Raw genomic sequence first — 57,168 nt, forward strand, 5'->3', positions numbered from 1 at the left:
TTATAAACAGGCTTCTGAAAAACAAAGCTGTTTGCTACCTTCACAATTCTTCCGTTATATAAGTCGCCATCTACCCACTGGCCCGTTTCCATGATGGTCGTTCTTAAGATACCAAGATCAATGACATCTCCTGTAACTCCGCCAAGTTCGACACGGTCGCCGCTTTTAAACATTCCCCCTGCTAAGATAGTAAGCCATCCTGCGATACTGATAATTACTTCTCTCAGGGAAAAAGCAATTCCTGCGCTCGCCATCCCGAGAACAACAGTAATGCCTCCAATCATATCACTGTAAAGGACAGCTAAAAAAATCACCGCTGTAATGTATCCTAATATATTAACTGCCTTTCTTGCTCTGTACCAGTTTTCCTGTTCTTTTATGTAACGATGGATACTCTTTCTTATAAGCCGGATGGCAATCGTAATGATTATTAAGCCTGCCAGCGCCACAAGGAAATTAGCCAGAGTTGTGTTAGTTATAAGAGTATCAAGTGATTCATCCATAAAAATCATCCTTTTAGAACATTTGATTGTCTCTAACCTTTACCCTTGCTGTAAACTGCATAATCAGAGGGAAAGTTATTTTCCGTTCGGGATTACCGAAAATACAATGGCTAAAATATGGAATTTTCTATTTAACTATAATGTTTAAAAAACAGATAATTTTCTGTTAAATACTTTACATCCTGTGAAATTTATAGTAGGTTTGTATGTAATGTCTGTGGTACTTGTCCGTTTTTATGAAATCGTTATAGGTACACAGTATTCCAGTTCTCCTGCTTCAAGGTTAGTTGTTTTCTTACATACTAAAGAATAATTTACAAGGAAAGTATTTTAAGAGAGTAAATTAATGGAAACTAAATTTTCAGAAAAAACTGTACTTTGTGGGCGGGGGCAAAATAATCTTTAGTCAGAGGAGGATTCTATGTTTAAAAGTAAGACATTAAAAGCAGGTATTTTTTCGGCAGCATTAACAGTTGTTCTTGCCGGATGTGCCCAGGAACCGGATGAAGGGGCAGTGGGTAACGCAAATAACGACGGTGGAACCAATGATAACGCCGCTAACGGGGAAGATGCAAATAATGATGGTGATGAGGCAGCAGGTGGAGGCGAAGGCGGAGACCTTGTTATTGCCACACTTTCTGACGCTAATATGCTCGACCCTCATTCAGCAAGTGATATTCCTTCAGGACAGGCAAACTCTAATATTTTCGAAACGTTAACGAAATACGATACGGATATGGAGCTTGAACCTCTCCTTGCGGAAGAATGGGAAGCCGTTGAAGAAGATGTATGGGAATTCAAATTAGTCGAGGGAGTTACTTTCCATGACGGCTCAGAATTTAACGCGGATGTAGTTAAAATGAATATTGAGCGAATTTTAGACCCGGAGCTTGCATCTCCAAGGGCTATTCTTGTTGATATCATCGATGAAGTTATTGTAGTGGATGATCATACTGTTCAATTCAGAACGGAAGATCCTTTCGCTCCATTGCCGGCGCACCTGGCTCACTATTCTATTAGTATGATCAGCCCGGAAGTAATTGAGGAAGATTATGCAAGAGTGGAAGACGGAGATCAGTACGGCCAGTATGTTAACGAAAACCCAATCGGAACAGGAGCTTTCAAATTTGAGAGCTGGGATACAGGCGATCAGCTTGTAATGTTAAAAAATGAAGACTACTGGGGAGAGCCAGCTCACCTTGATAGTGTAACTTTAAAAGTTGTTCCTGAGGATTTAACTCGTGTAGGTGAACTGGAAACAGGAGCAGCTCATGTAATCGATCCACTAACACCGAGCGATATGTCCCAGGTGGAAAACAGTGAAGGCATCGAAGTATACCAGCGAAGTGCCGCAAGTATTACTTACATGGGCTTTAACATGGAGAAAGAACCGTTTGATGATGAAAGGGTAAGAAGAGCAGTAGCTCTTGCTCTCGACAGGGAGTCCATGGTAGAGGGTATTCTAGAAGGTACTGGTGTAAGAGCAGTAGGGCCGATTAATGATACTCAGTTTGGGTTTAGTGAAAATGTAGATGCTGTTGAGCAGGACTATGATGAAGCAAGAGAGCTGCTTGCTGAAGCTGGTTACGAAGACGGCTTCGACACTGTCATCTGGACTAATGACAGCAGAGAACGACAGGATATTGCCGAGCTGGCGCAGGCTGACTTAGCGCAAATTGGAATTAACGCAGAAATAAATGTAGTAGAGTGGGGAGCATATCTTGATGCAACCGGTGCAGGGGACCATGATATCTTTATTCTTGGTTTATCCCTTGGTACAGGAGATGCTGACTATCCGCTCCACATGCTCTTCCATTCTGAGAACGCCGGCCCTCAGGGTAACCGTTCGTTCATGCAAGATGAGGAGTTTGACCAAATGCTTCATGAAGCAAGAATTGAGCAGGATGAAGATACTCGTTTAGCACTTTATGAAGATATCGTAAACTATCTGAACGAGCAGTCCCCAATGGCCTTCCTTTATCACCCGGATCATATCATGGGTGTTGCTGATAATGTAGAAGGCTTCTGGGCAGACCCATCCGGCCTGTACCAGTTGAAAGACATTCAGCTGAATAACTAATTAAGCGTGGAACGCCGGGAAGGAGGATTATCCTTCCCGGTGTTTTTTATGTTTAGCAGATAGGGTATGAATATCATATTCAGTTAGTGATAAGGGAAAGTAAATGTATAAACTATGCATAAAAACGTAGGGATATAATAATTTCAATTTATAAAAATAAAGTATTTAGTATAAAAATTAATAAAAACCCTTTACATAAGTTTATTAATATAGTAATTTATAAGTGTGTTACTAATATTAATTCATATATTTGAATAATGTTAGCGTGATATAAATAATAAAGTTTAGTATTTTTCACTCGTTATTGCATTTTTTATACATAAATTATGCAGTCTGAATCTATAAGTAAACTTAATTAAAGAATAAAAATAGAAATATCATTAGTGAGGAGCAAATTGACAATGGTTAAAAGTAAATTATTAGAAGCAGGATTATTTTCAGCAGCAGTAACTATAGGGCTGGCAGGATGTGCAAGCGAACCAGAAGAAGGAGCAACAGCAGAGGGGAACCTTAACACAGGTACAGACAATAATGTTAACCAGGACGATGCAGAAGGAGATAACTTAATTATTGGAGTGCAGTCGGACATAAGTCTTATCGACCCTCACTCTGCAAGTGATATTCCTTCCGGTCAGGTTAACTCGAGTATTTATGAAACTCTTGTAAAATACGATACAAACATGGAACTCGAGCCCCTGCTTGCAGAAGAGTGGGAAGCAGTGGAAGATAATGTATGGGAGTTAAAGCTCAGAGAAGATGTTAACTTCCACGACGGAAGCGAGTTTACAGCTGACGTGGTAAAAATGAATATTGAACGTATTTTGGATGAGGATGTCGCATCTCCAAGGGCGATTCTAGTTAATGTGATTGAAGAAGTTAATGTCGTAGATGACCATACAGTACAGTTTGTTACCGAGGTGCCTTTTGCGCCGCTTCCAGCCCATCTGGCTCATTATTCAATCGGAATGATCAGTCCGGAAGCTATTAAGGCAGACTATGAAGTAATGGAAGACGGAGAGCGCCCAGGCTCTTACATCAGCGAACACCCGTCTGGAACAGGGGCCTTCACTTTTGTCAGCTGGGACAGCGGCGACAAAATAGTACTCCAGAAAAATGAAGACTACTGGGGTGAAAATGCAAAGGTAGATACGGTTACACTGAAAGTAGTTCCGGAAGACCTGACGCGTATTGGTGAATTGGAAACCGGGGCTGTGCATATAGTTGATCCGGTCAGCCCAAGCGACATGTCCCATCTTGAAAATACGGAAGGCATTGGCGTGTATGAGAGAAACGCTGCAAGCATGTCATATTTAGGCTTTAATATGGAAAAAGAACCATTCGATGACCCGAAAGTCAGGAGAGCTGTCTCTATGGCTCTTAACAGAGAGGCAATGGTCGACGGTATTTTAGAAGGCTCCGGTGAAACAGCTGCAGGACCTGTGAATAATACAAACTTTGGATATAGTGAAAATATCGAGCCGGTTCAGCAGGATTTTGAAGCGGCGAAACAGCTTCTTGCAGAAGCAGGTTACGAAGATGGTTTTGAAACAGAAATCTGGACGAATGACAGCCGGGAGCGCCAGGATATCGCTGAGCTTGCCCAGGCTGACTTAGCGCAAATTGGTATTGAGGCAAGTATACAAGTAGTGGAGTGGGGTACTTACCTCGATGCTGTTGACAGTGGAGAACCGCCAATGCATATCCTTGGTTTATCACTTGGAACTGGTGATGCAGACTACCCAATGCATATGCTCTTCCATTCGGAAAACGTAGGTTTAGGAAACGCCTCCTTCATGAAAGATGAGGAGTTTGACGAAATGCTTTACGAAGCAAGGGTTGAACAGGACGAAGATACAAGGTTAGCAATGTATGAAGAGATTACAGAATACTTGCTTGAGACAGCTCCGGCAGCATTCCTTTACCACCCGCAGCATATAATGGGTGTCAGCGACAGTGTGGGAGGGTTCTGGGCGGATCCGTCAGGTTTGTATCAGCTTAAAGAAATTTCCCTGAACAACTAAAATAGTTTAAATAAGTTATATGCCAGGTATGGATTAATAAATCCATGCCTGGCTATTTTTTATGGCTGAAGTCATAAGTAAAGGGGAGGATAATTTGGCGAGATGGGTAGCTTTTCTTGCTGGCGCTTTATATATAGACTTTCTATTCCACAGCGGGTACGCCCACGGTTTTGGATTCGAGGCAACGACCATGGCAGGGAGGCTGGGAGCGCTCTTTTTTGTTCTGATTGTAACACTGCTTGTTTATTATATCTCTTATAAATTCTTCCCTCCTTCATTTTTTCATGGTGTTATCTTTGCTTCCGGTTTTTTCGCGAGCTTCGATATTATAGTCATTCACTGGGTATTTCAGCTCCACCGCCTCACATACGGGCCAGAAGTCGTTGTACTGGAACCTCTTCTCGTAATAGCTGGTATAGCTATGATCATTTTTTCTGTGAAACGGGAGAAGAATTTGCAGGAAAGTGCACAATGATAGAAACGGTTGAATAGTCAGGGGTAATTTTGAACATTTCATTTAAAGTGTACATGGGGCTGGTTTACAGAGAAGTAAAACAGTGTAAACCTTACGTAAAGCAGAAAGGAGCTGTGAAAATGTCCGATAAGCCAACTGACAGGATTGTACCTATGACTTCCGTGGCGAGCGGCGCAGGCCATGCCGTATTGCCGGATGTTTATTTTCTCCCGGTTCAAATAGTGAACATCAGCTTTATTGGTGCAGCAGGCAGTAAGGATTGGATTCTCGTAGATGCAGGAGTACCCAAGTCCGGGAAAAAAATAATAGAAGAAGCAGAGGAGAGGTTTGGAAATGATAATCCTCCGAAGGCAATAATTCTCACCCATGGGCATTTTGATCATGTGGGGGCTATTGATGATCTCCTGGAAAAATGGCAAGTGTCCGTTTACGCTCATAAATATGAATTGCCGTATTTAACAGGAAAGGAAAGTTATCCGGAACCAGACCCTACAGTAGAAGGGGGAGGTGTGGCAAAAATATCAAAGTATTTCCCGAATGAGCCAATCGATATTAGTGGAAGCGTGGAGCCTCTGCCAGAAGATGGTTCCATGCCTTTTCTGCCTGACTGGGAATGGGTGCACACACCAGGACATACGAAAGGGCATATCTCCTTATTCAGGCCATCAGATAAAGTGCTTATCGCAGGGGACGCTTTCGTAAATGTACGGCAGGATTCCATATACAAGGTAATCACCCAGCAAAGGGAGATTAACGGGCCCCCAACCTATTTTACCCCTGACTGGGAGTCAGCCCGGGAATCTGTAAAAATACTGAATGAGCTGAAGCCTGAAGCTGCTATTACTGGTCATGGCTGGCCGTTGGTCGGAGAGGAGCTCACAGGGGGGCTTGAAAAGCTGGCAAATGATTTCGATAAAATAGCGGTGCCCGAAAAAGGTAAATATGTAGATAAAGATAAAAAGAGAGATTAATAATGTGTAATGTTAGAATAGCAGGCCGGCAATATAACGGCCTGCTTATTTATTGCTCCTTAAATTGTCCATCTGTCCACTGCAATACCTGTTAAATACCATTCCCCATCAAGTTTTTCAAAGGCAAGTATAAGAGCCGCCCAATTCAAATCTTCCTCTTCCTCAGAGACATAGTATTCCATAAAGTCAGCATCCGGGTATACCTCTTCCACGTTTACAATAGTGTTCCCCCGGCTTTCCACTTCGTTATAATTTACTTCCTCAGCTGACCGGGAAAAATCCCGAATGTAGATATATTCCTCGTAGTATTCTGCCGGTGTAAGCTCAATAGGGTGGCCGCTGCCGTCCTGGGTTCCCCAAATATATTCTTCCTCATCCTCCATGAGGTTCCGGACTTCTTCCCTGGAAAAGACAAGATGTTCTTCTGTATCAACATGTCCGTAAGGTGAAAAGCGAACTCCCTTTTCCGGGTGGACATGTGTCGCGACAGTGCCGAAGTCTTCATTCTCCAGCCCCGTTACTACAGAATCAGCCTTTTCCTGAATTTGTTCGTAATCCGAATCCCCATTTGCATCATTTCCGCCTTCTTCATTATAAGCATGGTCTTCGCTATTGTCGCCGCTCTCAGAATCCTCCTGCCGTCCCTGGGCTTCTTCGAGCTCCTCTTTCACAGAGGCAAGCTCATTTCTTTTCTGAGAAAGCTCTTCTTCTAATTCATTTAACTCATTTTGCACAGCCTGCAGCTCTTCTTCCGTACTCTCTTTGTCTTCTTCAACAGCGTTCAGCTCCTCTTCCTTCTCGTTGATACGCTGTTCCAGTTCCTGCAGCTCTTCTTCTTTTGCCCTCAGTTCCTCCCGCTTTTCACTCAGTTCTTCTGTTACTTCATCCAGCTCTTCTTCAGCTGCATTTAAATTCTCGCGTGTTTGGTTATTTTCCTGATTCGTATCATTGGTCCCGTCCTCGTCAGCCTGGTTATTACCGGCGGCACATGCGCTTAACAACAGTATGGCTGTTAAACAGATCGCAGCGATCCTGACTGGTTTTTTCATTAGGGCCACGCCCGTTACCTCCTTTAAAAAAATTTACAAATGATTACCCCTCAATTAACGGACTGTTACAACTCCTTTTCCCATATGATATTCTGTAAAACTGGGAATGGATCTTATCATTTATAGGGAATGTGATTATTGCGTATCCTTATTCCGCTATCTAGTTAATTTTCATGTTTTTTGAAGTTTTTAGGATCCTGGTTCCGTTATCGCTTTAGCATACGCTGATATCTAAGGAAAAAACAAACAGACCAAATCCCAGGATTTGGTCCGTTAGTGCTGTTATATATATTTCTGCTGCACGGACAATATTAATCTTTTAAAAGATCCTGTATGACGTGATTCGTCAATGCAGGCACTATCTCTAAAGAGTACTTAAGTTCCATACGCTCATATTGTTTGTGGGCATCCATCCCGTATGGCCCAATATTAATCACCGGGACATTAATGTCCCGGATATCCTGGTAATTCACATAATGTTTCGTTCCCCAGGCAGGGTTATTTGAGGACACAGCAGAAAGCCCTTCTTCGTCATCGCTTAACGCGACGAAGCTCATATCTGAAATATATGGGAAGAAGCTTTTCGTGACAATCTTATGCTCGTATTCAGGCTGCATTGTTTCCACTGCATTTTCAAGTGCTTTAATTAATCTTTCTTCTTTATCATTTTTCCCGGTAACTTCAATTCTCGGCGAGTAGAGGGAAGAATAGAACATTATTATTGCAGGGTCTTTATCAGGCATCCATTTCCACGCTTCTTCGACTACTTTTGCTGCATACATTCTCGTATCAAGCGTTGCATCCAGCATCAGCTGTTCTTTAAATTGTTTCATATGAATGGTGTAACTTTCTCCGTGCTCTTCAGTTAAAAGCTTATCCATCTCTTCATATGTCATGACTCTCGATTTCCATGGCACTTCTGTATACGGCTGCCCGCTTGCTTTACTGAAAGCTTCGTACTTTTCTCTGTAATCCGCCAATGCATTACTGAATGCTGTTTCAGCCTGTTTCCGGAGTTTCTCCAATACTTCCTTTGGCGACCATGAGTGTATGAAAAAATTATAGTAAACGTATGCGGACAGGGCTGTTTGTACTGTATAAGCAGGCTTTAAATCTGTCTGTTTCAGCGAGACAGGCGGGACAGTCGTCTCTCCATATGCTTCATTGCATAGTTCCGGATTGTAGCTGATCTGCTTTGTAAGCTCAGCAGCGATAAAATTAGGGTCAATCCCTTCAAAACACGAACCTACATGAGTTTCCGCACCGGTTATATAAAAAGAAGGTAAGAGTTTACCAACGGTGCCTTTATAAATATAGCGGTTTTCGTCTCCTTCGTATCTCGGGGAGACAAAGTCAGCATTAATGGCCGCAATGTAGTCAAAGCTTTCCTGTTCCTTTAATGATTTAAGTTCCTTCAAAGCGGATAAGATACCGTGGGAGCTGTCTTCCTCGTCACATTCGATGACGACGACAAGGTTACCTTCGAGCTCATCAGGATGCTCTGAATAGTATTTTAATAGATATAAGTGGCTGGCGATCCCGCTTTTCATATCGAGGACGCCTCTGCCGAATAAATATTCCCCTGAATGGAGGTGGTCAGCTGCTTCGGCGGGAAGCTCCTCTTCTTTTAAGGCTTCCATTAATTCATCAGGGTTGCATGCTTTATCCTTTAACTGGTTAAAATCTTCAACACCGACAGTATCCATATGGCCCATTAAAATGATTGCCTTATCACTTTCCTTTTTCGTACCCTTCACATAAGCAATCACATTATATCGTTCCAATTCGTCTGCTATCGTCTGCTGTTTTATAATTTGACCGGGATGTTCCTGAAAATACGGGAACGAAGATATTAACGTATGTACAGCCTGGCTGATTTCCTTTTCTCCATCTGTATTTACTACACTTTCTATATTTACGAGTTGTTTTGTATAAAATAAAACATCGTTACGGCAGTTAAGCATTATATAAATCTCCTTTACCTGGCTAATGTGATAAAACACTATTAATAGGACTATTATATAAGATTTTTTTGGGGATAGTAAGAAGGGAGAGTTAAAAAATGTAACTCTTAAAGTACTTCATAAAAAGAAAACTAGTACTCACTCTTAAAAAGTGAGTACTAGTTATTCAATAGTTATGGTCTTGATATTACATACGTGTATTTTACCCCGTCAATTGTAATAGATTCATTTTTTGAATGCTGATTTTGACTAAGTGAACCAGATACATCGCTTTGATAAAGCTCTTCAGTACCATTATCATATTGAGCAAATAAGTCATAAGTGACATTATAACCTGTTATATTTCCCCTAGGGTTTCTTGTTTCCGTTACTACAAAATTCTTAGCAACAAAACCTGTAAGAGCTGCCACTGCTTCACTTTCTTTAAACTCCTGTTCTACAGAGTCATTACCAACAAAGGAAACATGGCTTTTACCAGCCTGCATAACAACGCTTGCTGTAATTTCATATGTTCCTGGAACTAAGCCTGTGAAAGAAGCTTCAGATACATAAAAGTCTGCCAGCTCTTCAGATCCCTCTTCTAGAGGAAGTGTAACAAGGTTAGTTTCCCCTTCTTCTAATGTACCTTTGTCACTGGAATCTTCTTCAGATCCTAATTCTTTAAAACTCCATTTAACATCATAGCTGGAACCCTTCTTTTTTGTAACAGCTTCCAATTCAACACTCTCACCTTCATAAACTACTTCTACTAGTTCTGTAACTTGAAGACTGACATCAGCTTCTTTCTCTTTTGGTGCTGGACCTTTGGCTAATGCTCCTCCCGCGATTGAGAACAATAATACACCAGTTAATAGCGCTGCCCCTAGTTTTTTCATCTCTCATTTCTCCTCTTAGATAAAAGTATTTTATAAAACCTAAGAGGGCCGGTTACACTAGTGGCTCCGTATTGCCCAAGTGTCCAGATAAAGGCAATACTTCATAGCTTCCCCTTTAACAGAGGGCCGGTTACACTACCAGTTCCATATAACCCAAGTGTCCAGGTAAAGGTTATACTTCATCACTTCCCGTGAAAACGTACAGTTCATCCTGTCCTTCTTGTGGCCACAATTATGTAAGGAGTACTGTATAAATTGTTTATAATTAGGGATAAGAGAAAAAGGTATAAAATTCCTTCGACACTTTAAGACGGCGATTTTATGATTTAGCAGATTTTTGTAAGTGATGAAAACCAGGAAAAAACAGAATTAATTAGTCGAAAAAGATAGCTGGAAATTATTCAATTATATTTAAATTTTATATTGACCATCACGTAACGTGATGCCTTATATTTACATCAGAAGGGAGGCAAACAGGTGAACTATAAAGTAAAAGAAGTTGCCGATCTGGTTGGAATCAGCATCAGAACGCTTCACCATTATGATGAAATCGGACTGCTGTCGCCTGCAAAGATCACCGAAGCAGGCTACAGACTCTATTCGGAGGAAGACCTGGAAATACTGCAGCAGATCTTGTTTTTTAAAGAGCTAGGTTTCTCGTTGAAAAAAATTAAAGAGATTATCAATAGCCCGAATTTCAACAGGGAGGAGGCATTACTGCAGCAAAGGAAGTTTCTTCAGGAGAAACAGCAGAGGCTTGAAAAAATGATTGAGACTCTGGATAAAACGATTAAATATACGAGAGGGGAAATTAATATGTCCGACAGGGAAAAATTTGAAGGCTTTGACTTCAGCAAGAACCCTTACGAACAGGAAGCAAGAGAAAAGTGGGGAGATAAAGCGGTTGACCATGCAAATGAAAAACTGGAAAAGCTTACAGTTGAAGGGAAAAAAGCGCTTGGCAATGAGGCGGACGAAATATACAAAAAACTGGCTGCTTTAAAGGATAAAGTAAGCCCTGCGTCCCCTGAGGCCCAGACAGCCATAAAAGAATGGTTCGATTATCTGAACATTAATTTCGGAAACTATTCCCTGCAAGCATTTAAAGGACTTGGGCAAATGTACGTGGCGGATGAGCGTTTCACGAGGAACATTGACCAGTATGGTGAGGGCCTTGCAGAGTTTATGTGTAAGGCGATGGAGCTTTTTGCAGATAGTAATTCACGCTAATGATTAAACTCCCCATAACAGCGGCAACGGTATGGAGCTGGTGACCTGGTTTTGTCTACATGGAAATGAAACTTTCTTCTCTGTAAACAATCCACTGTCGAAAAAGCTTCACAAAAAATATTAAATTTGAAAAATAAATATTGTATGCTTATAGAGAAAGTAATTTTCACAAAACGGGTAAGGGTTAATATAATCAGAAATATGGGGAGGAAACAACATGTCACAAAATGAGCAATTACCGCCAAAAACGTGTGAAATAGACCGGATGATCACGAAGCCGGAAGATATTCAGAAAGTACTTGCAGGGAAGAAGACGGCGACAAGGCGAAATGGCAGGTATGCAGATCCAGGGGAAATCATGCTGCTTGAGGGAAAGGCTTTTCAGGTAGACCGGGTTTATCAGGAAACTTTAGGAGATCAAACAGATGAAACGGCCAGGCAGGAAGGCTTTGAAAATCTTGATCAATATAAAGAAGCAATTCTGTCTATCCACCCTGGTATGAAGTGGAAACCGGCCATGAAGGTATGGGTTCATGAATTCAACGCTGTAGACTGATTATATAACTTAAAATTTTATAATACCTTCCAGATGGTTTAACTGGAGGGTATTATTTTTGTTTAAGCAGTCTAAAGATAAGACGATGAAAAAATAGTCCCTGGAATTTTCCATATTTTAAGCAAATACTAAGCTTATTACTACTAATCCTTCTCATATAAAGATATAAGATTTAGGTCTTTAGATTTTATTTAATTATTCGAAAGTTGTGAGTTCCTCCTCTTTCCCAAACGGAACACCCACTCTATACTTTAGTTGTCCAAAAAACCTATGGGAGGTTCTGTAATGTTAAAAAGTATCGCTGCAAAAAAGTTTACAGCTCTTTTTCTAATTCTATCTTTAGCTTTAACCCCCGCACTGCCAGGTCCCGGAACGGACAGCGTAAGTGCAAAAGGCCAGGACAACAAGAATGTTACACAGGCAGAATTAATTAAATCTTTAGTTGAAATGCTGGATATGGATTTTGATAGCCCCGCAGACTTGTCAGACTACATACAGGCTGCTCAAAGAGTAAATATACTGGAGGAAGATGAAGCAGGAGATTTTGCTCCAAATGAAAAAATTACACGGGAACAAGCTTATATTTTTCTGATAAGAGCTTTGAACCTTGCGGATAGTTATGACACTTCCGTACTTAGCCAGTTTAATGACCACCGCGCTGTCAGCGACACTGCTGAAGAGTCGCTCGCAGCAGCAGCTGAACTAGGATTTATAGAAGGAAAGGTTATCCGCCCCAATGCCCCGTTAAAACAAAAGGATCTTGAAAATATTATTAACCACTATGAAACTGCGATAGAGAAAATTGCTATTGTGCATACGAATGACCTCCATGGGCGTGTCCTTTATAATGAGGCCGCAGGAGAGATGGGTTTTGCCAAAATAGCGACTATCGCTGAAAATGTGAGAGCAAATTATGAAAATACGCTGGTATTTGATATGGGAGACACCTTCCATGGAACGAACTATGTTAATTTCAATAGAGGAAAGTCAGCTATTGACGCAATGAATGAGATTGGTTACGATGCGATGGTGCCTGGAAACCATGATTTTAACTATGGCCAGGACAGGCTCCTTGAAATAGCTGAAGAAGTAGATTTTCCGATTGTAGCGGCAAATGTGCTGAAAGAAGGCGGAGAATTTTTGCCGCCGTATGAAATTATCGAAAGCGGAAGCAAGCAAATCGCTTTGATTGGCATGGTTGCAACAAACACTCCTGTCAGCACCCATCCTGACGGTGTCAGAGGTTTGTTATTTGAAGATGAAGTGGAGTATACGCAGATGTATGTTGATATGCTGGAAGATGAAGTGGACCACATCATTGTTTTATCTCATTCAGGCTACTATACAGAAGCAAATATAGCGGCTGAAGTGGATGGTGTTGACCTTGTTTTAGGCGGACACAGCCATACGACAATTGAAGTGCCTGAGCTTATTGGTGAGACATATGTCAGCCAGGCATATGAACATGGAAAAGCTGTTGGATTTACGACAATGCTTTTCTATGAAGACGAACTTATTGGGATTAATGGTCATTTAAAGAGAGATCGTGCGGAACTTAGTGAGCATCCTGAAATAGCCGATGTATTGGCTCCTTACAAGCAGGAAGTGGAGGAAGCGCTTCAGCAGGTAATCGGAAGTGTTGATGTTTACCTTGAGGGCGCAAGGGAGAAGGTCCGGGTACAGGAGACCAACTTAGGTAACCTTGTTTCCGATGCCCAGCGTGAGTACCTTGGTACGGAAATTGCGTTTACAAACGGAGGGAATATCCGGGCAAGCATTGAACCAGGTGAAGTAAAGGCGGAAGACATTTATACCGTACTCCCGTTTGAAAATACCCTTGTAAAATTAGAGCTTACAGGCGATCAGATTAAACGGAGCCTGGAGCACAGTGTCAGGTCGTACCCAAGCCAGAACGGGGGATTCCTCCAGGTCTCAGGTATGAGGTTTGCTTTTGACCCGTCTAAACCTGCCGGGGAGCGTGTAACAGAGGTCACGGTGGGCGGCGAACCGCTGGATCTTGACAGGGTGTATACAGTCGCCACAAATGATTTTCTTGCAGCTGGCGGTGATGGTTATACTATGTTCCAGGAAGGAACATTCATAGCTGATACTGGCGAACTGCTGAGTACAGTGATGATGGACTATATTGCTGCAGGTAAACCTATCCCGGAGGCAGATGGAAGGATTACTATCTTAAACCAATAAAATGTTTTGGTCCCGCAAAAACATGCGGGGCCTTTTTTGATTTCTTTTATACTAAAAGCTTCCGGTTACTGTTTGTTTGTATTATGAAAACTCCGGGAAATAGTTTTATATACAAACCAGAAAGAGGTGTAATAGAAATGGCAGACAACAGAAATGAAAATGTACACCGTAAAGAGGAACCTGACAGAACAGGCTCAACCTTTATTAAATATTTCTTTATTGCTGTGATAACGATTGCCATCCTCTGGTTCCTTGCCTCGTATATACTCCCTATGTTTACAGGGGATGGCGGTGGTGGAGATGTGAATAACGGGACTGACAACAATGACAGCAATCTGGAAATAGATATAGACGGTGACCTGAATATGGATGGTAATGAAGGTAATGGGGATGACGGAAATGGATAAGGAAGAATGTGAAATATATAAACAGTAAAAAAAAGCGCCCGGAGAGGGCGCTTTTTTATGCGGATTGCTCTTCTTTTTCAATACGCTTTTCTTCTGATGCGGATACCACTTTTGCTACAGCGGCATCTCCCGTGATGTTAACCGCAGTACGGAGCATATCAAGTATTCTGTCTACACCGAGAACTAATGCGATACCTTCCACAGGAAGCCCCACTGAGGTCAGTACCATAGCAAGCATGATCATGCCCACACCAGGCACTCCGGCAGTACCAATACTTGCTAGAGTTGCTGTCAGAATAATAGTGAGCAAATCTCCAAAAGCTAAGTTTTCAGCATAAACCTGAGCGATGAAAACAGTAGCTACAGCCTGCATTATGGCAGTACCGTCCATATTGATGGTAGCGCCAAGGGGCTGAACGAAACTGCTTACAGGCTTAGAAACATTCAGTCTTTCCTGAGCTGTACGCATAGATACTGGTAATGTAGCACTGCTGCTTGAAGTACTAAAGGCCACTACCATGGCAGGAACGAAATTTCTGAAAAACTCAATTGGATTCATTTTAGCAAAAATACTTACTGCCCCACCATATACAATAATAGCCTGAAGCAGCAGTCCAAGCACAACGGCGAGCATATACATGAGCATTGCCTGCAATGCATCAAGACCAAGCTCTCCAATAGCAGAAGCAATCAATGCAAAGGCACCAAAAGGAGCAATGTACATAACTATCTTTACAAGGTACATAAAAATTTCGTTTCCTTGTTCCACAAGCCTTAATATACCGCTCGTTTTATCCCCGAGCCGCGCCAATGCAAAACCTACGAGAACTGCGAATGCGATAATCTGCAGCATTTCTCCTTCAGCCATGGCAGCTATCGGATTATCCGGAATGATGTTCAGAAGGGTTTCTGTAACAGGAGGTGCTTCTTCTGCTTCGTAATCCGCAGTTTGTGTTTCGAAACCTCCTCCTGCGCCTGGCTGGATCAGAAATGCGAGGGAAAGGCCGATTACGAGTGCGATGGCAGTCGTTACTAAATAAAAGGCAACCGTTTTTCCGCCAATCCGCCCCATTTTTTTAGGATCGCTCACACCAGCTGTACCTACTACAATGGACAGGAACACTAAAGGAACAACCAGCATGGTAATAGCGTTAAGAAATAACGTTCCTACTGGAGTTAAGACGACGGCATCAGCAATCTCAAAAGCTTCCGGCGCAAATAAATTGAATGCAATACCAGTTATTAGACCGAGTATCAGTGCAATAATTATATTTCTAGTTAATTTCATAGGATCCTCCGCTTAATAAAATGTTCTTTAAGTATAAAATTTTATACCCTTGCTTGCTTAATTGGCAAACACTAATTTTGTGGAAAAGTATGTAAAGAAGCGGTCAAATAAAACAGGGATGCCATGATAGCACCCCTGGCTGTTATTTTTTTAATGATCTGAACTAGTTTCCCAACGGCGGTTTCTCCCGGAATTCATGCCGAGATCTTTATCGGAAATATACTGATGGAAGAAATATTCACCAATTGCTATGACTACTGCTGAAATGAGCGCCGCGAGTGCCGCTGTACCGGCTGCCATGCCAATTGCCCAAAGCATAAGCCAGACTACAAGGAAAGCCACGCCTGCATCGGCGGCTGCAGCAGTCATATTATTAGTCTTCGGCAAGATATACAAGTCTCCTGCAAGATAGGAAACTGCTCCGAGCACCACTGTGATCAGAACAACATTCGCAAAGGAAACGCCGAATCCTAAACCTAATACGATGAATAACACAGCAAGTGTCATTACGGCTTTAATAGCCAATGCTTTCACATGTTCCATTCCTATCTCCTCCTTTTGTCTTTTTTTGTATGACTAAAGATAGTTCAGAACCAGAATCGCTTTGGCTCTTTATCAGGTTGTATTTTTGCTGTACCACGATAAGCAAGGCTATTAAACATCTTTTGGAAAAAAGTATTATGAGGTCTAAAATATTTCCAGTATTTTTCCCTGTAAATCTCCAGGTTTAAATAAGGCGAGGCGCGAAATAAGGTAGTATTTTGTAGAAAATTAAAGCTCAACAACTTTTTTGTAACAACATGTATAGACAAATTATCCTCATTATCCTTACTTATTTGGATAATAATAGGAAAATAACTAGGCTTAACTACACGTCTAAACCAGTAATTTACAAATGGAATGCAAGTTACAACAAATTTCGACAAAAGTACTTAAAATAGCATCTGGAAAAGATAGGTATTGTGGGGGATTCTTGTTTGTTATGGCATGCCTTATTATTAATCCCAGAGAACAGTTCGACAAACCGAATAACGACTGTATCTCGATAAAGGCAAAACTGGTGAAAACCAGTGACGCAAAGCTACAGGGGCTTCCGTGCGTTAGCACGATGCCAGCCAGTTACCGAAGGATCAGGGAACAGATGAATACTTAAACAGATGGATTTTCACACAGGAGTGTGCCTAAACCTGAGTAAATCCATAGGTTTTGTAAAGTATAAATCTGGTTATCACACAACCCCTCCTTTTGGTAAAGGCAGGGGTTATTTTGATGGAGCGGAGGTGAAGCATGGAGCTTATAAATTTGAGCAATGACAGGGTAATTGCTGAAGACGTAAATAAAGCCTATAACTTCTTTAAAAGGTTAAAAGGGCTGATGTTTACGAAGGAGCTTCCCCAAGGCAATGGGCTGCACATTAAACCGTGCTCGTCGATTCACACTTTCTTCATGAAATACCCGATTGATGTACTTTACATCAATAAAGACAATGTGGTCGTCGCAATCGACGAAGCATTGCAGCCTGGAAAGGCAGGCGCCCATTACCCTGGAGCATCTGCAGTAGTAGAGTTGTCTGTCGGTTCAGTCAAGGCGTCCGAAACTCAAGTCGGTCATAAATTAAACTTTATATAAATAGAAGGAGAGTGCATCAGCATGATCAAAAACAAATTAATGGGATTAATCAGAGAAGAAGAAGGACAAGGTATGGCGGAGTATGCGTTAGTGTTGGGAGTAATTGCAGTTGGAGTTGTAACAGTACTAACAGCATTCGGCCCTCAGTTAGCAAGCATGTTCCAAGATGTGTTAGACAGCCTTAAAGGTGTTTAATTTCGTAATTAAAGATTTGGAAGCTTTGAGTCAGCAAAAAACTATTAATATAAATAAGGAGCGTGCATCGATATGATCAAAAAATTAATGGGATTAGTAAGAGAAGAAGAAGGACAAGGAATGGCGGAGTATGCTTTGGTACTAGGAGTAATCGCAGTTGGAGTTGTAACGGTATTAACAGCATTCGGCCCGCAATTAGCAAGCATGTTCCAAGATGTGTTAGATAGTCTTAAAGGTACAAACTCAGGTGCGTAAGGAAGGCTTATAAATAACCTAATAGAAAAAAGCTTTACTCCAGCAGTAAAGCTTTTTCTTAAGAAAACACACCGAAAGGAGAGTTCAGCATGCTGCTTAATATCTTATTGTTTACTGTATTGATCATTTGTATTATTACGGATCTTAGGAGCCGGAAAATTTATAATAAGGTGATTTTCCCGTCGCTGCTGCTGGCTTTCCTTTTAAATGGAATCCTTGAAGGCTGGTCCGGACTTTCCGGCAGCCTGCTCGGATTTATAACAGGGTTAGGAATCCTGTTAATTCCATATCTGATGGGCGGCATGGGCGCTGGAGACGTAAAACTCCTTGCTTTAGTGGGGGCAGTGAAAGGTGCGTCATTTGTTTTTGCTACAGCAATTCTTATGGCGATTATCGGCGCGGCGATCGGGCTCGGATTAATCCTTTTCCGTAAAGGATTCTTACAGCGTCTGAAGTCATTAGTTTATGCAATATGCGGCATGAGATATGGAATGAAGTTTACAGACACGATAGACAACGAATCATTGAAAAAAACATTTCCTTACGGAGTGGCCATTGCCGGAGGAGCCTTTACAGCAATCCTTCTTAACGGGAGCACATTTATATGATTAAGAACGAAAAAGGCCAGGCTTTAGCAGAGATGGCACTCGTTATTCCTTTGCTGCTCCTCCTTCTTGTGGGAATAGTGGATCTTGGCAGAGTGCTTTACACGTATTCCAGTCTTCATTTTACGACACAGGAAACAGTCAGGCTGAGCGGCTTTGGAAAAACGGATAGTGAGGTTACCCAGTTTGCGAGAAATAACTTCAGTGCTGGAGATTCATCCCAGCTAAAAGTTCAGGTTTCCCCAGGGGCAGCTCAGCGAAGGCCTGGAAACTATGTAACTGTAAGGCTGGAATATCCAGTAAAGCCTATTACTCCGTTTGCGGGAAGGGTTTTTTCGGGACCAATAACACTCAGGACAGACTCCACGATTCGGATCGAGTGAGGGATACAAGATGAGAAAGCTTAAGAATTTACTAAAAAACGAAAATGGCAGTGTCCTCGTCTTAGTTTCTCTCGCTTTTGCAGGGCTCCTGGCACTCACAGGCCTTGTAATCGACGGGGGCAACCTGTATATGACAAAAAACCACCTGCAGAAAACAGCGAACGCCGCTGCATTATCGGGGGCCCAGGAACTGACAAATGGAGAAAGCCAGGTAAGTTCTGTGGTAAATAACATCCTTGTGCACCACAGAGAACAAGGAGCTATGGAAAAGCTTGAAATCATCTTAAACAATCGGGTGGAAGTTGGTTTGAAAAAGACAGTTCCACTTGCCTTTTCCAGCCTGCTGGGATTCGAAGCAGTGGATGTAAGAGCCTCAGCGACAGCAAGTATAGGAACGTTGGGAAGGGCCATGGGAGTAGCACCATTAGGAATACCCGAATCAGAAATTCTTGAATACGGAAAAGAATATGAATTAAAGGTTGACCAGACAGAAGCGGAATCAGGAACATTTGGTATTCTTGCTCTCGCTGGTACTGGAGCCAGGACTTACAGGGAGACACTTATAGCTGGTTATGACAAGGAAATCAAAGTCGGCGACATAATAAACACCGAGTCAGGGAACGTGGCAGGTCCAACAAGGGAAGCTGTCAATCATCTGGTAAATACGTGCAGCAGCCCAACGGCAAGGGACTGTCCGAGGATACTGCTTATCCCTGTGTACCGGCCGCACCAGCATGAACAAAATAAACTGAAACAAATTCAGGTTACCGGCTTTGCTTATTTCTATATTACGAAGCCAATGACCAACAGAGATACATCTATAACAGGTATGTTTATTAAACGGGCGGATTCTGGTTTTACAGAGCCTGGCGCGCTTGACCGAGGAGCATACACAATCAGATTAACAGAGTAGGTGAATATATGGGTTCAAAACTAGTGTTCTTTTTAGCGATTGGAATGGGAGTTATCACTACGGTGTTATTTTTCAGCTATATAAATCAGCTGGATGAAGCGGAAGCCAAGGAAGAGAAAGTGATGGTTCCAGTAGTCGCCGCGGCGGAAAAAATTAGCGAAAACCAGATTGTTTCCTCTGAAATGCTTAAAACAATTGAGGTCGCGGAAGAAGATGTACATCCGCTGGCAATAAGAGATATTAGCGAAATAGAAGGAAAGTTTGCAACGACAGGGCTGGAGACGGATGAGGTCATCCTCTCCCACCGGCTGAAAGATGATAAAGAAGAGGCAGAACTCGTATCAAGAAAAGTACAGGACGGATACAGGGCAGTATCTGTTGGCGTAGATATTGTCAGGTCTGTGGCTAACCTAATTGAACCGGAAGATTATGTGGACGTGGTTCTTTCAGAAATAATCGATTCAGGGGATACAGAGGAAGTACAGACAGAGCACATACTTACGGAAGTAAGGGTGCTGGCGGTGGGACAAAAGATGCTTTCTGAGTCAGATAGTGAAATGGGGAGTCCTGAATATACGACAATTACACTGGAACTCGGTCCTGAGGATGCAGCAACCCTAATTAATGCGACAGAGAAGGGAACTGTTCATTTTACACTTCATTCCAGTATTATCTCATCGGAGTCCGAGTAAATACTTGTGAAATTTTTAACGGGGAGGCGCACGCTATGGCAGAACAACCATCAATAAATAGTAAACAAGGCCAGATTATAGCTGTAAGTGGTGCTAAGGGAGGAATAGGCAAGACACTCCTTTCTGTGAACCTCGCTGTAGCTTTAAACAAAAAGAATATGGACGTCTGCATCGTTGACGGTGACCTTCAGTTTGGCGACGTGAGCCTGGCGATGGATATCCAGCCTTCTTTTACAATTAAAGACATCGTTGAAGAAATAGGCAGGGGCCAGGAAATTTCTGTTTCGGGATACTTGTCTTCTCACATTTCCGGAGTAAAAGTATTGTCTTCTCCGGAAAAACCGGAATATGCCGATCTGATTACAAACGAATTGCTTGTGAATATCCTTGATCAGCTTAGAAGTCAGTATGATTATGTGGTAATTGACACATGTCTCGGTTTCCAGGATGAAACTGCGGAAATTATGGAGATTGCCGACCAGATTCTCATTGTTACTACCCTGGAAATGACTTCTTTAAAAAATACGAAGCTTATGCTTGAAACAATGGAGCAGCTTGGCATGAGAGAAAAAGCAAAGCTTGCCGTAAACCGTTATAACATGGAGAGTCTTCTTAAAGCGGAGGAGGCGGCGGAAATGCTGGGGAATAAGAATGCTTATTATATACCAAATAACTTTAAGCTGGCTTCCCAGTCAATAAACATCGGTGTTCCACTTACTGTAGAACATAGTAAATCAGACATTGCAAAGGCTGTTTTCAAGATGGCGGGGGATCTGAGTTCGCCAGATGAAAAGAAAAAAACGGAAATTAAACAAGGCTCCGGAAATAAGTCCTCTATTTTTACAAAACTGATCCCAACAGGCAATTAAGGAGTGGTTGGTAAATGAGCCTCCTCGCGAGAATACAGAATAAAAACGAAGGCCAACAGGCGGCCGTTAAAATAGAAGCAGCAGTGCCTGAAACTGAAACAGAAAAAAAGGTACCGAGACCAGCCCCGAAACGGATGGAAGTAAAAAAGGAGCAGCCTCAGAAGAAAAAGGGGCTTCCTATTAAAACTACAGATAAACAAAAAGAATTGAAAAAGATTCTTCATAAACAGATTCTTGAAGAAATGAAAGATAAAGAAGATATCGAAGCTGTTATTCCAAAGATTGACGAAATGGCAATGGAAATTATTAAAGAGGACGAGACTTTTCGGACTAACGTTGACCGAAAGCAGGTAGTGGACGATCTGATTAATGATCTGACCGGCTTCGGCCCAATAAATCCTCTGCTCCTTGATGAAGAAGTATCAGAGGTTATGGTGAACGGTCCTGACCAGGTGTACTGTGAAAGGAAGGGGAAACTAGTCTTAACAGATGTAACATTTCGGGATAATGACCACGTGCTTCATGTTATTGAAAAAATCGTCGCCCCTTTAGGCAGAAGAATCGATGAAAGCAGCCCAATGGTGGACGCCCGGCTTCCGGACGGTTCCCGTGTAAATGCAATTATTCCGCCGCTCGCCCTGAACGGACCTACAATTACAATACGTAAGTTCGCTGCCGATCCTTTTGTCATCGACGATCTTGTCAGCTTTGGAACGTTGACGAAGGAAATGGCTATTTTCATCGATGCCTGCGTAAAAGCAAGGTTGAACATGTTTGTCAGTGGCGGGACAGGTTCAGGTAAGACGACAACATTGAATGTTCTTTCCAACTTTATTCCAAATGATGAGCGAATAGTAACTATTGAAGATGCAGCCGAGCTGCAGCTTGGTCAAGATCATGTAGTTTCTCTGGAATCCAGGCCCCCTAACATTGAGGGCAAGGGTGCGATTACGATTAGGGATTTAGTAAGAAACTCGCTGCGGATGCGTCCTGACCGCGTTGTTATTGGTGAGGTGCGTGGAGCGGAAGCACTGGACATGCTGCAGGCGATGAACACGGGTCATGACGGCTCCCTGGCAACAGGCCACTCCAACAGCCCCCGTGATATGATCTCCCGTCTTGAAACAATGGTGCTGTTAGGAGGGGTCGATCTTCCGGTAAAAGCCATCCGTGAGCAGATCTCGGGAGCTATTGATGTTATTATTCAGCAGTCCCGGTTGAAGGACGGTTCAAGGAAAATTGTGAAAATCACTGAAGTGCAGGGACTGGAAGGTGACGTGATCGTACTTCAGGATATATTCACCTTTGAGCAGAATGGCCGGGATGAAAACGGGAAAATTATTGGAAAGCTTGTACCTACAGGTGTACGCCCGAAGTTTTATGAGCGTCTGGAAAATTCGGGGATAACGATTGAGCCTGGAGTATTTATAAATAATGAGGAGTGAAGGGAATGAAAGGACTTTTAATAATAATGTTTCTCTTCACTGTAACATTATTTTTCCTTCTTATTTTACAGCGTTTTTCTTCTAAAAATAAGCTCACTGAGACTCGTGTTAACAGATATTTAGGAAGCGTAACAGAAGTGGAAAAAGCCGCCGTTCAGGTACCTAAAAAATTCCAGCGGACGATGCAACTTCGTTTTGTAAAGCAGACTGTGAAAAAATATCTGGCAAAAAAAGATAAAACGGCGCACATAGAGACTCTTCTCAGCCAGGCAGGGGTCCCATTGAAACCAGAAGAATACATTATGTTCAAGTGGATCTCTATTGCACTTGGGGCCGGAATCCTTAATTTGATCGTTGGCAACCTGATAGTAATCCCTCTGGGCGCATATATTGGTTCAGTTATTCCAAAAATGATTCTGAAGCGACGGCAGCGGGTAAGACTGAAGAAGTTTAATGATGCTCTGCCGGAAATGATTTCTACTATAGTAGGGGCGCTCAGAGCAGGATTTAGTTTTCCCCAGGCATTAAAATCTGTAGCGGAAGAATCTTCTTCGCCAATGAAAGAGGAAATGGAATTGGTTTTGAAAGAAATGCAGTATGGAGTTACCATTGAAGATTCGTTAAACAAACTGAAAGAACGGATGCCCAGCGAGGACTTAAACTTAATGGTCCAGGCAATTTTAATCCAGCGGCAGGTTGGCGGAAACCTGGCAACTGTGCTTGATCAGATTGCCAATACGATACGAGAAAGAATAAAAATCCAGGGCCAGATAAAAACCCTGACTGCTCAGGGGCGGCTGTCAGGAATGGTTGTCGCTTTGCTCCCTGTCATACTTGGAGGTTTACTGTTCGTTATCGAACCTGATTATATTACTGTGCTGTTTACGAATACAATTGGATTAATACTGTTGTGTGTGGCGGTGGTTTCCTGTGTAATTGGCTTTATCTTTATAAGAAAAATAACGGCGATCGAGGTGTAAGCAATGATTGTAATGATGTACGGACTGACTGTTCTGCTGCTCCTTTACGGGATGCTTATACTGAAAAAAGAAAAAAAGAAACAAGTAAGCGCCAGGCTGGCTGCGGTGTTTAACGACACTACAGAAGAAACTGTCCTTGCGGGAGACCCAGGAGAAGAGATTAAGAAAATGTCTTTTTTCAGCAGGATTATTAAGCCTCTCTGGAAAGAGACGAGAAAGAGCCTGCAAAAGAATTTAACGAGTGAAAAGCGGGAAATACTTGAACAAAAGCTGCTTCAGGCAGGAAGTCCTTGCGGGATGACTCCGGTGGAATTCCGGATTGTGCAAATCGTTCTGCTCGTATTGCTGCCTCTTTTGGCAGGAGGATACGCCTTTTTTATAAATGCCGAGCCTGGAAGACTTTTCTTGTTCGCTGCAGGTGGTATAGCTGCCGGAAAGTACTTGCCGTCATTTTATTTAAAACAAAAAGCCCAGGCAAGAAATAAAGAGGCTCTGAAAGCTCTGCCTGACTTTATAGATCTTCTTACAGTAAGTATGGAAGCAGGCTTAGGCTTTGATTCAGCTTTAAGTAAAGTTACCGCAAAAAAAGAAGGGGTGCTTTCTTCAGAATTCCAAAGATGCTTAGAGGAGATGCGTCTGGGGAAAACAAGAAAAGAAGCATTGTCAGGAATCAGGCAAAGGCTGGAGCTTGAAGATATGAACTCTCTTATCGGAAGCATCATTCAGGCGGAACAGCTTGGTATTGGAATGGTACAGGTTCTTAATGTGCAGGCTAATGAAATCAGAAACAGAAGAAAGCAGAGGGCAGAAGAAGCGGCGATGAAAGCACCAATTAAAATGCTTTTCCCTCTTGTGATGTTTATTTTCCCCTGTATATTCATCGTTTTATTAGGACCGGCAATTATTCAGATCTTTGAAATTTTCTAATACGCTGTTTAGTAATAGATCAGGAGGCGAGGCTATGAAATACAAGCCGGTCGATCCTTCTTTTTTTCAGCAGCCTACACTGGAGCTTGCCCGCAGCCTTATCGGAAAACTGCTGATTAAAGAAACAGAGGAAGGTACTGCTTCCGGTATTATAGTGGAAACAGAAGCATACATCGGGCCTGGAGACAGGGCGGCCCACAGCTTTGGCAACAGAAGGACGGCCAGAACAGAAGTGATGTTCGGCGAACCTGGGCATGCATATACGTATGTGATGCATACTCACTGTCTCGTGAATGTTGTGAGCGGGCCGGAAGATTCCCCGGAAGCGGTTCTGATACGTGCGGTTGAGCCTCAGGAAGGGCTGGACCTTATGTACAGCCGGAGAGGCAGTGATAAAAAACTATACGATTTAACAAACGGTCCGGGAAAACTGACAAAGGCTCTCGGGATAATGAAAGAGGATTACGGAAGGCCTTTAAATGAGCCGCCGTTATATATCGCTGAAGGCAGGTCACCGGACGAAGTAGTTGCTGGTCCGAGGGTTGGAATCGATAACAGCGGGGAAGCACGGGATTATCCATGGCGGTTCTGGGAAAAAAGAAATCCCTTTGTATCCAGGATGCGAAAGAGAAGGGACTAAAAGGCAGGTGTGCCACAGGATAAAGGATCTTGTTTTGAGGTGCTTCTCTTAAAAAAGCGTGCGGAAATGCCAGTCGTATTTAAATAGTTAAAGTGAAACACGCCATAGTTATTTGGCGTGTTTTTTAATGTGCAACTTCACTTCCTTTAAATGTGTTGAGTAATCAGGAAAAGTAAAATAAACGGAAATTTTCCTTTTAAATGCAGATTGGAGCCTGTTTCGAGGGGAAATAAGGGGAGTTTTTCCGGTTATGGGAAGCAAAATCCCCCTTTTTTCCAATGTTTCGAGTTAATAGAAGGAATTACTCCGTCTATTTCCACGTTTTTTAATAATATTAACGAATTAAGCGGATTTTTTCCGTCTATTTATTAATTCGGTTGCTAACCAGCACCACGGCCTTAGTAAAATAAAGTTGCCAGCCCCTACGAAAACTGCATCAGCAAAATCCCCCTTTAATCACAATACATGCCTGTCTTACCCCATTTAAGCTAAATGGCCCTGCCGTCAAAGCGGCTTAAAATATTTTGTATGCCCCGCAGCCCTTGCGAGAGCTTCAAGGCGTTCATTAATAAATTTTTTATCAAGAGTAAGCATTTTTTCCTCAGCAAGCCCCTCAAGTATATACTCTGTAAATTCCCAGACCGTTTTTTTTACATGCTCAGAATTGTTTTCAGCTATAATCGTTAATGCTTTCAGACCGGAAGCGAGTACGGAAATGTCCTCGAACCCGTATTTCCTTATTTGGTAGAAGCAGCGGTATAAATAATCACTGAAATCAGGTTTTTCAAGAATGACGCGAAGGTTTCTGTCACGGTCATTATGATACGATTTCGGAAGGTATTTCCCGCCCAGCTTTGTCATAATCCTTCCGAGGTTTTCAATACAGTTAATCGCTGTATTTGGATCATTTATCCCTGGGGATAATGCCCGTAAAGCAATTTCCACTAATTTAGTAATTCCGAATTCCATATCATCTACAGGGCTCTTATTCGGCCCTACAGCGATAAAGCGATGATAGCTGCCAATCTGTTTATGATTGCCCATTGACCACAGGGAAAGTACAGGGGTGGACTGATCCACGTACTCACTCAGTTTTTTCTCCACTCTGATAATACAATTGTCTTTTACCGCCTGTTCGATCATCCCTTCCACATCAATATGTTTTATATAGCCAGTTTCCCTGAGATGGATCTTTTTCGGATTTATATGCTTTATTTCTTCGCTTTCCCAGTCTTCCCATGGGGCATCAGCATGCACGCCTTCCTTATCTCTGAAATCCGAATCAATTTTTTTCATAGTAGTAATCGTTATATAGTGAATCAGGTTGCTTACCTGAATCCAGGTGGAAGCATGGTGGATAAAGTAGACGAATACAAGCAGGCACAAAATAGCAAAAAATACAGCAAAAGATGGAACGAGAAAAAGGGATCCAGGCTCAGTTTCCCTTAAAAACAAGAGAAGGAGTATGGAATATATGAAGCCTCCGGCAAAGATACCAAGTACATGCTGGGTTTTTCTGTCGGTAATAAAGTTCTGAATAGTCCTTGGCGAAAACTCAGAAAGAAAGGTAGTGAGTACCACGAGTATGGTAGAAAAAGTAATCGTGGTCATAGTTAGCAGCGAGGCGGATATTGAACTTAAAATGGTATGCGCCAGATTTATATCAGTAAGGAGAAGAGAAGGTATCGCAAAATAAAAGTTCTCAGCCTGCATGAAATATGCTTCGATGCGCAGGCTGAGTACAGAAAAAGCAACAGCAGAAATGCTGTATATGGAGGGAATATACCAGAAGCTGGTTTTGATCATGTATAAATATTTTACAGGAGTCATGTGCCCTTTCCCCCAACAAAAACAAATTCACATTTTACTGTACTTATTGTTTGAGTAATTATCTTTGTTATACATTTTGTTACATGTCGCATAATCTGGAAAATTACAGGAATAAATGCGAGGCTTTTTACCTGTTTTTTAATTAATTTAGTTGTGATACGGAAAAACACTCTTCGTCATGTAACAAAACGGTAATAAAAGTAATAAGACAGTAAAAAATCAAGGGGGAAAATACTATATGAATTTATTGAAAGAAGTACCTCGGTTAACAAAATTGTCAATAAAGAAGAAGCATCACACTGCATGGACCACAAAAATCCTGCCTGTTTTTCTGGGGGCGGTAATTGCAGCTGCAGGAATTTTTCCCGCAGCATTCTCTGTAAAAGCTGATGGAAACACTTATACTGTGCAGGCTGGGGATACACTTTTTTCTATAGCAAACCAGCATGGTACATCAGTATCAGCTCTTAAAGAAGTAAATGGATTGAGAAGTGATTTAATTATATCCGGCCAGACTCTGCAATTGTCAGGCAGTAATTTACAGGATAACCAGAGTAGAACGGAAGGAACGGAGTACAGAGTGTCAGCGGGAGATACATTATTTTCGATAGCCGGAAGGTTTGGGACTACTGTAGAGGAAATCCAGACTGAAAACGGACTTTCTTCCACATTAATTTACCCAGGCCAGACACTTAAAGTTGGCTCCGGACAGCAAACAGGAACAGAGGCAGATAAGGCTGTTGTAAGGTCAGGAACAGATGCTGCTGTTTATACTGTACAGAAAGGCGACACACTTTGGAATATTTCCAGTCGTTATAACACCACAGTTAAAGATTTACAGCAAATTAATGGGATTAGCGGAACAACGATTTATATTGGTCAGGAACTCATGACAGGTAAGGCAGAAACAGTGACAGAAGAAGCTTCAGTTGTGGGCGCTGCTGACAGCCATTCCGTGGAATTTCAAGTGAACGGTGAGCCTATCGTCCTGAAAGTCGGTTATGGAGAAGCGGAAAAGTTTGAAAAAATGAGAGGAGAAGAAGTTAAAATAACCTATGAAAAAACAGGGAGGCCATCTCTCGTCTCTTATGAAGAGGACTAAAGAAATAACCGGGCAGTTACTTGCCCGGTTATTTTAAAGAAGTTAATCCTCAATCAAGTGTGCGAGCTGAACTTCCTGCTCTTTTTCTGGTTCGTCCAGAGGAAAGACGCGGGCAGTCTCACTATCATCATTAACATGCTGAATATAAACGGGGGTCCCCTGGTAAGTAACCTTAATCGTATCCGGTGATTCAGAAATTTCTTTTGCACGCATGCGGTTCATTTTAAAACCTCCTTTTACAGGTGATGTTCCCTCAGACCGTTTAAGTCGACAATCTGCTCGTGGTCCATATTATCGAGGGGGAAAACTCTGGCCATATCCTGGTCATCAAGCACTTCCTGTATATAAATCGGGAAGCCGTGGTAATTAACATTTACCATTACAGGAGAATCAATGATCTCCTGGACTCTGTCCCTGTCCATTTTTCCTGCCTCCTTCATCTAGACTGTATTCTTTATAATTTTTTACGTAACGAGCCATTGTTATTAAAATAAATGCAGGATATATTTCCATATTGTGTAGAAGGTACATGTGGAATTAATAAACGCAAGGAGAGGGTTGGAGGATGAGCAACTGGCAGGCAGGGAAGATCCCTCGTTTAGAAACAGGAAGATACATACTGAGGGGGATAAAAGAAGAGGATGCAAAGGAACTGTTTCCTTTTATGTCAGACAGGAAGACAATGAGGTTCATTACTCCTCATCCTGTTGATACGGAAGAAAAGCTGCAATGTGATATTAAGGCGAGTCTACATAATTATGCAGATTCTAAAGAAATACCATGGGTGATCACACATAAAGAAACAAACGAAATCATCGGTATGTTCCGGCTTCATAAGTTGCACTTATGGCATAAAAAAGCGGAACTTGGAGCTATTATCAGGGAGGAATATCAGCGAAGCGGTGTAATGACAGAAATAATGGGAGAGGTTCTTCGTTTTGGGTTTGAGGAACTTCAGCTCAATAGAATTGTTGGGGATATTTTTGAAGGAAATCATGGTTCAGCGCGTTTACTCAATAAGTTTGGCTTTACGAAAGAGGGTCAGCTAAGGCAGACGGACTTCGACGGAGAGAACTTCCACGACACCATTGTTTATTCGCTGCTGCGTCAGGAATATGAAAAATTATGTAACCAAAAATAAACTGCGCTATTTCAAAAGCCTTACAGCATTTTGTGCTGTGAGGCTTTTTTTTTGGAAAATAAAAATAAAAATTTTTAAAATGATATTGAATAAAAATTCATACGAGAGTATAATAATCTACCAACAGGATGTAGGAAGAAATAGGATATCCAGACTTGCCACGGGTTAAGGGGAGTCAGCAATAAGGATGTTTACCATAGCGCTTTATAAGCATGAATAAACTATACATCTACTGAAGGAGGGGTAACGGTTGAAAAAGGGCTACTTGCACCTGGAATCAGGAGAAATTTTTGAAGGCGAACTTGCTGCAGATGCTGATTTTACAGCAGGAGAGGTTGTATTCAATACAAGCATGACTGGTTATCAGGAAATTCTGACAGACCCTTCTTATGCGGGGCAGATAATTGTCTTCTGCTACCCTTTGATTGGGAATTACGGATTAAACGACAACGACCATGAAAGCTTTACTATAGCCGCACGGGGAGTAATTACTGGTGAATTATGTGAAGAACCAAGCCACTACAAGGCGGACAGGACTATCACCGATGAACTTAATAAACATGGCGTTCCTTGTCTGACAGGAGTGGACACCAGGCTTCTCGTCAGGACCGTCAGAAAACGTAAAACAGTGAGAGGGATTATCACAGCATCAAAAGAGCTTGATTTTAAACATTCCTTGCAAAAAAGTGGAGATGAATTTCTGGTAGATCAGGTATCTGTAAAGGAACCCGCTGCATTTGAAAATCATGGGCCGCACATTGTTCTTATGGATTTTGGCTATAAAAAGTCAATTCTGCATGCACTGCTTGCAAAAGGATGCTCAGTAACCATCGTCCCTTATAACTATACGTATAAGCAAATCCAGCAAACAAATCCAGACGGCATTATTTTCAGCAACGGGCCAGGAGACCCTGCGAAGCTGAATGCCTGGGCTTCAGAATATAAAAAAATCGCATCCGCATACCCCTCACTCGGTATATGTCTCGGCCACCAGCTGATCGCCCTGGCTTTCGGCTCAAAAACGAAAAAACTGGACTACGGGCACAGGGGCGGCAACCATCCGGTAAAAAATCACCATACCGGGAAAGTATTTATTACTTCCCAGAACCATGGTTACACAGTAATCAATGAATCAGTAAATACAAACGAATTCTCCATACTTTACACCAATGTAAATGACCAGACAATCGAAGGATTAAAACATAAATCACTGCCTGTACAGACCGTTCAGTTCCATCCGGAAGCCCATCCTGGACCAAGTGATACAGCATTCATTTTTGACGAGTTTATCATGCATGCAGAAGCATCCAGGGGGAAGGTATATGCCAAAGTATAACGACATAAAAAAAGTCCTCGTTATTGGTTCCGGGCCGATTGTTATTGGCCAGGCAGCAGAATTTGATTATGCCGGGACACAGGCCTGTCTGGCATTAAAGGAGGAAGGAATCGAGGTCCTTCTAGTGAATAACAACCCGGCGACAATCATGACCGACGAGTCTGTTGCCAGCAAGGTATACATGGAACCACTCACTATTGAAACGATAGAAAGAATTATTAAAAAAGAAAAACCTGATGGCCTGATCGGATCTCTCGGGGGCCAGACAGGGCTTAATTTAACTGTACAGCTGTATGAAAAAGGGATACTGGCAAAAAACAGAGTGAAGCTGCTGGGCACTTCAGCAGAATCCATTCAAAAGGGAGAGGACAGAGAAAAATTCCGCAGCCTGATGCTGGAAATAGGCGAGCCTGTCCCTGATTCTGAAATTGTCGAGAATATCCAGGAAGGCATGGAATTCGTCAGGAAAACAGGCTACCCGGTTATCATTCGCCCTGCTTATACACTTGGCGGCGCAGGCGGGGGTTTTGCAGGTAATGACGAAGAGTATCTGGCAGTTTTAAAGCGAGGGCTTGGCGCAAGCCCCATCGGCCAGGTGCTTGTAGAAAAAAGCATAAAAGGCTGGAAAGAAATCGAGTATGAGGTGATGAGAGACGTAAATGATACGTGCACGATTGTATGCAATATGGAAAATATGGACCCTGTGGGCGTCCATACAGGAGACTCGATCGTTACTGCACCTTCCCAGACACTGACTGACAGCCAGTATCAGATGCTCCGGAATGCTTCACTGAAAGTAATCCGGGCTCTCGATGTAGTAGGTGGATGTAACATTCAGTTCGCTTTAAATCCTGATTCTGATCAGTATTTTATTATTGAGGTAAACCCACGGGTCAGCCGCTCATCAGCTCTTGCTTCTAAAGCGACAGGGTACCCGATAGCGAGAATTGCCGCAAAGTGCGCGATTGGCTACCACCTGGATGAAATTATCAATCCTGTCACGGGGAATACATTCGCTTCCTTTGAGCCGGCTCTTGATTACGTCGTTGTGAAGCTCCCGAGGTTTCCTTTTGATAAATTCAGTGAAGGTGACCGGACGTTAGGCACCCAAATGAAGGCAACAGGGGAAGTTATGGCAATTGACCGTTCATTTGAAGGAGCCTTTAATAAAGCGGTCCGTTCCCTTGAAGTGAACAACGGACACAGCATGAAGCTGGATAACTTAAGCGTTCTTACAAATGAGGATTTACTGGCCCGGCTTTCCGTGCCGACAGATTTACGCATATATGAGCTGGCTGAAGCTTTTTACCGGAAAATTTCTCTTGATACGGTTCACGAGGCGACCAGCATCGATAAATGGTTCCTATGGAAAATTAAACGGATTATCGACTGTGAAATAGCCCTGGCGGAATTCAGTTCACTGGAGGAAGTGCCTCTTGATCTGATTAAAACAGCGAAGAAAATGAATATAAGTGATAAGCTGTTGAGCCGTATTTTTCAAGTGAAAGAAAAAGAAGTTCGGACTTTCCTGAAATCGGCCGGAATGAAACGAAGCTACAAACTTGTGGACACATGTGCTGCCGAGTTTGATGCGGAAACACCTTATTTTTACTCAACCTGGCATGGGGCTGACGAGGCAGAAACGAACCAAACTTCAAAGAAAGTGCTCGTTATTGGTTCAGGGCCAATCCGTATCGGACAGGGAGTTGAGTTTGATTACTGCTCGGTGCATGCTGCAGAAGCATTAAAGAAGGCAGGTTATGAAGCAATAGTAATAAATAATAATCCGGAAACGGTAAGCACCGATTATTCTGTGGCTGACAGATTATACTTCGAGCCACTGGCAGCGGAGGATATTTTAGCAGTAGCGGAAAAGGAACAAGTGGAAGGAGCTTTAATCCAGTTTGGGGGCCAGACAGCTATTAACGTGGCAGAGCAGCTCGCAGAAGAAGGAATCCAGCTTCTTGGAACGTCTCTGCAAAGTATTGACGAGCTGGAAGACAGAGAGAAATTCTATCAGTTGCTTAACAATCTGAATATTCCCCACATAGCAGGTGAAACAGTGAAAGAGCCTGCCTCGTTGTATAAAACAGCTGCTGAGCTGGGTTATCCGGTTCTCGTACGCCCGTCTTATGTGATTGGCGGGCAGTCAATGTTTGTTTGCAGCAACCAAGAGGAGCTGAAGCAATATATTGAAAGAATAACTGCAGAAAACGATGAACGTTCCTGGCCGGTACTTGTAGATCAGTTTTTGCCGGGAATGGAATGTGAAATGGATGTTATCAGTGATGGAGAGACGATCGTTGTACCTGGAATATTCGAACACCTGGAAAAAGCAGGTGTTCATTCCGGAGACAGTACGGCATTTTACCCGCCACTGTCCATTACCTTGGAGACGAAAAACAAGCTTGTAAGCTATGCAGAAAAAATCGCGGAAGAAGCAGCTGTAAAAGGAATGATAAATATTCAGTTTGTTGTATATGAGGAGACGGTGTACGTTCTTGAAGTAAATCCCCGTGCGTCCAGAACGGTGCCTATTATCAGTAAATTAACTGGCATACCGATGATCGACTGGTCCGTGAGAGTCCAGCTGGGTGAAAAGCTAAGTGAGATTACAGGTGATACAGGACTCTTGCCGGAACCGGATTTTTATTCTGTAAAAGTGCCAGTTTACTCGGCTGGCAAACTGAAAGGTGTTGATCATGTTGCAGGGCCGGAGATGAAATCAACGGGGGAAGTTCTCGCGCTTGGTTTTACAAAGGAAGAAGCACTGCAAAAATCACTCGCTGGCATATCTAAGGAGTTAGCCGGTACAGGAGGACTAAAACGGGTTTTCTGTACAATTACTGACGGAGCAAAGCTGGAAAGCCTTCCCCTCATAGAAAAATTCGCTGACAACGAATTTGAACTTGTTGCAACAGAAGGAACGGCAGAATTTTTAAAGGTCAATGGGTTTAATGCACTGGCAGTCAGTAAACAGCAGGAAGATCTGGAGGAGCTTTTTAAAACCGGAGAGCTTGATCTTGTAATCAATATTCCTACCCAGGGGCGAGTACAAAATAAAGCAGGATTTACTTTAAGAGAATTAGCAGTAAAGTACCAAATCCCCTGCTTTACGAGTCTGCAGGCACTTGAACCTGTCATAAGCCAACTGGGCAGTATTAACGGAGACATGAACGGCACCCCTAGAGCACTTAATGAATATGCAGGAAGGTTAATAACTAATTAGTTCTGTTGGAGCTGAATGTTGATTTTTATAAGCAAGTGATTTGCAGATAAAAGCGCGAGACTGTCTCTTCCTCTTCGAGCGTAGCTTCGAAGAGCATCCGTCGAGACAAATCGATGTAATTGCGTAGTAGTGATGCTCTTGCCGGTCGGGAATAGCATTAGCTGAAGATCCCCTCGGAAGCCTTTTAGGTTCCGAGGTAGCTGAAGCAATGCCCGAGGCAAGCGAGTGTCTTTTAACGAAAATCAACAGTATAGTTTGACATAACCAATAATTAAAGAGGAGTGGGAGTATGGCAACAGTAAAAAGTTTTAAAAACCATAACGCAGTATCAGTTAAGAGTCTGGCAGGGAAGGACTTCCTTACCATTGCTGATTTCACCAGCGAAGAAATTAATTTTCTCATCGACGAAGCAATTGAATTAAAAAAGCAGCAAAAGGAAGGGGTGCCGCATCCTCATCTGGCGGGAAAAACCCTCGGAATGATCTTTGAAAAATCCTCTACAAGAACCCGTGTCTCTTTTGAAGTTGGCATGCTTCAGCTTGGAGGAAACGCCATATTTCTCAGTTCAAAAGATATCCAGCTTGGCAGAGGGGAGCCAATTGAAGACACTGCCAAGGTATTGTCAAGGTATGTTGACGGACTGATGATCCGTACTTTTGCCCATGAAAGTATCGAGGAATTTGCAAAGCATGCATCGATTCCGGTTATAAACGGCCTTACTGATTTACACCATCCAGCCCAGGTGCTGGCAGACTTAATGACTATTAAAGAATATAAAGGAAAGCTGTCATGCCTGAATATTTGTTATATCGGCGATGGTAATAATAACATGTGCCATTCACTCCTTGAGGGAGCGGCGGTAACAGGAATGAACATTACAGTCGTAAGCCCTGAAGGATACGAACCAGACGGAAATATTTATGACAATGCCAGTGTAACTGCCAATCAGCAAGGAGGCAGTGTTGAATTTACTTACAACCCTTCCAAAGCCGCAGAAGGGGCCGATGTGATAGTAACTGACGTGTGGGCAAGTATGGGCCAGGAGGAAGAACAGGAAAAACGTATAAAAGCATTCAAAGACTATCAGGTTAATCAGTCATTATGCAGTAAAGCGGATGCAGGATTTATTTTTCTCCATTGCCTTCCTGCTCACCGAGGTGAGGAAGTAACCGCTGAAATCCTTGATGGAATGCACTCTGTCGTCTTTGATGAAGCAGAAAACAGACTCCATGCCCAAAAGGCATTAATGAAAAATTTAATGAATTTATAATTTTTTATTGACAAACATGCATAAAAATACGTTATAATGGATTTAAATTCTTAGGAGAGAGGGATCGGCATGAGTAAGGGAAAAGTTGTTTTAGCATACTCCGGAGGTCTGGATACTTCCGTTTCAATTAAATGGCTGCAGGAAAAGTACGGATATGACGTGATTGCACTTGGACTGGATGTTGGTGAAGGGAAAGATCTTGAAGCGATCAAAAATAAAGCTTTAGCCGTTGGCGCGGAAAAGGCGATTATGATCGATGCGAAAGAACTTCTCGCGAATGAATATATTCTGCCTGCGCTGAAAGCTAACTGCCTGTATGAAGGAAAATATCCAATTTCATCAGCGCTTTCCCGCCCGCTAATCTCCAAATTATTAGTAGAGGTAGCTGAGCAGGAGGGAGCGGTAGCTGTTGCTCACGGCTGTACTGGTAAAGGTAATGACCAGGTGCGTTTTGAAGTTTCTATTCAGGCGTTAAACCCTGGCCTGGAAGTTATTGCGCCGGTTCGTGAATGGGGTATGACTCGTGACGAAGAAATTGCGTATGCAGAGGAAAAAGGGATTCCAATCCCGGTGGACCTTGAAAACCCATACTCTATCGATGCGAATATCTGGGGACGCGCATGTGAGGCCGGAGTTTTAGAAGATCCCTGGGCCGAAGCACCTGAGGGGGCCTTTGACTGGACAGCGCCGATTTCCATGACACCTGACGAAGCGGAATATGTGGATATCGAATTTGATAAAGGTGTACCTGTTGCCCTGAACGGAGAAGAAATGGGTCTGGTACAATTAATAGAAAAGCTGAATGATCTTGGCGGAAAACACGGTGTTGGCCGTATCGACCATATTGAAAACCGGCTCGTAGGCATCAAATCCCGTGAAGTATATGAAAATCCAGGGGCACTCATTTTAATAAACGCACATAAAGAGCTGGAATTTTTGACACTTCCTCGTGAAGTGACAAAATCAAAAGTACAGATTGAGCAGCAGATGACTCAGCTCATTTATGACGGGCTCTGGTATTCCCCGCTTAATAAAGCACTGGCAGCATTTGTGGAGGAAACACAGGATGTTGTCTCCGGGACAATTAAAGTAAAACTCCATAAAGGTAACCACATGGTAGTAGCGAGAAAAGCTGCAAACAGCCTTTATAACGAGGAGCTTGCTACGTATTCAAAAGGGGACGCATTCGACCATAACGCCGCAGTCGGGTTCATTAAACTCTGGGGCTTAACGACGAAAGTATATTCAGAGGTTAATAATCCTAAAAAACAACAGGAAGCAAAAGCAAAAGAAACTGTTAAATAACTAAGTTCAAAAATCACCGGCCTGGGGTGTGAGCTATGTTCATACGCCAGGCTTTATTTTATAGGAGGGATGAGCGGTGTCGAAACTGTGGGGCGGAAGATTTACAAAGGAAACAAATAAACTGGTGGAAGAGCTGACAGCTTCTATTTCTTTTGACCAGAAGCTGGCGAAAGAGGATATCGAGGGGAGTCTCGCACATGTGCAGATGCTTGGAGAACAAGAAATTATCTCTGCAGAAGATGCGGAAAAAATAAAGAACGGACTCCACAAAATAAAAGAAAAGCTGGCAGCCGGCGAACTGGAATACACAGTGGAAAACGAAGATATTCATATGAATATTGAAAAGTTTCTAATCGATGAAATTGGCCCTGTGGGTGGTAAACTGCATACTGGCAGAAGCCGGAACGACCAGGTTGCCACAGATATGCATCTTTATTTAAAAGACCATACCGCAGGCATTATTGAACTGGTGGAAGCAGTCCAGACAGCGATCATAAACCAGGCGGAGCAGAATGTAGAGACAATCATACCAGGCTACACTCACTTGCAGCGGGCCCAGCCGGTTTCCTTCGCTCATCATCTCCTCGCGTATTTCTGGATGCTTGAACGTGATAAAGCCCGTTTAACAGACAGCCTTGAACGGGTTAACTGGCTTCCTCTTGGTGCCGGAGCGCTTGCGGGGACAACCTTTCCTATCGACAGGGAGCGGGTTGCCGAACTCCTTGGTTTTGAAGAGGTATACCCGAACAGCATGGACGCGGTTAGCGACCGTGACTTTATTCTGGAATTTCTTTCTGCAGGATCGATTTTAATGATGCATATCTCAAGGCTTTCGGAGGAACTTGTGATCTGGAGCAGCGAAGAATTTAAGTTCGTGGAGCTCGATGATTCCTTCTGCACAGGTTCAAGTATCATGCCGCAGAAGAAAAACCCGGATGTCCCGGAACTTCTTCGCGCGAAAACAGGACGGGTTTATGGCAATCTTATGAGCCTGCTCACAGTTCTCAAAGGTCTTCCTCTCGCATACAACAAAGATATGCAGGAGGATAAAGAGGGAATGTTCGACACTGTGGAGACACTGGAAGGCTCCCTGCAGATGCTTGCACCGATGATTGACACGATGACAGTAAATAAGGGCCGCATGCGCCAGGCAGTTAACCAGGATTTTTCCAATGCAACGGACATCGCTGATTACCTGGTAACTAAGGGTGTTTCTTTCAGAGAGGCACATGAAGTGATTGGAAAAATCGTGCTGTATGCTATTGGTGAAAATAAATTCCTGCTGGATCTTGCTCTTGAGGAATATAAACAGTTCAGTGAGCTGTTTGAGGATGATATTTATGAAGTCCTTGCTCCGGAACATGTAGTAGGGGCCAGGAAGAGTTACGGAGGAACCTCGCAGGAACAGGTTAGTAAGCAGCTTGAGCTTGCGAAGAGTAAACTAAAATAATTTGCTTGGGCATACCGTTTTGATGATAAACGGTATGCCTTTTAATATTTTATCGATAGTAGCAGGCGGGCATTCCTTCGAGAATAGGAGTCCTGATTTCGAGAAAGGGACCTTTATTTTCGAGAATAGAACGGCTGATTTCGAGAATAGGCAGCTATATCGCTAATGGTAGTCCTTCTTTCAATAATCGGCAGCCTTTTTTTCAGAGTGCTCCTGCGCTCTTCGATGCTCGTCGCAGGTCAAGAGTGCTCCTGCAGGCTTTTTACTTCCACGTCATAATGCTTCCCAGGCTCATCCAAAGGGAATACCCTTGCCTTTTCATAATTTTCATCCACCTGCTCAATAAATACTTTTTCTCCTTTGTAGGTCACATCTATCATATCCGGAGAATCGAGGATTTCAACCACACGATTTTTATCCATAGCATATCCCTCCATGGGTTAATTTTTCCTGTATAGGTTTTGTCCCCGGATTAACATTTATACATATATTTACTGCACATCAGGAGGATTAAAACGTTTCAACTGCGGTATAAAGCGGGTACGGGAACTATATACTTGGCAGAGGGGTGAAGAATAATGGCAACAGTTATGGCAGGTCTTCAAGTATTGCCGAACGGCAAAGACATGGATACAGACGGAATCCTTCCTCATGTTGTGAAGGTCATTAAAGATTCAGGACTCAAATATGAGGTAGGCCCGATGGAAACGGTTGTTGAAGGTTCGATGGAAGATGTCATGGAGCTTGTTACAAAGCTTCAGGGTGAAACAGCAAACCAGGACGGAATTGAAGAGGTCATCACTAACATTAAACTTCATTACCGTCCTGACGGAGTGTCAATGGAGGATAAGAAAACTAATTTAAACTAAAACGAGCGAATCGGAGGCGGGTGTACTTATGCCCGCCTTCTTTTTTATTTTTGCTATAATAGTCATAATAAATTTTAGTTAGGTGGTTATAGTTATGCCTGATGATAAGCTTAATGGAAAAGAAATAAAATTGATTGCCCTGGATATGGATGGAACGTTACTGAATAACGAGCACGAAATATCCGAGGAGAACAGGAAAGCGATTTTCGAAGCAGAAGAAAAAGGTGTCACAGTTGTATTGAGTACAGGCAGGACGCTTGCAACATGCAGGGACTACGCCCAGGCACTTGGGCTATCGTCTTACCTTGTTACTTCTAATGGCAGCGAGATCTATAATGAATCAGGGGAAATAGTGGAGAGGAATCTTCTTGAGACAGAATACATACAAATGATGGTGGAGCTGACGGAAAAGCATCCGACAAAATTCTGGGCAGCGGCCGTGGAGGACGTTTTTCTCAATAAAATGCCTGAAAATATATCTGACTACAATTGGATTAAATTTGGTTTTGACGTAGAGGACGACCGTGTAAGAGAAGAGATATATAATGTGCTGTCACAAAAAGGTTCACTGGAAATAAGTAATTCCAGTCCTACAAATCTTGAAATTAATGCACTCGGTATCAATAAGGCAAAAGCACTCAAAAGAGTGTGTGAACTGCTGGGAATATCTATGGAAAATGTCATTGCAATGGGCGACAGTCTTAATGATATTGCTATGATCGAAGAAGCTGGCATCGGAGTGGCAATGGGAAACGCCCAGGAAATGGTAAAAAAGACCGCGGATTATGTAACAGGGACAAACCTGGAGGACGGAGTAGCAAAGGCTATCAGGAAGTTTGTGCTTTAAAAAGCTATAGCCGAATATCCCAGTGTAAGGACCTTTCTATATAGAGAGGTTCTTTTTTTCTGATTGTATTGATAATAAGTTTTGTGTGTGCATATGGGTGGCTTGTTTGTGCAAATGACCCATAAGTTGTGCGAACGACAGTTCAACTCGTGCGAAAGCCCGTCCACCTTGTGCAAACACCCCATCGACCCGTCCTACGTCTAAAAAACTGAATATTAAGTATATTATTAGCTAAAGAATTCCCTTCGTTTTATAATAAAGATGAATACACCATCATATTTCTATTACAACAGCCTCGGAAAAGAACCTGCTCTTCACGCAGAGAAAATTGCAAGGAGGTTGGGAACCATGGGGAAAACAAAGCATCAGGGGCCGGTAAGACTGCCGAAAAGCCCTGCTCCGAAGCATTGGGTAAGCTGGGTCCCCTTTGGCATTGGCAAAGTTAAACCAAAACATATCAGGGACACGGCAAAGGTAGTGTGGGAAAACAAAGACAGTCTTCCATATGCCACAAGAATTTTAACGCAGGGAGTGTGTGACGGATGCGCTCTCGGAGTAGGAGGATTAAAGGATCAGACGTTAACCGGGCCTCACGTATGTACTACGCGCCTGAACGTTCTCCGTCTGAATACGATGCCGGCAATTAAGAAAGAAATACTTTTTCAGGATATTGATGATCTGAGAAAAATGGACAGTTCTGAGTTGAGAAACTTAGGAAGAATACCATATCCTTTGTCCAGAGAACCGGGAGATAAGAAGTTTAAAAGAATTAGCTGGGACGAAGCCCTCGACCGGGCGGCAAAAAAAATTAAAAGCATTGACCCCAGGCAGCTTGCTTTCTTTTTAACAGCAAGAGGCATTACAAATGAATCTTATTATGCAGCGGGGAAGGTTGCCAGGTTTTTAGGCACCAATAATATTGATAACGCATCTAGAATCTGCCACTCTCCCAGTAAAACCGCGTTGAAGCGCTCGCTGGGGATCGGGGCTTCCAGCTGCAGCTATATGGACTGGATCGGAACAGACGTCTTGATTTTCTGGGGCTCAGTTGCCGCTAATAACCAGCCTGTTTCCACAAAATATATGTACGCAGCTAAGAGAAAAGGAACGAAAATTATTGTTATTAACCCATACTATGAGCCATCGATGGATAAGTACTGGATTCCGTCAGTTCCTGAAAGCGCTTTATTTGGCACGAAGCTGGCCGATGATGTGTACCAGGTGAATATTGGCGGCGATATTGCCTTTATGAACGGGATAATGAAGCACTGGTTTGAGATGGAAAAAAAACAGCCAGGCTCCGCAATCGACCGTGATTTTATAAACAGCCATACGAGAGGATTTACTGAATTAAAAAAGCATGTGGCAGATCAGGATTGGTCTGTTCTTGAGAAATCCTCAGGTATAACGAAAGAGAGAATGTATGAATTTGCAAAGCTGCTTGCCAGGTCAAAAAGCGGTGTTTTTGTCTGGTCTATGGGCCTGACACAGCACCGTTTCGGAACAGATAATATCTCGCAAGTAGCAAACCTTGCAATGCTCCGTGGTTTTATCGGCAGGGAGAAATGCGGGGTTATGCCTATACGGGGCCATTCAGGAGTACAAGGCTCCGGAGAAATGGGCGCTGATCCTTTTGTGCTTCCAGGAGGGGAGTTTGATAATGAAAACAGGAAACGAATAGAAGAGATCTGGAAGTTTAAAATACCTGACTGGCAGGGGGATATTATAGGCGTTTCTCTCGAGAATGCCTTACTGCCGGATGACCATGAGCGTAAGTTAAAAGTTCTGTATACTTCCGGAGGGAATTTCCTTGAAACGATGCCTGACCCTGGCTTTGTAAAACAATGTCTGGAAAATACAGATGTAAGAATTCATCAGGATATTATATTAAATACTTCCACCCTCCTTGATGCGAAGGAGCAGGTTATTGTCCTGCCTGCGATGACAAGATATGAACAGCCTGGGGGAGGCACCTCTACTTCAACAGAAAGAATGGTCTATTTTTCTCCGGAAATCAAAGGACCGCGAATTGAAGAAGCAAGGGCTGAATGGGAGATTTATATTGAACTTGCAAAAAGGGTAAAACCTCATAAAGCAGAACTGGTTGATTATAATTCTGCAGAGGAGATTCGTGAAGAAATTGCGAAGGCAAACCCTAATTATGAAGGCATCCAGCATTTAAAGAAAAAGGGTGATGTTTTTCAGTGGGGAGGTGCCTGGCTCTGCGAAGGAGGCATTTGCCCGACAGAGGACGGAAGAGGCAGCCTTCTTCCAATTAGACTTCCGGAAGTTCGTAAGCCTGAAGGTCATTTTTATCTCACAACGAGACGTGGAAAACAATTTAATTCAATGATTTACGGAAAACAGGACCCTAATAATAATGCGGACCGATTCGATGTGCTTATTCACCGGGCTGATGCAAAAGAGCTGGGAATTGCTGAAGGTGAAGCAATCGTTGTGTATAACAGATACGGGGTTTTTCACGGACGTGCAAAATACGACAGAACAAGGAGAGGGAATATTGCCGTGTACTGGCCGGAAGGAAATGTGCTGATGGAAAAAAAAGTATATGAGCGTTATGCCGGTATGCCTGAATATAATACAGCTGTCATTGTTGAAAAAGCAGAGACTTACCATGCTCATAAAGACACAAAATATGTGGAACGAAGGGTTGAAGAACTGGAAACTGAGATTAGCTGAATAACATGGCATTTTGTATCGCCTTAAAGGAGAGTGTCATGGAAGACTCAGTGATGAAGAATCCTGCTATAAGACAACATTCAGTAAAGAAGTTTCATAATAATAGCTTCGCTCAGACTATAGATCCTGTTGCTGCTGAAGTTCCTTTAACTATTTATGTGAATGGAGCAGAGTTTGCCACATTGCTGTGCACGCCTTCTTTTCTGGAGGAGCTTGTTACCGGGTTCCTTGCTTCGGAAGGGCTTATTCGATCCTGTGAAGATATAAAGTCCCTGTCGATTGATGAATCAAAAGGTTTTGCATATGTGGAGCTCCATATTAAGCTGACAATCGACCCAGCGGCTTTTTCCAAGCGGGTTATTGGTTCATGCTGCGGGAAAAGCAGACAATTTTATTTCCGCCAGGATGTGAAAACAGCAAAAACAACTAATCACAAAATTTCATTATCTGCTGAAAAATGCATCGTGCTTATGGAAAGGATGCAGCAGGAATCAGGAGATTTTCAGCTTACAGGAGGACTTCATAACGGAGCCCTCTGTACTGCGGATGAACTTCTGATTAGCCGTTCTGATATTGGCAGGCATAACGCCCTGGATAAAATATTCGGCCACTGTCTTATTAATCGTATTCCTGTTAAAAATAAAGTGATTGTTTTCAGTGGTCGAATATCTTCAGAAGTTCTGCTGAAAGTATCAAAAATAGGCATTGCTGTTCTTCTGTCAAAGTCGGCGCCCACCTCTCTTGGAATCGATCTGGCGGAAGACCTTGGAATAACTACGGCCGGATTTGTACGGGAAGGCCGAATGAATGTCTACAGCAGGCCGGAAAGAATCCTGCATGGGTAACTGCCGTCTTTACTGCCCATCCTGGTGAATTTCTTTTACTCTCCCAACCTGGCCGTCTTCAAGACGTACTTTAATACCGTGAGGGTGCTGACTTGAGTTAGTTAAAATATCTTTTACGATTCCTTCTGTTAATTTTCCTGTCCGCTGATCTTTTTTCAAAACTATGCTGACAGCCTGGCCTGGTGCCAGGTTTTTTCTGTATTGTCCGTTCATTCTTTGTTTCTCCTTTCTCTATAACTGTCACCTTTAAGACTGTTCCCTGAATGCCCTATGCCTATGCTTTTAAAGTGTCCGGCTAAATAGTTGGAAAAATCAATATATTATATTGTTTTTTCATTACATTAAAGATAGATTAGTTTATATACATACTGTTGTAAATAAATATTAACTGCGGAGGGGAGTTTATGGCTGATGTAATCGTGCAGGGGGAAAGATGGTTTCCTTCTGACAATCATTTCTCCAGAGAGCTGAAACAACATTGGGGAGACTGGTATTGCGACTCGGAGATCGGAAAACTAAGAGATGTAATCATGAGAAGGCCAGGGCCGGAAATTGACATGGTAAATGAGCACAATTATGAAGAGTTTCGCTGGAGAGCCGAGATGGATGTATATAAAGCCCGGGAGCAGCATGATAAACTGGCCGATATCTACCGGCAAAACGGTGTGAATGTTCATTATGTGGAGCGGCAGCGGGAAGACAGGCCGAATGCCATGTTTATGCGTGACCAGGTGCTGATGACACCGGAGGGGGCGATCGTCTGCAGAAATGGCATTTCCGCCAGGCGTGGTGAGGAACGGTTTACGGCTGAGAAACTTGCAAAACTTGGTGTGCCGATTGTGAGAACAATTAACGGCAGCGGCTGGTTTGATGGTGCTTGTGCAATGTGGATCGACAGGGAGACAGTAATACTGGGGACAGGTGCCAGGGCGAATAAATCCGGTGCGGAACAAGTAGAATTTGAGCTTCGCAACATGGGAGTCAAATATATTATTCCTTTTGAAATCCCGTACGGACATGCCCATCTGGATGGGCTGATTAATATTGCTGACAGGAAAACAGCTTTGCTTTTTCCATGGCAGGTTCCTTATGAGGTAGTTAAAGCACTTCTTGAAAGGGAGTTTACTATTGTGGAAGCAACCGATCTGGAAGAGATAAAGTGGCAGCTTTGTACAAACTTCGTTGCCCTAAAGCCTGGAAAAGTGGTGATGCCAGCTGGCTGTCCGGATACGAGATACAAACTTGAAAATGCGGGAGTCGAAGTCATTGAAGCAAACATGAGCGAGCTGTTAAAGGGCTGGGGTGCTATGCACTGTATGACAGCCTTTTTGAAGCGTGACCCGGTGTAGAATCACATCCCGGGATGTCGCGACAAATTAAAAAGAACGACAGCAGCTTTTTTAAAGAAGAAAGTACAGACGGAAACATAAAAAGGAGAGGTAAACATGACAGCCAACACAAGAGTAAAGGTTCAGGGAGAACGATGGTTTCCATCAGAGCAGTCATTTTCAGACGAAATAAAAGATTTATGGGGCGACTGGTACTGCGACTCGGAAGTGGGCAAGCTTCATGCCGTGCTTATGCACCGGCCGGGAGCTGAAATTGAAGGAATTACGGAAGAAAATTATGCGGACTATCGCTTCAGAGCCCCTATAAATGCAGAAAGGGCGCGGTATCAGCAGGACGCCCTGGCGGATGTATACCGGGAACATGGAGTAAAAGTCCACTACGTACAGGGACAGAGGACGGACAAGCCAAACGCTATGTTTATGCGCGACCTGGTGTTTATGACACCAGAAGGAGCGATCGTCTGCCGTCCGGCAATTCCGGCAAGGCGGGGAGAAGAAAAAGCTGTCGCGGCTACACTTGCGTCCCTTGGTGTTCCTATTATAAAAACAATTAACGGTGATGGTTATTTTGAAGGGGCAAGTGCTATGTGGGTGGACAGGGAGACTGTCGTGATAGGAACGGGAAGCAGAACAAATGAATCCGGTGCGGCCCAGGTAGAGGCAGAACTGCGAAACATCGGGGTAAAAAATATAATCAGAACACAAATACCGTACGGATCGATACATCTTGACGGATATATGAATATGGTGGACCGGAAGAAGCTGGTTATTTTTCCATGGCATGTAACTTATGACTGTGCAAAACAGCTGCTGGATGCAGGCGTGGAATTAATTGAGCTGACCAATATTGAAGAACTGAAGCAGGGGATGGCTATGAACTTTGTGGCTCTTGAGCCTGGTAAAATTGTTACACCAGCTGGCTGTCCGGAGACGAAGGCGCTTCTGGAAGACCATGGAACCGAAGTGATAGAAGTGGAAATGGACGAAATAATGAACGGCTGGGGAGCGGTTCACTGCATGACCGCCTTCTTGAAGCGTGATCCAGTGAAATTATAAGTCTCTGATTACTTAATATTTTTTGGAGTGGGCTGTCTCTTCCTCTTCCGGAGCGTACCTAAGCTCCTTTTCTGATCCAAATTCTTTTTTCTTTGGTGAAATATAGTTTTGTCACAGCCTGTTTTTTGTGAAGAGATGACTTTTTATCAGGAATATTGGACAGGCTTGTTGATAGAAATGGAAAATTGCCATATAAATTACTTTGACTTTTCCAGTCAAATAACCGATGATAAGGTTACTTAAATTAAGAAAGACAGGAGGTGAATACAGATGTTTTTTGAAATTTGGAATGATATTGTTCCTATATTGTTTTCCCTTAGTTTTTATGTAGCATTTATAACAGCGCACATTATAAATGGCATTGTTGTGGATTACGCAGTCCAGCATAAAAGCTGGGTGAAAGATTCCTCTGTTTCCATAAAGCTTAAATCAGCGGCAGACCGGCTGATTACAGACAATCTGGAGGAACAGCAAAGTTTTATTACGAGGATTACTAAACGTAAAGAAGCCCCGGAAGATGATGCAGATTACCAAGCCTTCTCATTAAACAGCATGAGCTTTTTAATACGAGGAGGAAAATTAAAACTATGGAAAACAAATCTGTATTCACTTTCTTTAAGAAATATGGCTTATTAATTCTGGCAGGAAGTTTACTACTCATACTGTCAGGCTGCGGAGCGACAAATGAACCTATTGATGAGAACACGGCAGGATTTTTCAACCACTACGTCGTGTACCCATTCTCCTTTTCTATTAAGTTTTTCGCCGTGCTCTTCGACGGCAGTTACGGCTGGTCCCTTGTTCTCATGACTCTGCTTATCCGCATCGGGCTGCTTCCTCTGATGCTGAAGCAGTATAAAAACCAGATTACTATGCGGGAAAAAATGAGTGTGATTCAGCCGGAAATGAAGGAAATTCAGGCGAAGTATAAAGATAAAAAAGACCAGCAGTCACAGCAGAAGATGCAGCAGGAAATGATGCAGCTCTACCAGAAGCATAATTTTAACCCGCTGACATCTATGGGCTGCCTGCCTATGCTCGTGCAGCTTCCTATACTTATGGGATTCTACTGGGCTATTATGCGGACACCGGAAATAGCGGAACAGTCATTTCTCTGGTTTAACTTAGGGGAAAGAGACTTAATCTTACCGATTCTCGCTGCTGCCGTCTATTATATTCAATTTAAAGTAAGCCAGCAGGGTATGCCGGTACAGCCGGGCCAGGAAAATATGATGAAGATAATGGGGCTGTTAACCCCTGCCATGATGGGATTCTTTTCCTTCTCAATGGCAGCTGCTCTTCCGTTGTACTGGACGGTGGGCGGACTTTTCCTTATCTTCCAGACATACCTGTCCAAAATGATTTATAAACAGCCGCAGCCAGCTCTGAATACGACTGTGGAGAAAAGCTGATATCACTAAAAAACAGACAGGCATTCATTAGTTGAATGCCTGTCTTTTACATTGAAAAAAGCCTGCACCCCCGTTTAAACGAGAGTGCAGGCTTTTAAAATTATCTGTTATCTATATTCTCCGGGTAAAGATCGTGATTCATCATGCGATGCTCCGCCATCTTTTCGTACTTCGTTCCTGGTTTACCATAGTTTACGTATGGGTCAATGGAAATCCCGCCTCTTGGTGTAAATTTGCCCCAGACTTCAATATAACGGGGGTCCATTAGCTTTACAAGGTCGTTAAGAATAATGTTCATGCAGTCCTCATGAAAATCACCATGGTTACGGAAACTGAAGAAATACAGTTTCAATGACTTACTTTCCACCATTTTTTCATCAGGAATATAGCTGATGTAAATGGTAGCGAAGTCAGGCTGCCCTGTTTTTGGGCAAAGGCTTGTAAACTCCGGGAAATTAAATTTTACAAAGTAATCCCGGTACTGGTGGCGATTTTCGAAAGCTTCTAAAATAGATGGATCATATTCCATCTTATATTCTGTATTGTTATTACCTAAAAGGGTAACTTCTTCACTGCGGTCATGATTACGAGACATGGGATGCAGCCTCCTTATTACTGTAATTTCCTTTATTTCCTCTCAGCCATTTTACAGTCAGGTAAATGAATGGCGTATCAGCGAGGGCAAGCGCAAGCTTCACGACATACTGAGTACCAATCATGACGAAAATTGCTGACAGCGGCATTGTGCCGTAAAAAGCGATAAATACAAAAACAATCGAGTCTACCATCTGGCTTGCCAGTGTACTGCCGTTATTTCGCAGCCATAAGTGTTTTCCGTTCGTCATCTTTTTGAGCTTATGGAAAAGGCTCACATCAAGCAGCTGGGATACACTGTACGCTACTAATGAGGCAGCAACCATCCTTGGCACTGCACCGAGGATTGCTTCAAATTCTTCCTGCATTCCCCAGAACCCTGCTGGCGGAAGTGTGATCGCCAGATAGAAAAAGCCGATCATCATAACATTTGTCAAAAGACCAGTGAGGACTACTCTTTTCGCAGTCGCTTTTCCGTAAACTTCAGAAATTGCGTCTGTTATTAAAAAAGTGATGGGATAAGTGATTATGCCTGCTGTTAAAACAATGGTGCCAATGCTAAACAGCTTTGCGGAGATGATATTCGACACTAACAGTGCAGTGAAGAAAATTCCCGCAAGCAAAATCAGCTTATGCTGCTTATCCGCATCAAAGCCAACCTTATTCTCCATATTAAAATCATCTCCTAGTTTTGATTTTTAGAGCGGAGGATGGTTGCGAACTCCGCTAACTAATCTACTTTAACACAAACATTGGGTCTTTGTAAGGGGTTAAATCTGGCAATCAGTACCGGGTTATATAGATAAATGTGTATAAATGGGTAGGGAAATTTAGGGAGGGAAAATGCCACTTCGCAATAAGGCGTTTCGATATAGCAACAAGAGTGGTCAAAATCGCAAGAAGAGTGCCCAGTTTCGCAACAAGGGTGGTCAATATCGCAACAAGCACCCTGATTTCATAAGGGAAACCATCCTTTTCGCAGGTTGCCAGGCCGATATCCCAGGTGGAAGACGACTTCGCAGGTTGGAGGCGTGATTTCGCAAGTAAGCCCCTTAATTTCGCAGATAAAACCCTCATTTCCGCAATCAGAATCCCTCATTTTCAAATCATCTTATTGGATAAGATGATATGTGCAGCAAAATTAAGTTTCCTTTTATATTTTTTTCAATAAAAGGCAGACTAAGGATAAAAAAGGGGACCTCAACTTGAATTTATTTAACCACGATAAAGCCCATAAAATGCGGGTTCGTGACATAGCAGGCTATATGATTACTTACCCGGATGTAAAGAAGACGTCAAAGAACCTCCTCGGCTTAACCTTTAACACTTACCAGGTGAATCTTGATTCTTATTCAATGAAGCTGGAAACAAAAGGGGCGAATGACGACTATATTCTGGAATTGCACCTTTTACAGAATGGTTCAGAAGTTTTTTCTTACAAAGCATATGAAGACGGGCAGTCAGAAAAGGACAAATATCCTTTGCCGGAAGAGACGTATATGCATCTGACGCATGATTTGCAGCCGTAGCCGCAGACTCTTCAGTGTTAAATCGTTATACGCTGGCACCAGCTATTTTCAGCGGCAAAAGCAGACCTGCAATCCTGTGGTCTGCTTTTACCATGTTTACAGGACGGCATCAGCTTTCTGTCCTTGGCTTTCCAGGGTCACAGTCAGGGGGAGAGAGTTCTGTCGTTTCAGCGAGCTTCATTAAATAATAGCATTCTTCCCTTGCCATATGGTCGGCCATAAGAGGTGACAGCACACCAAGTATTTCTTTATTCAGCTCCATTTCTTCCAGCTCTCTGAGAAAAGCTTTAAAAACGGTCATTTCCAGTTCAATATTTTTGTGGAAACGGGCCAAAGCGGGGAAGCGGCTGATGTTCGAGCGTAAGTATCCAGCAAGTTCCACTGCTTTTAAATAAAACTCTTCCCAGTCATCTTTAAATTGCTGCCCTTTATGCCGTAAGTCGTACTCTGTCCTGTCCAGGTTATCGGCAATAGCACCGGCATGGCCTGCAGCGTCAAGTAGCCAGAGCAGGTCATGATGCAGCGGATGAACGTCCGGGGGAATTTCTCCTTTAACCAAAAAGGACAATACTCTAAGCGCCTCATCGAGTTCGTTTACCATATGGCTGAGAAAGGATGGAGGAAGGGTAATTTTAATTTTTCCCACCAGGTGCTCCCTGAGGATGGAAAGCTTTAATTTTCTAAGCTCAAGGCCAGCTTCTTCGGTATTAACGAGCATGTCATTAAGCGCATTTTTTCCCGCTGTACCTTCAATCTTACTTACTTTTCCCAAAAGAGAATCAAATGTATGAATGAACTTATCCGCCTGCCGTACATAAGAAGTTTCAGCGGGAGAAAGAGAGTCATGGATAAATCTCGCATGATCTCCAAGCACCTGAATCCAGAATCTGAGTTCAAACAGCGCCTCTCTCTCGAAAACCTTTGGCATATTCATCCCCCCAGTGAGTTTTCATAGCAACAACAGAACATGCATTAATAAGCTAATGTAACCACTAAACAAATATATGCCCGAAAAGACCGGATTAGAAAGGATTTAAAGGAATGGACCCTGAATATTAAACCAATAATGGGAATACGTGCGCAATATGTGTAAAACATGATAAAATAACTAAAGCCTCAGAACTTTAAACAATTAGTCTAATGAAATAACTGTTATAGAGAAAAAACAGAGCTGTTTTCTAATAAGCCATGAGAAAGGTTGAAATATATGAGTGAGAAAGTAAACACTTCGTCCAACTTCATAAAAAACATTGTAAAAGAGGACCTCGCCTCAGGAACTCATAATGAAATTATCACCCGATTTCCGCCGGAGCCAAACGGATACCTGCATATTGGACATGCTAAATCCATTGTGCTGAATTTTGAACTGGCTGATGAATTCGGCGGCAGGACTAATCTTCGCTTTGATGATACGAACCCACTGAAGGAAGACAGAGAATTTGTAGAATCGATTAAAGAAGATATTGAATGGCTTGGTTATGAATGGGACGGGCTCCATTTTGCTTCCGATTATTTTGAGGAAATGTATGACCGTGCTGTCCTGCTTATTAAAAAAGGGCTTGCTTATGTAGAAGACTTATCACAGGAAGAAATCCGCGCCTACCGTGGAACCCTTACAGAGCCAGGGAAAGAAAGCCCGTCCCGGAGCCGTTCTGTGGAAGAAAATCTGGATCTGTTCGAGAGAATGAGAGCAGGGGAATTCAAGGACGGAGAAAAAGTTCTCCGGGCAAAAATAGATATGTCTTCACCGAATATAAATCTCCGTGACCCTGTATTGTATCGGATTTCACATACAAGACACCATAACACAGGAGATAAGTGGTGTATCTACCCAATGTATTCTTATGCACATCCTCTTGAGGATGCGATTGAGGGAGTAACACACTCGATTTGTACGCTGGAGTTTGAAGATCAGCGTCCACTTTATAATTGGGTAGTGGAAAAGTGTGAAATGGAAGCGACTCCTAAGCAGATTGAATTTGCGAGACTGAACTTAACCAATACCGTTATGAGCAAAAGAAAGCTAAAGCAGCTTGTCGACGAGAATTATGCCGATGGCTGGGATGACCCGCGCATGCCGACAATTTCCGGGCTGCGCCGACGCGGTTACACCGCAGAGGCTATTAAGCAGTTTTGCCGGGAAATAGGGGTGGCGAAATCGGATAACACGGTAGATGTGAGAATGCTGGAGCACTTTATCCGGGAAGATTTGAAAATGAAGGCACCACGTACTATGTCCGTGCTTCATCCGTTAAAAGTGGTCATTACCAATTATCCGGAAGGGGAAGTGGAGTGGCTTGACGCCGAAGTTAATCCTGAAAACCCTGAGATGGGCATGAGGAAAATTCCATTCTCCAGAGAGATTTACATTGAACAAAGCGATTTCATGGAAAACCCGCCTAAGAAGTATTTCAGGCTTTTCCCAGGAAATGAAGTCCGCCTTAAGCATGCTTACTTTATTAAGTGTAATGAAGTGATTAAAGACGAGGACGGAAATGTTATCGAACTTCATTGTACGTATGATCCTGAAACGAAAAGCGGGTCGGGATTTACCGGAAGAAAAGTAAAAGGTACGCTTCACTTTGTGGAAGCGAGCCAGGCTAAGGAAGCAGAATTCCGTCTTTATAACCCGCTTATTCTGGATGAAAAAGAAGGAAACGACTTCATGGATCAAGTAAATGCGGATTCTCTGGAAATCACTCGTGGATATGTGGAGCCGAACATGAGTGAAGCAGGACCCCATGATAAATTCCAATTCTTCCGCCATGGGTACTTTAATGTAGATCCTAAGTACACTTCAGAAGATAAACTGGTTTTCAACCGGATAGTAGAGCTTAAAAGCTCTTTTAAGCTATAGGAAAAAAATAAAGGGCTGGCTCCTGTTAAAACAGAAGCCAGCCCCTTTATATTAACGGGCATTTATATACCCTTTTTTAACGGCTATACCGCCAGGTGAATTAAGAGTTTCGGCTTGAATTACGGCCGCCTTTTTGGCCAATATCTTCAAAATGGTCTTTACCATACTTACGCTTCACTTTTTCTCCGCCTTTTTGGCCGATTTCCTCAAAGTGGTCCTGGCCATACTTACGGCTCACCTTCTCGCCGCCTTTGCGTCCTGCTTCTTCACGACTCATTTTACCGTTATTGTTGTTAGTTGCCATTTGTATCGCCTCCTCATAAATGTATATCTGTTAATCAATCACTCTATTATTTTCCGGAAGCCCAGCCATATACCGGACCCGGGAAATTAGGAGTTGTTTCTGCGGGATTTTTCTCCGCCTTTACGTCCAATTTCTTCATAGTGATCTTTACCATACTTGTCGCTTGTAGTTTCTCCGCCTTTTTGGCCAATATCTTCAAAATGGCTCTTGTTATAACGTTTGCTTGTAGTTTCTCCACCTTTTTGACCGATCTCTTCAAAGTGGCTCTTGTTATACTTGTTGCTTGTAGTTTCTCCGCCCTTTTGACCGATCTCTTCAAAGTGGTCACTGTTATACTTTTTGCTTGTAGCTTCTCCGCCTTTTTGACCGATTTCCTCAAAGTGGCTCTTGTTGTACTTACGGCTTACTTTTTCTCCGCCTTTTTGTCCTGCTTCTTCACGACTCATTTTACCGTTATTGTTGTTAGTTGCCATTGTTGATCATCCTCCTTAAAATAGTTGTGAAAAAATTTCTCTTCTAATTTAACTCGGAATGTTCATCTTTGAGAACCAGCCATGTAATTAAGAGTTTCTGCTGGAATTCTCGCCGCCTTTACGGCCGATTTCCTCAAAATGTTTCTTTGAGTACTTATCGCTGGTGGTTTCGCCACCTTTTTTACCAATTTCCTCGAAGTGGTCTTTACTATATTTATCACTAGTAGTTTCGCCGCCTTTTTTGCCAATCTCTTCGAAGTGGCTTTTATTATACTTGCGGCTTACTTTTTCGCCACCTTTTTGACCAGCTTCTTCGCGGCTCATTTTTCCATTGTTGTTTGCTGCCATCGTAAATTCCTCCTTTCGAAGTTATTATTAGGAATACCACGAGAGGAAGTAGTTAAACTTCTAAGTGCAAAAAATAGATATAAAGTTTGGTTTTGAAAAAAGTCGATAATTGTCCGTTTAAAAGAGTTGATTTGTGGAAATGGAGGTTGGTTATATCTCGAAAATTATAGTGAAGAAGGGGGGCTTCCTCAACAAAGGGGGGAGCTGACCGAAAAAAGACCAGCTTCCTCAAAAGAGAGAAAGCTGGTCTGGATTACTTGCTTTTATAGAATTCCGTTTTAACTTTTTCGAGAAGCTCATTGTCTGACAGGAGGTCAAACCCTGTCATTGCCATAGCTTTAGTCCCGGTAATCATTCCTTCAAAGCCTTCTTTGCTAAGAGCAGCTTCGCGGAATTCATGAGTATGGGCAGTAACAGGCTTCTCGCTAATTTTAATAAAAGGATGAATAGAAGGTGTATGCTGGCTCACATTCCCCATATCTAGAGAGCCGCCGCCTGTTTTTTCTCTGACAGCTCCTTTAGGGACCCCAAGCTCAAAGAGATTCTGGGTAAATAAATCAGATAGAACCTCATTAGTCACCATATCATCATATGAATATTCGTAATTAGAAATTTCAAGGGTGGCACCGGCAGCAAGAGCAGCTCCCTCGGCACAAGCTTTAACTTTAGACACTACATCATTCAGTTCTTTCCGCTTATTTGCCCGCACATAAAACTGGGCGACAGCATAATCAGGGACGACATTCGCTGCTTTTCCTCCTTCAGGTATGATGCTGTGGATTCTTACATCCGGGGTGACATGCTGTCTCAAAGCGTTAATAGAGTTGAATGTCTGAATAACTGCATCGAGAGCGTTAATTCCTTTTTCCGGAGAAGCCGCTGCATGGGCAGACTTCCCATGAAAGGCAAACTGAATAGCATCCATAGCTAACGAGCTTCCGCTTTTTACGTAAGTGTCGCTCGGGTGCGCCATAATTGCTGCGTCAAGGTGGCTGAAGAGGCCTTCTTCAGCCATAGTAACTTTCGCACCTTTTGTTTCCTCTGCCGGCGTTCCGTACACAAAGACTTTTCCTCCAGTCTGGTTCAGAACTTTACTGAGGGCGATTCCTGCCGCTATTCCCATCGTTCCGATTAAATTGTGGCCGCACGCATGGCCGACCTCAGGAAGAGCGTCGTATTCCGCCATGAAGCCGATGTGAGGGCCGGGCTGGCCGCTGTCGTAAACTGCTTCGAAGGCGGTAGGCTGATTAACAATTCCGGTCTTTACTTCAAAGCCATGTCTACCAAGTTCTTCCGTGAGTATTTTACAAGCTTTAAACTCTTCATTTCCAAGTTCCGGGTTATTGCCTATGTATTGACTGATTTCAAAAAACCTTGGCTTGTATTCTTCTATTAATTTTATGAGAGTGTCTTTCAAAGAGGTAACCTCCTGTCTGAAAAGTTATATAACTTCAGCATATAGGAACATTAGTAATTTTGAAAGAGTCTCCTTAATATGGCGGGGTCTAAGGAATCACTGTGACATCCTGAAGGGCTGCTATCAGTGATAAAAAAGGGAGGGGGAGTATAACTTTGCTGGTGCGACGTAAAAAAACTGCATAAAAAAATGCCGCGACTCAGCGCGGCATTCCTACGCTCTCTCTTAAGATAATTTTTCCTCCGGATCAATTCTGTCGAGAGGATATTCAGCAGGACCTTCGATTACCTCACCATCGTATGTGTATCTTGAACCGTGGCAGGGACAGTCCCATGTTCTTTCGCCGTTGTTCCACTCAACTTCACAGCCCATATGCTTGCATGTCGTGTCCACGACATGCAGCTTGCCCTCAAAGTCGCGGTAGGCTCCCGCCCTGCTCCCGTTAACCGTTATCGTACAGCCTTCATCGATTTCCACTTCCTCAGGCCTTTTATCAGTAGGCTCCAATTTTCCTTTTATCATATATTTGGCTACATTAATATTCTCTTTCAGGAACTTCTTAAGGCTTGGGTCCATATCAAAGCGGTCTGGAGAGAATATCTCCATCTCAGGGGAATCCACACCAAGAACGTAATCCCTTAAAATGAACGCGGAAACTGTACTGGAAGACATTCCCCATTTTCTGAAACCAGTAGCAACAAGTATATCTGTGTGGTTTGTAGAAATGGGACCGATATAAGGTACTTTATCCAATGTGTAAAGATCCTGAGCCGACCATCTGTATGGAATGTCTGTTATTTGAAATGCCTCTTCACCGAAGGTTTTCAGGTTCTCATAATGCTTCATCATTGGTTCGCCCTGGCCTGTTTTATGGCTGTCGCCGATAATAAGCAAGTAATTTTCTCCGTTAATTTTTACCGTTCTGATGGACCTGTCAGGCTGGTCGACACTCAGGTACATAGCATCAAGTTCTTCTGTATTTCCTTTTGCTGCGATAATATAGGACCGTTCGGGGCTTAGCCTGGAAAAATAATAGCCTTCACTTTCGTAAAAAGGGAAGTGAGAGCAGGATAGTACATAATTCCCTGTGATAGTTGCCCCCTCCGCAGTTTCTACCGTCAGCCTCTGTCCTGTTTCAGATTTAGTCATAATATCTACAGCGGTTGAGTTTTCATATATAACACCGCCATTTGCAATAAATTCATCAACAAGCTTAAGGACATACTTTAGTGGATGGAACTGAGCTTGTTTCTTCATAATCAGAGCTTTTTTTGCTTTAACATTAATAGAGATGGAGTCGGCTAACTCACCTGGTATGCCCAGCTTTTCATAGGCTTTAAATTCTTTTTCCAGTTTCGAAACGGACTTCTCTTTTGTCGCATAGAGTATCGCGTCTTTTTCCTCATAATCGCAGTCAAGTCCGTGCTCTTCAATAAAGTCCCTTATAAAACCGCACGCATGCATATTCGCCTCATAATAGGTTCTGGCAAAATCCACACCGAAGTGTTCAATCAGTTCATCGTAAATCAGATTATGCTGCGCAGTAACTTTTGCGGTTGTATGTCCTGTTGTTCCGTTAAAAATCCTGTCTCCATCGAGAATAGAAACTTTGTATCCTTCTTTACTCAATAAATAACCTGTTGTAATCCCGGTAATCCCGCCGCCTACTATTACTACATCTGTTTCCTTGTGGTCAGTCAGAGGGGGGAACTCCGGCCGCTCCACAGAGTCGAGCCAGTATGATTCCGGGTATCGTGGAAGCCCTTCATAGTTGTTTTCCTTATTAGTCATTATACTTTCCTCCTAAATAATGCTTTGCAGTATTAGCTGTTTCTATTTTTAGAAGAAACAGGAAATAGTATACCGTCAATTTTCCAGTATTATGCTGATATTTTGCGCAAATTTTCTGAAGAAGCAGGAAATTGCAGGTTTAATAGATAATAAGAAAAAGAAAAGGAATTTAAGCGTTTACAAAAACACTGTTTTTTCGTAACAGCAAAGGCTTTAGTCCTAATCAAAGGCAGCTGGAGTTAAACTAAGGAGGAGCAATAAACATGAGAGAGACAGTTATAGTGGAAGCAGTACGTACACCAATTGGTAAAAGAAAAGGTAAATTAAGCGGCATGAGACCGGACGACCTTTTGGCTTTAGCGCTGGAAGGACTCGTTAAAAAGGCTGGAGTCAGTGCAGAAGAAGTAGAGGATGTTATTGCAGGGTGTGTAAGCCAGGTGGGTGAACAGGCGCCGGATATCGCCAGGACAGCTGCGCTTATCGCCGGGTTCCCGGAAACAGTTCCAGGAGTGACGATTGACAGACAGTGCGGTTCCAGCCAGCAGGCTGTTCACTTTGCCTCACAGGCTGTTGCCAGCGGGGATATGGATGTGGTCATTGCCTGCGGTGTGGAAAGTATGACGAGGGTGCCGATGTTTTCTAATATGAAGGGAGCCACGTATAGTGAAAAGCTAACTGAAAAACACGAAATAATAAACCAGGGTGTCTCTGCTGAGCGTATCGCCGAAAAATGGGAACTTACGAGGGAAGAACTGGATACATTTGCTTTAAACAGCCACGAGAGGGCATTAAAAGCTCAGGAGAACGGTGTTTTTGATAAGGAGATCATACCTGTGGAAGTAACTCTCGAAGACGGCAGTACGGAGCTGATGAAAAAAGATGAAGGTCCGCGCCAAGGAACGTCTCTGGAGGCGCTTGGCGGGCTGAAGACGGTCTTTAAAGAGGATGGGGTAATTA

The 57,168-nt window shown here is 42.9% G+C and carries 58 protein-coding genes and 2 riboswitches (2 of these 60 cut by a window edge); of the genes, 39 read left to right on the top strand and 19 right to left on the bottom strand.

Annotated features, from left to right (window positions below; translation table 11 throughout):
• Positions 1-503, bottom strand: the 5' portion of a protein-coding gene (locus BK582_RS05645; protein ID WP_177344634.1) for a mechanosensitive ion channel domain-containing protein. 412 nt of this gene lie to the left of the window's left edge; the window shows 503 of its 915 coding nt (coding positions 1-503); the start codon lies at positions 501-503; the stop codon falls past the left edge of the window.
• Positions 504-687: 184 nt separating this feature from the next.
• Between BK582_RS05645 and BK582_RS28015 the strand changes: the two genes are divergently transcribed.
• The 5 genes from BK582_RS28015 (at position 688) to BK582_RS05665 (ending at position 6,050) form a co-directional block, all read left to right on the top strand.
• The gene (locus BK582_RS28015; protein ID WP_269148983.1) at positions 688-816 is read left to right on the top strand and encodes a hypothetical protein; all 129 of its coding nucleotides are present in this window, start codon (positions 688-690) and stop codon (positions 814-816) included.
• A 108-nt stretch (positions 817-924) separates the two neighbouring features.
• Positions 925-2,583: a glutathione ABC transporter substrate-binding protein gene (locus tag BK582_RS05650; protein WP_078593370.1), complete on the top strand. Its 1,659-nt coding sequence runs from the start codon at positions 925-927 to the stop codon at positions 2,581-2,583.
• A gap of 401 nt (positions 2,584-2,984) precedes the next feature.
• Complete coding sequence (locus tag BK582_RS05655) at positions 2,985-4,604, top strand: glutathione ABC transporter substrate-binding protein (protein ID WP_078593371.1); 1,620 nt, start codon at positions 2,985-2,987, stop codon at positions 4,602-4,604.
• A gap of 61 nt (positions 4,605-4,665) precedes the next feature.
• Positions 4,666-5,079, top strand: a complete 414-nt coding sequence (locus BK582_RS05660; protein WP_169910854.1) for a hypothetical protein — start codon at positions 4,666-4,668, stop codon at positions 5,077-5,079.
• A 119-nt stretch (positions 5,080-5,198) separates the two neighbouring features.
• Complete coding sequence (locus BK582_RS05665) at positions 5,199-6,050, top strand: MBL fold metallo-hydrolase (RefSeq protein WP_078597814.1); 852 nt, start codon at positions 5,199-5,201, stop codon at positions 6,048-6,050.
• A 59-nt stretch (positions 6,051-6,109) separates the two neighbouring features.
• On the opposite strand, the gene BK582_RS05670 is transcribed toward BK582_RS05665, so the two are convergent.
• The 3 genes from BK582_RS05670 to BK582_RS05680 all read right to left on the bottom strand — a co-directional run bounded on the left by BK582_RS05670 (position 6,110) and on the right by BK582_RS05680 (position 9,938).
• Positions 6,110-7,099 carry a hypothetical protein gene (locus BK582_RS05670; RefSeq protein ID WP_218190705.1) on the bottom strand — a complete coding sequence of 330 codons (990 nt, stop codon included), beginning with the start codon at positions 7,097-7,099 and terminating at the stop codon, positions 6,110-6,112.
• Between the two features lie 311 nt (positions 7,100-7,410).
• Positions 7,411-9,063 (bottom strand): M20/M25/M40 family metallo-hydrolase, encoded by a 1,653-nt coding sequence (locus BK582_RS05675; RefSeq protein WP_078593374.1) that lies wholly within the window; start codon positions 9,061-9,063, stop codon positions 7,411-7,413.
• A gap of 173 nt (positions 9,064-9,236) precedes the next feature.
• Entirely contained in the window at positions 9,237-9,938 is a 702-nt protein-coding gene (locus BK582_RS05680) for a hypothetical protein (protein ID WP_078593375.1), read from the bottom strand.
• A 37-nt stretch (positions 9,939-9,975) separates the two neighbouring features.
• Positions 9,976-10,059: riboswitch (cyclic di-GMP riboswitch) on the bottom strand.
• A gap of 356 nt (positions 10,060-10,415) precedes the next feature.
• Here BK582_RS05680 and BK582_RS05685 point away from each other — a divergent pair.
• The 4 genes from BK582_RS05685 (at position 10,416) to BK582_RS05700 (ending at position 14,336) form a co-directional block, all read left to right on the top strand.
• On the top strand, positions 10,416-11,168 hold the full coding sequence (locus tag BK582_RS05685; RefSeq protein ID WP_078593376.1) for a MerR family transcriptional regulator: 753 nt from the start codon (positions 10,416-10,418) through the stop codon (positions 11,166-11,168).
• 217 nt (positions 11,169-11,385) lie between these two features.
• The gene (locus tag BK582_RS05690) at positions 11,386-11,724 is read left to right on the top strand and encodes an ASCH domain-containing protein (RefSeq protein ID WP_078593377.1); all 339 of its coding nucleotides are present in this window, start codon (positions 11,386-11,388) and stop codon (positions 11,722-11,724) included.
• Positions 11,725-12,009: 285 nt separating this feature from the next.
• Positions 12,010-13,929 carry a 5'-nucleotidase C-terminal domain-containing protein gene (locus tag BK582_RS05695; protein WP_078593378.1) on the top strand — a complete coding sequence of 640 codons (1,920 nt, stop codon included), beginning with the start codon at positions 12,010-12,012 and terminating at the stop codon, positions 13,927-13,929.
• 137 nt (positions 13,930-14,066) lie between these two features.
• Complete coding sequence (locus BK582_RS05700) at positions 14,067-14,336, top strand: hypothetical protein (protein ID WP_078593379.1); 270 nt, start codon at positions 14,067-14,069, stop codon at positions 14,334-14,336.
• 55 nt (positions 14,337-14,391) lie between these two features.
• Here the strand turns inward: BK582_RS05700 and BK582_RS05705 are convergent, their stop codons facing one another.
• Positions 14,392-15,624 carry a dicarboxylate/amino acid:cation symporter gene (locus tag BK582_RS05705; RefSeq protein ID WP_078593380.1) on the bottom strand — a complete coding sequence of 411 codons (1,233 nt, stop codon included), beginning with the start codon at positions 15,622-15,624 and terminating at the stop codon, positions 14,392-14,394.
• 150 nt (positions 15,625-15,774) lie between these two features.
• Positions 15,775-16,167, bottom strand: coding sequence for a YndM family protein (locus tag BK582_RS05710; protein ID WP_078593381.1), 393 nt, complete (start codon positions 16,165-16,167; stop codon positions 15,775-15,777).
• A gap of 497 nt (positions 16,168-16,664) precedes the next feature.
• Positions 16,665-16,751, top strand: a riboswitch (cyclic di-GMP riboswitch).
• Between the two features lie 160 nt (positions 16,752-16,911).
• Between BK582_RS05710 and BK582_RS05715 the strand changes: the two genes are divergently transcribed.
• The 12 genes from BK582_RS05715 (at position 16,912) to BK582_RS05765 (ending at position 25,157) form a co-directional block, all read left to right on the top strand.
• Complete coding sequence (locus tag BK582_RS05715) at positions 16,912-17,253, top strand: DUF192 domain-containing protein (RefSeq protein ID WP_078593382.1); 342 nt, start codon at positions 16,912-16,914, stop codon at positions 17,251-17,253.
• A 39-nt stretch (positions 17,254-17,292) separates the two neighbouring features.
• Positions 17,293-17,448: a Flp family type IVb pilin gene (locus BK582_RS26415; RefSeq protein ID WP_244895346.1), complete on the top strand. Its 156-nt coding sequence runs from the start codon at positions 17,293-17,295 to the stop codon at positions 17,446-17,448.
• A 72-nt stretch (positions 17,449-17,520) separates the two neighbouring features.
• Positions 17,521-17,703 (top strand): Flp family type IVb pilin, encoded by a 183-nt coding sequence (locus tag BK582_RS05720; protein WP_078593383.1) that lies wholly within the window; start codon positions 17,521-17,523, stop codon positions 17,701-17,703.
• 89 nt (positions 17,704-17,792) lie between these two features.
• Positions 17,793-18,311 carry an A24 family peptidase gene (locus BK582_RS05725; protein ID WP_078593384.1) on the top strand — a complete coding sequence of 173 codons (519 nt, stop codon included), beginning with the start codon at positions 17,793-17,795 and terminating at the stop codon, positions 18,309-18,311.
• The gene (locus BK582_RS05730; RefSeq protein ID WP_078593385.1) at positions 18,308-18,691 is read left to right on the top strand and encodes a TadE/TadG family type IV pilus assembly protein; all 384 of its coding nucleotides are present in this window, start codon (positions 18,308-18,310) and stop codon (positions 18,689-18,691) included. The genes BK582_RS05725 and BK582_RS05730 overlap by 4 nt, the downstream gene beginning before the upstream one ends.
• 10 nt (positions 18,692-18,701) lie before the next feature.
• Entirely contained in the window at positions 18,702-19,604 is a 903-nt protein-coding gene (locus tag BK582_RS05735; protein WP_078593386.1) for a pilus assembly protein TadG-related protein, read from the top strand.
• Between the two features lie 8 nt (positions 19,605-19,612).
• On the top strand, positions 19,613-20,296 hold the full coding sequence (gene cpaB, locus BK582_RS05740) for a Flp pilus assembly protein CpaB (protein ID WP_078593387.1): 684 nt from the start codon (positions 19,613-19,615) through the stop codon (positions 20,294-20,296).
• Between the two features lie 35 nt (positions 20,297-20,331).
• A complete protein-coding gene (locus BK582_RS05745) occupies positions 20,332-21,165 on the top strand; it encodes a CpaE/TadZ family protein (protein ID WP_078593388.1) in 834 nt (277 codons plus the stop codon).
• A gap of 134 nt (positions 21,166-21,299) precedes the next feature.
• Entirely contained in the window at positions 21,300-22,610 is a 1,311-nt protein-coding gene (locus tag BK582_RS05750; RefSeq protein ID WP_420841244.1) for a TadA family conjugal transfer-associated ATPase, read from the top strand.
• A gap of 5 nt (positions 22,611-22,615) precedes the next feature.
• The gene (locus BK582_RS05755; RefSeq protein WP_078593390.1) at positions 22,616-23,590 is read left to right on the top strand and encodes a type II secretion system F family protein; all 975 of its coding nucleotides are present in this window, start codon (positions 22,616-22,618) and stop codon (positions 23,588-23,590) included.
• A gap of 3 nt (positions 23,591-23,593) precedes the next feature.
• Positions 23,594-24,517, top strand: a complete 924-nt coding sequence (locus BK582_RS05760; protein WP_078593391.1) for a type II secretion system F family protein — start codon at positions 23,594-23,596, stop codon at positions 24,515-24,517.
• A gap of 34 nt (positions 24,518-24,551) precedes the next feature.
• Positions 24,552-25,157 (top strand): DNA-3-methyladenine glycosylase, encoded by a 606-nt coding sequence (locus tag BK582_RS05765; protein ID WP_078593392.1) that lies wholly within the window; start codon positions 24,552-24,554, stop codon positions 25,155-25,157.
• A 504-nt stretch (positions 25,158-25,661) separates the two neighbouring features.
• Here BK582_RS05765 and BK582_RS05770 read toward each other — a convergent pair.
• Positions 25,662-26,987, bottom strand: a complete 1,326-nt coding sequence (locus tag BK582_RS05770; protein ID WP_078593393.1) for a DUF2254 domain-containing protein — start codon at positions 26,985-26,987, stop codon at positions 25,662-25,664.
• A gap of 238 nt (positions 26,988-27,225) precedes the next feature.
• Between BK582_RS05770 and BK582_RS05775 the strand changes: the two genes are divergently transcribed.
• The gene (locus BK582_RS05775) at positions 27,226-28,089 is read left to right on the top strand and encodes a LysM peptidoglycan-binding domain-containing protein (protein WP_078593394.1); all 864 of its coding nucleotides are present in this window, start codon (positions 27,226-27,228) and stop codon (positions 28,087-28,089) included.
• A gap of 42 nt (positions 28,090-28,131) precedes the next feature.
• Here the strand turns inward: BK582_RS05775 and BK582_RS05780 are convergent, their stop codons facing one another.
• Together BK582_RS05780 and BK582_RS05785 are read right to left on the bottom strand one after the other, a co-directional pair.
• Positions 28,132-28,311 (bottom strand): H-type small acid-soluble spore protein, encoded by a 180-nt coding sequence (locus BK582_RS05780; RefSeq protein WP_078593395.1) that lies wholly within the window; start codon positions 28,309-28,311, stop codon positions 28,132-28,134.
• Positions 28,312-28,325: 14 nt separating this feature from the next.
• Positions 28,326-28,511, bottom strand: coding sequence for an H-type small acid-soluble spore protein (locus BK582_RS05785; protein ID WP_078593396.1), 186 nt, complete (start codon positions 28,509-28,511; stop codon positions 28,326-28,328).
• Between the two features lie 143 nt (positions 28,512-28,654).
• On the opposite strand from BK582_RS05785, the gene BK582_RS05790 reads away from it, so the two are divergent.
• The 6 genes from BK582_RS05790 (at position 28,655) to argH (ending at position 37,820) form a co-directional block, all read left to right on the top strand.
• Complete coding sequence (locus tag BK582_RS05790) at positions 28,655-29,230, top strand: GNAT family N-acetyltransferase (protein ID WP_078593397.1); 576 nt, start codon at positions 28,655-28,657, stop codon at positions 29,228-29,230.
• Positions 29,231-29,480: 250 nt separating this feature from the next.
• The gene (locus tag BK582_RS05795; RefSeq protein WP_078593398.1) at positions 29,481-30,566 is read left to right on the top strand and encodes a carbamoyl phosphate synthase small subunit; all 1,086 of its coding nucleotides are present in this window, start codon (positions 29,481-29,483) and stop codon (positions 30,564-30,566) included.
• On the top strand, positions 30,553-33,795 hold the full coding sequence (gene carB, locus BK582_RS05800; protein ID WP_078593399.1) for a carbamoyl-phosphate synthase (glutamine-hydrolyzing) large subunit: 3,243 nt from the start codon (positions 30,553-30,555) through the stop codon (positions 33,793-33,795). Before BK582_RS05795 ends, carB begins: the two co-directional genes overlap by 14 nt.
• 289 nt (positions 33,796-34,084) lie before the next feature.
• Positions 34,085-35,065, top strand: coding sequence for an ornithine carbamoyltransferase (argF, locus tag BK582_RS05805; RefSeq protein ID WP_078593400.1), 981 nt, complete (start codon positions 34,085-34,087; stop codon positions 35,063-35,065).
• Between the two features lie 69 nt (positions 35,066-35,134).
• On the top strand, positions 35,135-36,370 hold the full coding sequence (locus tag BK582_RS05810; protein WP_078593401.1) for an argininosuccinate synthase: 1,236 nt from the start codon (positions 35,135-35,137) through the stop codon (positions 36,368-36,370).
• Between the two features lie 76 nt (positions 36,371-36,446).
• Positions 36,447-37,820, top strand: coding sequence for an argininosuccinate lyase (gene argH, locus BK582_RS05815; protein WP_078593402.1), 1,374 nt, complete (start codon positions 36,447-36,449; stop codon positions 37,818-37,820).
• Positions 37,821-38,059: 239 nt separating this feature from the next.
• Here argH and BK582_RS05820 read toward each other — a convergent pair whose 3' ends face one another.
• Positions 38,060-38,242 carry an H-type small acid-soluble spore protein gene (locus tag BK582_RS05820; protein WP_078593403.1) on the bottom strand — a complete coding sequence of 61 codons (183 nt, stop codon included), beginning with the start codon at positions 38,240-38,242 and terminating at the stop codon, positions 38,060-38,062.
• Between the two features lie 156 nt (positions 38,243-38,398).
• Between BK582_RS05820 and BK582_RS05825 the strand changes: the two genes are divergently transcribed.
• From BK582_RS05825 to fdhD, 4 genes are all read left to right on the top strand, one after another.
• Positions 38,399-38,689, top strand: coding sequence for a thiamine-binding protein (locus BK582_RS05825; protein ID WP_078593404.1), 291 nt, complete (start codon positions 38,399-38,401; stop codon positions 38,687-38,689).
• 94 nt (positions 38,690-38,783) lie between these two features.
• On the top strand, positions 38,784-39,536 hold the full coding sequence (locus BK582_RS05830) for a Cof-type HAD-IIB family hydrolase (protein ID WP_078593405.1): 753 nt from the start codon (positions 38,784-38,786) through the stop codon (positions 39,534-39,536).
• A gap of 348 nt (positions 39,537-39,884) precedes the next feature.
• Complete coding sequence (locus BK582_RS05835; protein ID WP_078593406.1) at positions 39,885-42,236, top strand: FdhF/YdeP family oxidoreductase; 2,352 nt, start codon at positions 39,885-39,887, stop codon at positions 42,234-42,236.
• Between the two features lie 38 nt (positions 42,237-42,274).
• Entirely contained in the window at positions 42,275-43,081 is an 807-nt protein-coding gene (gene fdhD / locus BK582_RS05840) for a formate dehydrogenase accessory sulfurtransferase FdhD (RefSeq protein WP_244895347.1), read from the top strand.
• A gap of 9 nt (positions 43,082-43,090) precedes the next feature.
• Here fdhD and BK582_RS05845 read toward each other — a convergent pair whose 3' ends face one another.
• Entirely contained in the window at positions 43,091-43,294 is a 204-nt protein-coding gene (locus BK582_RS05845) for a YwbE family protein (RefSeq protein ID WP_078593407.1), read from the bottom strand.
• Positions 43,295-43,485: 191 nt separating this feature from the next.
• Here BK582_RS05845 and BK582_RS05850 point away from each other — a divergent pair, with 191 nt between their 5' ends.
• From BK582_RS05850 to yidC, 4 genes are all read left to right on the top strand, one after another.
• On the top strand, positions 43,486-44,430 hold the full coding sequence (locus BK582_RS05850) for a dimethylarginine dimethylaminohydrolase family protein (RefSeq protein WP_078593408.1): 945 nt from the start codon (positions 43,486-43,488) through the stop codon (positions 44,428-44,430).
• A 96-nt stretch (positions 44,431-44,526) separates the two neighbouring features.
• Positions 44,527-45,486, top strand: a complete 960-nt coding sequence (locus BK582_RS05855; RefSeq protein WP_078593409.1) for a dimethylarginine dimethylaminohydrolase family protein — start codon at positions 44,527-44,529, stop codon at positions 45,484-45,486.
• A gap of 270 nt (positions 45,487-45,756) precedes the next feature.
• Positions 45,757-46,122 carry a hypothetical protein gene (locus tag BK582_RS05860; protein ID WP_078593410.1) on the top strand — a complete coding sequence of 122 codons (366 nt, stop codon included), beginning with the start codon at positions 45,757-45,759 and terminating at the stop codon, positions 46,120-46,122.
• The gene (gene yidC / locus BK582_RS05865) at positions 46,074-46,898 is read left to right on the top strand and encodes a membrane protein insertase YidC (protein ID WP_078593411.1); all 825 of its coding nucleotides are present in this window, start codon (positions 46,074-46,076) and stop codon (positions 46,896-46,898) included. Before BK582_RS05860 ends, yidC begins: the two co-directional genes overlap by 49 nt.
• A 100-nt stretch (positions 46,899-46,998) precedes the next feature.
• Here the strand turns inward: yidC and queF are convergent, their stop codons facing one another.
• Together queF and BK582_RS05875 are read right to left on the bottom strand one after the other, a co-directional pair.
• Positions 46,999-47,493, bottom strand: a complete 495-nt coding sequence (queF, locus tag BK582_RS05870) for a preQ(1) synthase (RefSeq protein ID WP_078593412.1) — start codon at positions 47,491-47,493, stop codon at positions 46,999-47,001.
• A complete protein-coding gene (locus tag BK582_RS05875) occupies positions 47,483-48,163 on the bottom strand; it encodes a queuosine precursor transporter (RefSeq protein WP_078593413.1) in 681 nt (226 codons plus the stop codon). The genes queF and BK582_RS05875 overlap by 11 nt, the downstream gene beginning before the upstream one ends.
• A gap of 534 nt (positions 48,164-48,697) precedes the next feature.
• Between BK582_RS05875 and BK582_RS05885 the strand changes: the two genes are divergently transcribed.
• A complete protein-coding gene (locus tag BK582_RS05885; protein WP_078593415.1) occupies positions 48,698-49,021 on the top strand; it encodes a hypothetical protein in 324 nt (107 codons plus the stop codon).
• 109 nt (positions 49,022-49,130) lie between these two features.
• Here BK582_RS05885 and BK582_RS05890 read toward each other — a convergent pair whose 3' ends face one another.
• Entirely contained in the window at positions 49,131-49,949 is an 819-nt protein-coding gene (locus BK582_RS05890; RefSeq protein WP_078593416.1) for a DUF2935 domain-containing protein, read from the bottom strand.
• Between the two features lie 279 nt (positions 49,950-50,228).
• On the opposite strand from BK582_RS05890, the gene BK582_RS05895 reads away from it, so the two are divergent.
• Positions 50,229-51,878, top strand: a complete 1,650-nt coding sequence (locus BK582_RS05895; protein WP_078593417.1) for a glutamine--tRNA ligase/YqeY domain fusion protein — start codon at positions 50,229-50,231, stop codon at positions 51,876-51,878.
• Positions 51,879-51,978: 100 nt separating this feature from the next.
• Here the strand turns inward: BK582_RS05895 and BK582_RS05900 are convergent, their stop codons facing one another.
• From BK582_RS05900 to BK582_RS05915, 5 genes are all read right to left on the bottom strand, one after another.
• The gene (locus tag BK582_RS05900) at positions 51,979-52,182 is read right to left on the bottom strand and encodes a stress-induced protein, KGG, repeat-containing protein (RefSeq protein WP_078593418.1); all 204 of its coding nucleotides are present in this window, start codon (positions 52,180-52,182) and stop codon (positions 51,979-51,981) included.
• 86 nt (positions 52,183-52,268) lie between these two features.
• A complete protein-coding gene (locus tag BK582_RS26420; RefSeq protein ID WP_134163618.1) occupies positions 52,269-52,655 on the bottom strand; it encodes a glucose starvation-inducible protein B in 387 nt (128 codons plus the stop codon).
• Positions 52,656-52,742: 87 nt separating this feature from the next.
• Positions 52,743-53,003: a general stress protein gene (locus BK582_RS26425; protein ID WP_134163619.1), complete on the bottom strand. Its 261-nt coding sequence runs from the start codon at positions 53,001-53,003 to the stop codon at positions 52,743-52,745.
• 253 nt (positions 53,004-53,256) lie between these two features.
• Entirely contained in the window at positions 53,257-54,420 is a 1,164-nt protein-coding gene (locus BK582_RS05910) for a M20 family metallopeptidase (protein WP_078593419.1), read from the bottom strand.
• 225 nt (positions 54,421-54,645) lie between these two features.
• Positions 54,646-56,211 (bottom strand): FAD-dependent oxidoreductase, encoded by a 1,566-nt coding sequence (locus BK582_RS05915; protein WP_078593420.1) that lies wholly within the window; start codon positions 56,209-56,211, stop codon positions 54,646-54,648.
• Positions 56,212-56,474: 263 nt separating this feature from the next.
• Here BK582_RS05915 and BK582_RS05920 point away from each other — a divergent pair, with 263 nt between their 5' ends.
• A protein-coding gene (locus BK582_RS05920) for a thiolase family protein (RefSeq protein ID WP_078593421.1) crosses the window boundary here: on the top strand, positions 56,475-57,168 show its 5' portion. The gene runs 464 nt beyond the window's last position; 694 of the gene's 1,158 nt are visible here — the first part of the coding sequence; its start codon is at positions 56,475-56,477; its stop codon lies beyond the right edge, outside the window.

The organism is Evansella clarkii, assembly GCF_002019695.1.
GTDB classification, from domain to species: domain Bacteria; phylum Bacillota; class Bacilli; order Bacillales; family Salisediminibacteriaceae; genus Evansella; species Evansella clarkii.

What these genes read in the sequence shown, in the direction of transcription:
- BK582_RS05650 (WP_078593370.1), top strand. Translation starts at nt 925, where the DNA reads ATGTTTAAAAGTAAGACATTAAAAGCAGGTATTTTTTCGGCAGCATTA.
- BK582_RS05655 (WP_078593371.1), top strand. Translation starts at nt 2,985, where the DNA reads ATGGTTAAAAGTAAATTATTAGAAGCAGGATTATTTTCAGCAGCAGTA.
- BK582_RS05660 (WP_169910854.1), top strand. Translation starts at nt 4,666, where the DNA reads ATGGCTGAAGTCATAAGTAAAGGGGAGGATAATTTGGCGAGATGGGTA.
- BK582_RS05665 (WP_078597814.1), top strand. Translation starts at nt 5,199, where the DNA reads ATGTCCGATAAGCCAACTGACAGGATTGTACCTATGACTTCCGTGGCG.
- BK582_RS05670 (WP_218190705.1), bottom strand. Translation starts at nt 7,099, where the DNA reads ATGAAAAAACCAGTCAGGATCGCTGCGATCTGTTTAACAGCCATACTG.
- BK582_RS05675 (WP_078593374.1), bottom strand. Translation starts at nt 9,063, where the DNA reads ATGCTTAACTGCCGTAACGATGTTTTATTTTATACAAAACAACTCGTA.
- BK582_RS05680 (WP_078593375.1), bottom strand. Translation starts at nt 9,938, where the DNA reads ATGAAAAAACTAGGGGCAGCGCTATTAACTGGTGTATTATTGTTCTCA.
- BK582_RS05690 (WP_078593377.1), top strand. Translation starts at nt 11,386, where the DNA reads ATGTCACAAAATGAGCAATTACCGCCAAAAACGTGTGAAATAGACCGG.
- BK582_RS05695 (WP_078593378.1), top strand. Translation starts at nt 12,010, where the DNA reads ATGTTAAAAAGTATCGCTGCAAAAAAGTTTACAGCTCTTTTTCTAATT.
- BK582_RS05700 (WP_078593379.1), top strand. Translation starts at nt 14,067, where the DNA reads ATGGCAGACAACAGAAATGAAAATGTACACCGTAAAGAGGAACCTGAC.
- BK582_RS05705 (WP_078593380.1), bottom strand. Translation starts at nt 15,624, where the DNA reads ATGAAATTAACTAGAAATATAATTATTGCACTGATACTCGGTCTAATA.
- BK582_RS05710 (WP_078593381.1), bottom strand. Translation starts at nt 16,167, where the DNA reads ATGGAACATGTGAAAGCATTGGCTATTAAAGCCGTAATGACACTTGCT.
- BK582_RS05715 (WP_078593382.1), top strand. Translation starts at nt 16,912, where the DNA reads ATGGAGCTTATAAATTTGAGCAATGACAGGGTAATTGCTGAAGACGTA.
- BK582_RS26415 (WP_244895346.1), top strand. Translation starts at nt 17,293, where the DNA reads ATGGGATTAATCAGAGAAGAAGAAGGACAAGGTATGGCGGAGTATGCG.
- BK582_RS05720 (WP_078593383.1), top strand. Translation starts at nt 17,521, where the DNA reads ATGATCAAAAAATTAATGGGATTAGTAAGAGAAGAAGAAGGACAAGGA.
- BK582_RS05725 (WP_078593384.1), top strand. Translation starts at nt 17,793, where the DNA reads ATGCTGCTTAATATCTTATTGTTTACTGTATTGATCATTTGTATTATT.
- BK582_RS05730 (WP_078593385.1), top strand. Translation starts at nt 18,308, where the DNA reads ATGATTAAGAACGAAAAAGGCCAGGCTTTAGCAGAGATGGCACTCGTT.
- BK582_RS05735 (WP_078593386.1), top strand. Translation starts at nt 18,702, where the DNA reads ATGAGAAAGCTTAAGAATTTACTAAAAAACGAAAATGGCAGTGTCCTC.
- cpaB (WP_078593387.1), top strand. Translation starts at nt 19,613, where the DNA reads ATGGGTTCAAAACTAGTGTTCTTTTTAGCGATTGGAATGGGAGTTATC.
- BK582_RS05745 (WP_078593388.1), top strand. Translation starts at nt 20,332, where the DNA reads ATGGCAGAACAACCATCAATAAATAGTAAACAAGGCCAGATTATAGCT.
- BK582_RS05750 (WP_420841244.1), top strand. Translation starts at nt 21,300, where the DNA reads ATGGAAGTAAAAAAGGAGCAGCCTCAGAAGAAAAAGGGGCTTCCTATT.
- BK582_RS05755 (WP_078593390.1), top strand. Translation starts at nt 22,616, where the DNA reads ATGAAAGGACTTTTAATAATAATGTTTCTCTTCACTGTAACATTATTT.
- BK582_RS05760 (WP_078593391.1), top strand. Translation starts at nt 23,594, where the DNA reads ATGATTGTAATGATGTACGGACTGACTGTTCTGCTGCTCCTTTACGGG.
- BK582_RS05765 (WP_078593392.1), top strand. Translation starts at nt 24,552, where the DNA reads ATGAAATACAAGCCGGTCGATCCTTCTTTTTTTCAGCAGCCTACACTG.
- BK582_RS05770 (WP_078593393.1), bottom strand. Translation starts at nt 26,987, where the DNA reads ATGACTCCTGTAAAATATTTATACATGATCAAAACCAGCTTCTGGTAT.
- BK582_RS05775 (WP_078593394.1), top strand. Translation starts at nt 27,226, where the DNA reads ATGAATTTATTGAAAGAAGTACCTCGGTTAACAAAATTGTCAATAAAG.
- BK582_RS05780 (WP_078593395.1), bottom strand. Translation starts at nt 28,311, where the DNA reads ATGAACCGCATGCGTGCAAAAGAAATTTCTGAATCACCGGATACGATT.
- BK582_RS05785 (WP_078593396.1), bottom strand. Translation starts at nt 28,511, where the DNA reads ATGGACAGGGACAGAGTCCAGGAGATCATTGATTCTCCTGTAATGGTA.
- BK582_RS05790 (WP_078593397.1), top strand. Translation starts at nt 28,655, where the DNA reads ATGAGCAACTGGCAGGCAGGGAAGATCCCTCGTTTAGAAACAGGAAGA.
- carB (WP_078593399.1), top strand. Translation starts at nt 30,553, where the DNA reads ATGCCAAAGTATAACGACATAAAAAAAGTCCTCGTTATTGGTTCCGGG.
- argF (WP_078593400.1), top strand. Translation starts at nt 34,085, where the DNA reads ATGGCAACAGTAAAAAGTTTTAAAAACCATAACGCAGTATCAGTTAAG.
- BK582_RS05810 (WP_078593401.1), top strand. Translation starts at nt 35,135, where the DNA reads ATGAGTAAGGGAAAAGTTGTTTTAGCATACTCCGGAGGTCTGGATACT.
- BK582_RS05820 (WP_078593403.1), bottom strand. Translation starts at nt 38,242, where the DNA reads ATGGATAAAAATCGTGTGGTTGAAATCCTCGATTCTCCGGATATGATA.
- BK582_RS05825 (WP_078593404.1), top strand. Translation starts at nt 38,399, where the DNA reads ATGGCAACAGTTATGGCAGGTCTTCAAGTATTGCCGAACGGCAAAGAC.
- BK582_RS05830 (WP_078593405.1), top strand. Translation starts at nt 38,784, where the DNA reads ATGCCTGATGATAAGCTTAATGGAAAAGAAATAAAATTGATTGCCCTG.
- BK582_RS05835 (WP_078593406.1), top strand. Translation starts at nt 39,885, where the DNA reads ATGGGGAAAACAAAGCATCAGGGGCCGGTAAGACTGCCGAAAAGCCCT.
- fdhD (WP_244895347.1), top strand. Translation starts at nt 42,275, where the DNA reads ATGGAAGACTCAGTGATGAAGAATCCTGCTATAAGACAACATTCAGTA.
- BK582_RS05845 (WP_078593407.1), bottom strand. Translation starts at nt 43,294, where the DNA reads ATGAACGGACAATACAGAAAAAACCTGGCACCAGGCCAGGCTGTCAGC.
- BK582_RS05850 (WP_078593408.1), top strand. Translation starts at nt 43,486, where the DNA reads ATGGCTGATGTAATCGTGCAGGGGGAAAGATGGTTTCCTTCTGACAAT.
- BK582_RS05855 (WP_078593409.1), top strand. Translation starts at nt 44,527, where the DNA reads ATGACAGCCAACACAAGAGTAAAGGTTCAGGGAGAACGATGGTTTCCA.
- BK582_RS05860 (WP_078593410.1), top strand. Translation starts at nt 45,757, where the DNA reads ATGTTTTTTGAAATTTGGAATGATATTGTTCCTATATTGTTTTCCCTT.
- yidC (WP_078593411.1), top strand. Translation starts at nt 46,074, where the DNA reads ATGGAAAACAAATCTGTATTCACTTTCTTTAAGAAATATGGCTTATTA.
- queF (WP_078593412.1), bottom strand. Translation starts at nt 47,493, where the DNA reads ATGTCTCGTAATCATGACCGCAGTGAAGAAGTTACCCTTTTAGGTAAT.
- BK582_RS05875 (WP_078593413.1), bottom strand. Translation starts at nt 48,163, where the DNA reads ATGGAGAATAAGGTTGGCTTTGATGCGGATAAGCAGCATAAGCTGATT.
- BK582_RS05890 (WP_078593416.1), bottom strand. Translation starts at nt 49,949, where the DNA reads ATGCCAAAGGTTTTCGAGAGAGAGGCGCTGTTTGAACTCAGATTCTGG.
- BK582_RS05895 (WP_078593417.1), top strand. Translation starts at nt 50,229, where the DNA reads ATGAGTGAGAAAGTAAACACTTCGTCCAACTTCATAAAAAACATTGTA.
- BK582_RS05900 (WP_078593418.1), bottom strand. Translation starts at nt 52,182, where the DNA reads ATGGCAACTAACAACAATAACGGTAAAATGAGTCGTGAAGAAGCAGGA.
- BK582_RS26420 (WP_134163618.1), bottom strand. Translation starts at nt 52,655, where the DNA reads ATGGCAACTAACAACAATAACGGTAAAATGAGTCGTGAAGAAGCAGGA.
- BK582_RS26425 (WP_134163619.1), bottom strand. Translation starts at nt 53,003, where the DNA reads ATGGCAGCAAACAACAATGGAAAAATGAGCCGCGAAGAAGCTGGTCAA.
- BK582_RS05915 (WP_078593420.1), bottom strand. Translation starts at nt 56,211, where the DNA reads ATGACTAATAAGGAAAACAACTATGAAGGGCTTCCACGATACCCGGAA.